Source organism: Mangrovibacillus sp. Mu-81 (assembly GCF_036867415.1).
Classification (GTDB): domain Bacteria; phylum Bacillota; class Bacilli; order Bacillales; family Bacillaceae_B; genus Rossellomorea.
The window spans coordinates 115,344-173,014 of the sequence record NZ_JBAJHU010000003.1; the positions used below are offsets into that span (position 1 = coordinate 115,344).

A 57,671-nucleotide genomic window follows, 5' to 3' on the forward strand; every position below is an offset into this window, starting at 1 on the left:
GAGGGGCTCATTCAGACCTGAATTTCTCAATCGAGTAGATGACATCATCCTCTTCAAGCCTCTCAGTATCGAAAATGTTAAAGGAATCATCGAGAAGCTTCTTATAGAATTACAGTCACGTGTAGAGGAGCAGCAAATAATCATTTCCATGACTGAGAAAGCCAAAGAATTCATTGCAGAAGCCGCTTACGACCCTGTTTACGGAGCACGTCCATTAAAGAGATACCTGCAGAAGGAAGTTGAAACGAAACTCGCAAGGGAATTGATTGCAGGGAATATAGGGTCAAATAAAGAAGTGCTGATTGATGCAGGAAATGAAGGGCTGAATCTAACGGTTAATTAGTAACATAGATCTCAAGTGAATCAACAGGTATATAGAAGGAAAAAGCAGCCTGTGACAGGCTGCTTTTTAATGATTTTCAACTGGATCGTTTGGAATGATCAATGTAATTACAAATAGCAAAATCGTTATACCGATTGATAAAATCAATCCTGTTTCAAAATGATACGTTAATCCATTCATTGAACTTACAACGTAAGTTAACATTTGAGTCAAAAGAAATGCCCAGAAAAATGTCCAGAAAAATCTCACGCCTGTCACCTCATTCCTCTATTTTCATCCATATGTAGATGGTTTCCACCATTTTCAATCTTTCTTATCATACCACACCTGAGATAAATAATAAATGACGAATATGTGAAAATGAAACCCTTATCATCCGCTCTGTCTCAGCGTATGACTTGTTCACATTTTTTATCATGAATGGGCAAATCTCCTTTCAAAAATAGTTGCTGTACATAAACTATATTGACTCACTATGTAAAAGGAGAATTTCAATGAATCAGCGATTGTTTCAATTAGACCGGGAGTGGTGCATGATTCATTATCCTGAAAGACCAAATGGATTTGCTGTAATGATTCTTGGCGACCATCATCATTATGTAGATGAAAGAACGAGCTTTTGGGACCAGCATGAAGCCAGGAAGAAATGGATCAAAGATCTTACGGGCAAAGGGTATATTGTTTACTATAGCAATCTGTATGGAGCGAATTGGGGTAGCGAACAGGCAGTGGCGTTAGCTTGCAGACTCTATCAATATGTGAAACGGACAGAAATCATCAACAGCAAGATCCATATCTTGACGGAAGGGATGGGGGCACTCATATTTAAGGAACTCTACCCTAAGATGGAAAACGACATAAGAGGAGTGGTAATGCTCACGCCGTGTCTCTCACTTAGCGAACTGATCCGCCAGGAAAAAGAACAAAAGTTTTTCTATAAAAAACTGGTAAGGGAATTAGACCAGTCCCGGGGTGTGAAGGAAGAGGACTATGAACATGTTTTCCAGCGCGCAGGGAAAGATCATGATGTGTTTAAGGACATCCCTATTCCACTGTATATCGCTCAATCCTATAACGTTAATCGTTATAAAAATCAATTCCCTCTCATAAAAGATATATATAAACATCGTTTGGAGAAAGGCTTTTCAACCGACCTCTTTTACGTGCTTCCTGAAAAAAGGTATACACTTGGGTTGAAATTTGCTTCGTACTTTTCCTTACACGAGAAAGAACTATAGCTGTGATTAGGAGTGAGTGATGTGAATCATGCAATTGTGCTGGCAGCCCAGCAATATTTGGGATTTGAACTATGCAGGGCGCTGCTTGAAAGAGGTTGGACAGTGACAGCTGTTGATGATGATGGGGAAATGAAGGATAAATGGATGGAAATAGGGAGAAACTCGAACATTCAATACGTTCCTGTGCATGAATGGAATAAGGAACTGCCGGTTGAATGCAGACTGTTTCTCCCTTATTATGACAATTTCAATATGAACAAGCCCGTATGTTTCTCCGCAATTGAACAGTGTCTGGATCAGGAGGGTGAATTTCCGGAGATTGTTCAGATTTACTCTAACAATACAGTGAGAAATCAAATCATTTCTGCCGGTGAATCTGAAGCGGCTACGTTTTATCTCCCTACACTATATGGGGCTCATCAGCCTGATCATTTCTTATTCTCGCAGCTGCTGCAAGGAAAAAAAGAAGAAGAACTACAATATTCAGACGATCCTAGTGGTGCCATCTATGTAAAAGATGCTGCGAATTGCATTATTAAGCATTCAGGGAACGGAGGAACCTATTCCTTGAAATCCTTATCCCAGAACAGCTGGAGGGAAGCACTTTCCTATATAACGGAAAGATCAATCGCTTCCGCCAAACAAAAAAGAACTCCTGAAGCGGAACGTATCACTGTACATCCTTCAAAATCTCATGAGGCTATATTGAAAGAGCAGAAACATACGATGAGCTTTCTGTGAAAACAAGAATAAGAAAAATTTCTCTTTTATATGATTACGGTTGAAGGTAAAATAGATACATTGGTGTAATTTTCTCTATTGATCCTGCTTTTTATCGACGCTGCATGAGTTTTAAAGGAGTTGCTGCACATGAAAAAGAGACTGAGTTTTCTCATTCTGGCGGTTTTCGCATTTGGATTAAATGGATGTATGAATGATAATACGTCTGATGAATTAGAAAATGTGGGTTTACTTGTTCCTGAAACAGTAAATGATGGTGTATGGGGAACAAAAGGGTACAAAGGTTTATTGAGTATACAGTCAGATCACGATGTAGATGTATTTTATAAAGAGAGCATGATTCATGATACATCAATAGAACAAGCAATTGAAGAGTATAAAAAAGACGGTGTAAACCTGGTTTTTGGTCACGGCAGCGAGTATGCAAATGTATTTAACGAGTTATCAAGTGAATACCCGGATATACATTTTATAAGTTTTAACGGCGATGCTAAAGCAAAGAACACAACAAGCTTGAAGTTTAAAGGGTATGCAATGGGATTTTTCGGAGGCATGACAGCAGCCCATCATACAGAAACCAATAAAGTAGGTGTGATTGCAGCATATGATTGGCAGCCGGAAGTAGATGGATTTGTTGACGGGGCAAAGTACCAGAACAAAGAAGTTGAAGTAGTTGTTGAATATACGAAAGATTGGAATGACAAAGAATTGGCACTGAACAGATTGACATCTTTAGTTGGCAAGGATACGGATATTGTATATCCTGCCGGGGACGGCTATAATGTAGCTGTAATCGAAGAACTCAAAGAGCGCGGTTTGTTTGCGATCGGATATGTTTCCGATCAATCGGATCTAGGTGAATCCACGGTTCTTACCAGTACTGTGCAGCATGCGGATAAACTGTATGGAGTGGTCGCTGATAAATTTGCTGAAGGGAATCTGCCTTCAGGAAATCTTGAATTTGACTTTAAAGACGGAGTCATTTCACTGGGCAAATTCAGTCCGTTAATCTCAGATGATTTCAGGAGTGCTATGAACAAGCATGTTAAAGAGTATATCGATACAGGAAAATTACCAAACGGGAAGGAAGCAAAGTAATGAATCAAGATAAGACGATGGAATTTATGCAGATCGCAATGAAGTACTTACCACAGGCAAAGCAGACGATGGATGAAGCGGGTATCGAACTTTCTCCGGAGATGCTGCAGCCTATTATGACTTTATTCACACAGGTGATGGGGGAAGCTTATGAATTAGGGAAGAGCGACGCCTTACATAACGATTGATACGAATACGATAAAGACTGTTCACTTGAGAACAGTCTTTTTTGTACGATCAGCCAAAAACTCCAGCCATAATAGGAATCCGAATGACTATGCTGAATGAAAAAATCATAAAAACATTGCATAAAAAGGAATCTTTCGATAAAATTAGTACCAAGTCTTAATAATTGATAATAAACTGATATAAGAGTAATAAACGATAAAATATGAAAGCAGGGGATGCCAGTATGAATGCAGGGATAATTGGAATTGGGCGTTACCTTCCTGAGAAAGTATTGACAAATGCAGATTTAGAAAAAATGGTGGATACGTCTGATGAGTGGATCCGTACGAGAACGGGAATTGAACAGAGAAGGGTTGCAGGTGAACACATCAATACGTCGGATATGGCATTTGAAGCGGCGAAAAAAGCAATAGCAGATGCTGATATTACTGCAGAGGACCTCGATTTGATTTTGGTTGCCACCGTAACACCGGATCGTCCATTCCCATCGGTTGCCTGTTTGCTGCAGGACAGACTGGGCGCAAAGAAAGCTGCGGCCATGGACATAAGTGCCGCATGTGCAGGGTTCATGTATGGGATGATTACAGGAAAACAGTTCATCGATAATGGTGTCTACAAGAATATCCTTGTCATCGGTGTGGAGAAACTTTCACGGATTACAGATTGGGATGACCGCAATACAGCTGTATTATTCGGAGACGCTGCAGGAGCAGCCGTGCTCGGTCCTGTGCCTGACGGAAAAGGAATCCTGGCATTTGAACTTGGGGCAGATGGTTCCGGCGCAAAGCACTTGTATCAGGAAGAAAACATTGTGATGAATGGCCGCGAAGTATTTAAGTTTGCCGTGCGTCAAATGGGTGAATCCAGTGTGAATGTTATTGAAAAAGCAGGATTGAAGAAAGAAGATGTTGATTTCTTAATTCCTCACCAAGCCAATATCCGTATCATGGAAGCAGCAAGACAACGTTTGGAGCTGCCAATCGAAAAAATGTCTAAAACCGTAAACAAATACGGCAATACATCTGCTGCCTCGATCCCTGTCTCACTCGTTGAAGACGTAGAAGACGGACGAATCAAAGACAATGATGTAGTGGTAATGGTTGGATTTGGCGGCGGACTGACGTGGGGCGCAATTGTTATGCGCTGGGGTAAATAATTTAAAACTCGAGTTCTTCCATAGATGAATAAAAGGAGATGGATCAAATGAATAACAAACGTGTAGTCATCACAGGGGTAGGAGCTGTAACTCCGTTAGGAAACACCATCGAATCAACCTGGACAAATATACTTGACGGCAAAACAGGAATCGGACCGCTTACAAGGCTGGACGCGGATGAATATCCCGCAAAGGTTGCAGCAGAGTTAAAAGATTTCGATATCGAAGAATATGTAGAGCGCAAAGAAGCCCGGAAGATGGATCGCTTCACCCATTATGCTGTGGCTGCTTCTATGATGGCAGTGAAAGATTCCAAATTAGAAATAACAGAGGAAAATGCACCCCGGGTAGGAGTCTGGATCGGTTCTGGAATCGGTGGGATGGAGACGTTTGAAAACCAGTACGAAACGTTTCAGAAACGAGGATACCGCCGTGTGAGTCCATTCTTTGTACCGATGATCATTCCTGACATGGCTACTGGACAAGTGTCCATTATGCTTGGGGCTAAAGGAGTGAATTCTTGTACGGTGACAGCTTGTGCCACTGGTACGAATTCAATCGGTGACGCTTTCAAAGTCATTCAGCGGGGAGATGCAGATGTCATGATTTCAGGGGGGGCAGAAGCTCCCATTACTAAAATGTCTGTCGCAGGATTCTGTGCAAATACAGCACTTTCAACAAACACAGATCCTGAAAAAGCTTCACGTCCATTCGATGCCAACCGTGACGGCTTCGTAATGGGTGAAGGTGCAGGGGTGGTCGTTCTGGAGGAACTGGAACATGCATTAAGGCGAGGTGCACCAATTTATGCTGAAGTGGTTGGATACGGAAGCACTGGAGATGCCCATCATATCACTGCTCCTGCACCAGCCGGTGAAGGCGGGGCCAGAGCGATGAAAATGGCACTGGAAGATGGAGGGGTACGTCCGGAGGATATGGATTACATCAATGCTCATGGAACCAGTACTCCCTATAATGATAAATTTGAAACAATGGCAGTCAAAGAGGTTTTTGGAGATCATGCCTATAAACTTGCAATGAGTTCAACCAAGTCGATGACCGGCCACCTTTTGGGAGCTGCAGGGGGAGTGGAAGCGATTTTTACAGTTCTAGCGATGCAGGACGGCATTCTTCCGCCGACCATCAATCTTGATACACCAGATCCCGATTGTGACCTGGACTACGTAGCAAACAAAGCAAGAAAACGAGAAGTTAATGTGGCAATGAGTAACTCATTGGGATTCGGCGGCCACAATGCAACACTTGTGTTCAAAAAATATACGAACTAAAGAGATCGTATTTTAGAGGGAGAGCGTACAATGATCAATGATCATTGTACGCTCTTTTGCGTGTGTATGTAGTATCGGAAGTTATTGAACAGGTTTCTCACAATACAGCCAGGCAAGTAGTAAATTCTTTCGCACTGCTCAAATATAGTCCCAACCATCTTTCATTACTAAACCCTCTAATCACTCCATATACATGTAAAAAAGAGAAAGAGGGATGCAGGTGACGATTGCTCCTACCCGTGAATGGCTGACGGAATCGATGGATAATCCTTTAGAAATCCTGAATAAGACAAAACAAGGAAAAAAGGACACTGAATCTTTGTATAGATATTTAATAAAGCATGGTATGTACCGCCCATCACCTGCTGCGAGAATGATATTTCAATCAATGAAAGAAAAAGAGATCTGGGATTTCTTCACAAAGTTGGAAAAGAAATATAGAAATAAGTGGAAAGGACCAAATGTTCCGGTATATCTACTGCCCATCCATGAGAACCGGGGATGGTTCCAATCATCGATGAAAAAATCCGGTGTCTGCTTTAAAGACGAAATTTATTTATTCCTTAAAGATGTGGAAGACAAGAAAGAGTATGAGGCATTATTTGCCCATGAATATCATCATTGTGTGAGAATGGCAAAGTTAAACAAAAAGGATGAAGATTATACACTTTTGGATTCAATCGTCTTTGAGGGATTAGCAGAATATGCGGTCAAGGAGTACTGCGGAGAAAAATATGTGGCTTCCTGGACCACAGCATACGAACGGGAAACAATGTCTCAATACTTCAAGAAATGGATTAAACCGAATTTGAAGATTACAAGAATTAATCCGCTGCATGATCAATTACTGCTTGGACAAAAAAACTTTCCGAAAATGCTTGGGTATGCAGCAGGCTATTATTTAGTTGAGCAATTAACAAAAAGTAAAAAAGCACCTACAATCGGCCTTATCGGAAAACCATCCACCTATTTCCTGCCTGATGGAAACAGTACCGGGGATAAAAAGCAGAACTAATCAATACATCCAAATTCGTCATATCTCCGGTCCTTCTTCATAAACTATAGTATAAATGGACAAGCAAAAAGAGGGTAGAGGCGGAAGGCATGGTGTTACGTATGTTCGCATTATTTGTTGGTTTTGGACTGGCTGTGTCCGGAGGAATCAGTCTGATCATTTACTTGAACCTACTCACAACAGGGATGACCATTATTGAATACCTGCAATTTATCAGTACACGTGTGGAATGTTATCTATTCCTTGTAGGCATCCTCATCATCACCTTAACAATCTATTTTCCTCGCAGAAAAAATAATGACTATCTATAAAAGGTACGGATTCAGGAATATTTTTACTCTTATCTGCCTATACTGATTGACAAATAAGATTGTAGCAAAGCGAGGGGTCAATCATGTTATATCTTCATGATGTATGGGTCAATTGGTTCGAAGGAGAAGAAAATGGATATAATGTCTGTCATTTTCACGAATGGAGAAAAGAAGATGTCATTGAGTTATTAGATCAAGTTCCTTTAATGAGAGTAGACAACGCCATATTTCATTACATCGAGAATGATTTATCAGAATTACCTCAACAACTTCTGAATGATGTTTATCAAAAAGCTTACTTGCGAAAGAATCACGAACGAATCCAGCTTGACTATTGTTTTATTGTCACAGATGGGACAGGCATATTGGCTGTAGATACGATAGGATATACCGTACCAATCCGGAAAAGCAGGCTAATCCCAAGACAGGAACAGCTCGTTTATGAAATGGTGGAAGGACATGAAGCGGTACAGTATAGTTTGGTCCAAGATCCCAAACCGGAAAATGCTTATCATATACTATCCCCAAGCCCCCATATGATGAACGGTTTGACCAGGAAGGAAAGACAGTTAAAACAGCTGTTGTTTATGGCACTTGATCAACTTCATGGTTCCAGGAACACGGCAGAAATCAGATACTGGTACACAGAGTGGGCACCCGAACAGTACAGAGTCATTCAGGATATGGATTTTGAAGATGTCTGGAACATGCTCTATGAAGAAACAAAGTATGGATGGTCAAATAAACATCTCACACTTTGTGAAAACCTGATTAAAGGTCAGCCTTTCTTTGAAAAGCTGTGGGAAGTGGAAAACCGCCCGAAAGTGAATTGACAAATGAACGATGAGCCAAAAGTGGCTCATCGTTCATTGTAATAAAAAATCCTGGACTCTGCTGAGTCCAGGATTTTTCATTATTTTCTTTTTCTCTCTTTACGTCCCAAACCCATTGCTTTTTCCATTTTCTTTAGCATTTTGTCCGCTGCACGATTCGCTTTTTCAGCACCGCGGTCGAGGATATCCTCTAATTCATCTGAGTCAATCAATTCATTATATCGATCCTGTATGGGTTTAATGGCATTTACGACCACTTGGGCCAAGTCCCCTTTGAAGTCCCCATAGCCTTTCCCTTCATATCTTTGTTCAAGTTCTTCTACTGAAGAACCCTCCAGGATTGAATATATGGATAACAGGTTGGAAACGCCGGGCTTGTTTTCTTTATCGTACTTTACCAGTCCGTCAGAATCCGTCACCGCACTTTTGATTTTCTTTTCTATTTGTTTAGGATCATCCAATAATGTGATGAATGCTTTCTGATTTGCGTCGGATTTACTCATTTTCTTTAAGGGGTCCTGCAGTGACATGACGCGTGCACCGACTTTAGGGATTCTCACTTCCGGAACAGTAAAGATATCGTTGTATTTATTGTTGAAACGCTCAGCAAGGTTCCTTGTCAACTCGAGATGTTGTTTTTGGTCTTCCCCCACAGGCACCAGATCTGTTTTATATAAAAGGATATCCGCAGCCATTAGCGGGGGATAGGTCAACAGCCCTGCAGATACTGCTTCTTTTCCGTGGGATTTATCCTTGAACTGTGTCATTCTTTCGAGTTCACCTATATATGTAACACATTGCAGGATCCATCCTGCCTGTGCGTGAGCTGGCACCTCCGATTGAATGAACAGAGTGGATTTCTCCGGATCGATTCCGCAGGCGATATAAAGGGCTGCTAAGCTCTTTATGTTTTTGCGGAGTTCCGTTTTATCCTGCTGTACCGTTATCGCATGCTGATCTACGACGCAGAAATAACAGTTATATTCATTTTGCAGCTCTGTAAACTGCTTCATTGCCCCGATGTAATTTCCGAGAGTAATTGTCCCGCTTGGCTGAATTCCGCTAAAAATAGTCTTCATTGTTTATCCTCCTGTAAATACACAAAATAAAAACCCACTCATCCTTATAATATAGGGACGAATGGGATAAGTTCCGCGGTGCCACCCTAAGTACTCAATAAAAAGTGAGTCAGCTTAGTCCACACACTCGGTATGGAACCTCTGTAACGTGAGGTGAATACGTTATCCGCTACTGTATTCTTCACAAATAAGGCTCGGAAGTCCATTCCCTAAATGGTGATTGCTTGTTCACACCAGCCACAAGCTCTCTTTGAATCATTCCACATAGCTACTACTCTTCGTCAGCACCAAGGTATATTGGTAACTTTATTATATTGAATTAGCAGTGCTAATTCAAGTATAGATGATATAGGACAGGACCAGTGAAATGATGAGCATGGAACTTCCAATAATAAGAAGGGTACTGGTAATTTTAAATGATCGGATCACTGTGAATTCCTCGTGAGCATCCTTCGTTTCATCAATATCATCAAATTGTGAGAGGTATTTCCCTTGTACAGTGCTTCTGCGAAATCTCTTCAATGAATAGACGATTCCGTTAAAGAACCCCTTTTGAAAAATATATAAGAAAGCACCAAGTACTAAATAGATCATTCCTGCGATAAATAGACTGTTGAGAAGGGAAATAATGAGCGGATTACCCTGAACGAGCGAATAAACCAGGGAAACGATAATAATGGCGACCGCAATCAAATAAATAGAAAGTGAACGTTTCATAATACTCCTTTATCCATTTTACAGGCTTGTTGAAATGAGGCTGGTGAAAATAGTATGTCCATTATAAAACCAAACAACAAGTGTCATTTAAGCCTTTTAATAAGAAGTATACAGGAACAGGCCTATACATTTCAATTGCATTTAATATATATACATCACCTTGAGTGCTGTTCAATCCAAGAAGACAATCTTCCTTGATTTGTGTACAACATTGGGGATAGTAGAATTCTTCACCTGCATATATAACTGTAATATTTGTTGCCGAGTAAATAAAGAAACATCATAATTTATAAATATAATAGTAGAAACTCTCAATCTATTTATGATTAAGATGCAAATATTAACTCAGGAAATAAAAGAAAGCGTTTCATTGTAACAATTGTAATAGGACGAACACCCTAAAAAACTGGTGATAAACCTTATTATATCAATGTTTTAGCACCTATTTACCTAGTAATCTGATAATTTTGCAAAAAAACTGTTAAATTAATATTGCAAAAATTTCTCTATCATGTATAATAAGTAACAAATCTTCTGAAAATTAGAAGATAAATAAATATGAGATTTACGAGGAGGTCAATTTCAAGATGAAGAAAAAGTTTTCATTCTTGCTGGTTCTTCTTCTGGCTCTAAGTACTTTCCTGGCTGCCTGTGGCGGCAATGAAGGTGCGGAAGGCGGAGAATCAGGCGACAACGGCGGAGATTCTGCTGAGAAAAAAGAACAGGTACTTAACCTGCTAGAGAGTGCTGAAATCCCATCAATGGACTCTACACTGGCTACTGACTCTGTTTCATTCAACGTAATGAACAACGTATTCGAAGGTCTTTACCGTTTAGGTGAGAACGACGAAGCGAAGCCTGGTATGGCTGAAAGCATGGAGAAAAGTGAAGACGGTTTAACTTACACGTTCAAACTTCGCGATGCGAAATGGTCAAACGGAGATCCTGTTACTGCTGCCGACTTCGTATACGCTTGGCAAAAAGCTTTAAACCCTGACACTGGTGCAGAGTATGCGTACATCATGTACGATATCAAAAACGCTGCAAAAGTTAACGGTGGCGAACTACCGGTAGAAGAACTTGGTGTTAAAGCGGTTGATGAAAAAACGTTAGAAGTACAGCTTGAAGGTCCAGTACCTTACTTCGAAGCATTACTTTCATTCGCAACGTTCTATCCTCAAAACCAAAAATTCGTAGAAGCTCAAGGAGATCAATATGGTCTTGAAGCGGATACAGCAATCTATAACGGTCCATTCACACTTTCTGAGTGGAAGCATGAACAAAGCTTCAAATTATCCAAGAACGATAACTACTGGGATAAAGAAACTGTAGAATTAAAAGAAATTAACTTCAACATCGTTAAGGATACTGCAACTGCGGTTAACCTTTACGAAACTGAAAAAGCGGACGTAACTGGCCTTTCAGCTGAATTCGTTGATAAGTACAAAGATGATCCGAACTTCAAAACACGCGCGGATACAGCTGTTTACTTCCTTCGTCTGAATCAGAAGAACGAAGTGATGGCTAATGTTAATGCCCGTAAAGCAATTGATTCTGCTTATGACAAGCAAGGTATGGTTGACGTTCTTATGAACAACGGTTCCATCCCTGCTTACTATCTAGTACCAAAAGATTTCGTTTCTGGTCCAGACGGTGCTGAGTACCGTGAAACTGTAGGTGATTTCGGCGGTTATGATCCAGAAAAAGCCAAAGAATACTGGGCTAAAGCTAAAGAAGAGTTAGGTAAAGATACTTTTGAACTTGAACTATTAAACTATGACTCTGAAAGCTCTAAAAAAGTCGGAGAATTCATTAAAGAACAATTGGAAACGAACCTTGAAGGTTTAACTGTTTCAATCAAAGCACAGCCGTTCAAGCAAAAGCTTGACCTTGAATCTAAAGGTCAATATGACTTCTCATTTGCTGGATGGGGTCCTGACTATCCAGATCCGATGACATTTATTGACATGTTCGTTACGGATGGAGCGCATAACCAAATGGCTTACTCTAATCCAGAGTATGACAAGTTAGTTGAGCAAGCTAAGGGTGAATTGGCTAGCGATCCAGAAGCTCGCTGGCAAGCAATGATCGACGCAGAGAAGATTCTTTTCGAAGATCAAGCAATCAGCCCAATGTACCAAAATGGTACTTCTTATCTAGAGCGTCCATATGTTAAAGGAATCCTTCGCCATTCATTTGGTGCAGATAATTCTTACAAGTGGGCTTCAGTTGAGTAATTGACAGCTCAATGACAAACCATAGAGGGAGAGTGTATGCATGTGCATACGCTCTCCTTTTCCACTGATTGTCGAAAAAAATCTAAAGATTAAAAATAGATTGAAAATTTGTCGAATAACTATATAATGTATTATGTAATGAAAAAATAGACAAAAAAGGGGGGCTAAAGAATGGTCAGATATACAATTCAACGACTCGTTTATATGATCATCACTTTGCTTATCATTGCTACCGCTACTTTCTTTCTGATGAAGCTCCTGCCTGGATCTCCACTAACAAATCAAGAAAGGCTGTCTCCGGAACAACAACAAATCATTTTGGATAAATACGGTCTGAATGACCCGCTGCCCGTACAGTATGTAAAATACATGACTGGGCTGGCACAAGGTGATTTAGGTTTATCATTCCAATACGATAACCGCCCGGTTACACAGATTATTGGAGACCGTATTGGACCTTCCGCACTTCTAGGATTCCAAGCTATGGTATTAGGCGCCATTTTAGGTATTTTAGTAGGGATCATTGCAGCCATCAAACATAACACATGGCTTGACTATGGTTCTACCATTCTCGCAGTACTGGGGATTTCCATACCGTCATTCGTATTTGCAGCGCTGCTGCAATATTACGTAGGGGTGAAACTTGAGTGGCTCCCTGTTGCACTGTGGGGAGAATACAAACATACCATCCTGCCTACATTGGCTCTGACGGTCGGTGTTGTGGCAACGATTGCACGTTTCATGCGTACCGAGATGCTCGAGATTTTAAATTCTGATTATATTTTACTGGCAAAGGCAAAAGGGATTTCTAAAGTCGGGACAGTGGTAAAGCATGCTGTGCGTAATGCCATGATCCCAATTGTAACGATTTTAGGACCAATGACTGTGGCAGTAATGACTGGATCACTCGTAGTTGAACGTATTTTTGCTGTTCCAGGTCTGGGTGAACAGTTTGTACTTTCAATTAATACGAACGACTACACCGTCATAATGGGTATCACATTATTCTTTAGTGTATTATTCATTGCGGTAATATTCCTGGTTGATATCCTGTATGGAATCATTGACCCACGTATTCGTTTGGCTGGAGGGAAGAAATAATGGAAACTAACAAAAGTAAAATAGATCAGCTCAGTCCAGATCTCTTCCAGCAAAGAAAAGCAGGAGAAGATGAAGCTGAAAAAATCGAAAGACCAAGCCTGAACTTCTGGCAGGATGCCTGGATAAGGCTGCGTAAGAGTAAGGGTGCTATTGTAGGAATCATCATCACTGCGATTATTATGTTCTTTGCCATTTTTGGACCGAGCATGAATGATCATAAATTCAGTGATCAAAATATACGCCATGCAAAGCTGCCTCCTAAAATTGAAGCGCTTTCAGGTATAAGCTGGCTTCCGTTTGACGGAAAAGATGCAGATGGATTCGATGTCTATGAATCCAGACAAGTCGAAGTAAACTACTGGTTCGGTACTGATGACCTTGGACGGGACCTGTGGACAAGAACGTGGAGCGGAACGAGAATTTCCCTTTACATCGGTATTTTAGCAGCAATCATCGATTTCATCATCGGTATCTCTTACGGTGGGATTTCTGCGTATTATGGCGGTAGAGTCGATGATGTCATGCAGCGTATCATTGAAATTCTTGTGGGTATTCCAAACTTGATCGTCGTCATACTCTTCATCCTGATCTTTGAGCCGGGGATATTCTCGATCACGATGGCGATGGTCATAACCGGATGGACCGGGATGGCCAGGATTGTCCGCGGACAGGTGCTGCAATTGAAGAATCAGGAATTCGTCCTTGCTTCACGTACGTTAGGGGCGAGCAGCAATCGATTAATCTTTAAACATTTATTGCCTAATGTTATGGGGCCTGTTATCATCACAACGATGTTTACAGTTCCTGCAGCGATTTATACTGAAGCATTCTTAAGCTTTATCGGATTAGGTATCGCACCGCCAAGAGCTTCTCTGGGGTCTCTAGTAAACGATGGATATAGATCAATTCAGTCATTTCCATACATGATGTTTGTTCCATCGGTTGTTATCTCATTGATTATCTTAAGTTTTAACCTGATGGCTGACGGACTTCGCGATGCGTTGGATCCGAAAATGCGTAAGTAATGGAAGGGAGATAAAATAAAATGTCAAAAAGAATATTAGAAGTGAACAATTTACATGTCTCCTTCAATACGCATGGGGGAGAAGTCAAAGCTGTACGCGGTGTGGATTTCCATTTGGATAAAGGAGAAACTCTGGCTATCGTAGGAGAATCCGGTTCCGGGAAATCTGTTACTACAAAAGCTTTGATGAGACTCATTCCGAATCCTCCCGGCTTCATTAAAGGCGGAGAAATACATTTCGAAGGCAAAGACCTTGCAAAACTGCCTGAAAAGCAGATGGAAAAAATTCGCGGAAAAGATATTTCGATGATCTTCCAGGATCCGATGACATCACTGAATCCGACAATGACAATCGGGAAACAAATCATGGAACCGCTTGTCAAACACCAGAACATGAATAAGAACGATGCACGAAAACGAGCTATCGAACTGTTGAAACTAGTTGGACTTCCTAGTCCTGAAACACGCTTTAAACAGTATCCCCACCAATTCTCTGGTGGTCAGCGCCAGCGTGTCGTCATTGCGATCGCTTTAGCGTGCAATCCGAAAATTCTGATTGCGGATGAGCCGACAACAGCACTTGACGTAACAATTCAAGCACAGATTCTTGAATTGATGAAAGATCTGCAAACAAAGATCGAGACATCAATCATTTTCATCACCCATGACCTTGGGGTTGTTGCAAATGTGGCTGATCGTGTAGCGGTTATGTATGGCGGCCAGATCGTGGAGTCAGGGACTGTGGATGAAATATTTTATGACCCGCGCCACCCGTATACCTGGGGACTCATCGGTTCGATGCCTACCACGGATACAGAAGGTGAAGCAGAGCTGGTGGCCATTCCGGGCACGCCTCCTGACTTGTTGAATCCTCCTAAGGGAGATGCATTCGCTCTTAGAAGTGAGTACGCAATGAAGATCGATTTCGAACAAGAACCGCCTTACTATAAAGTTTCTGATACACATTTTGTGAAATCATGGTTAATGCATCCAAGTGCTCCTCAGGTTGAGCCGCCTGAAGCAGTTAAAGTAAGACATAGAAAAATGCCGTCTAACTACGCTGAGCCGGTTTTAGTTGAGGGGGTACGTGCATAATGGCTGAGAAATTATTGGAAATTAAGAATCTGAAACAATATTTTAACCCAGGAAAGCCGAATATGGTCAAAGCGGTTGATGATATCTCGTTTGATATTTACAAAGGCGAAACACTTGGACTGGTAGGAGAGTCGGGTTGTGGTAAATCCACTACAGGAAGGACCATCATTCGCCTTTATGACGCAACGGACGGTCAGGTATTATTTAACGGCGATGATGTACATGGTAAGAAAAGCCGTTCTCAATTGAAGAAATTCAATCGTAAGATGCAGATGATCTTCCAGGATCCATATGCATCCTTGAATCCGCGCATGAAGGTTGCAGACATCATTGCGGAAGGGATCGATATTCACGGTCTGGCTTCTTCTAAAGAAGAACGCATTAGGAAGGTTCATGAACTACTTGAAACAGTAGGCTTGAATAAAGAGCATGCCGGTCGTTACCCGCATGAATTCTCTGGTGGTCAAAGGCAGCGTATCGGTATTGCCCGGGCACTGGCCGTCGATCCTGACTTCATCATTGCCGATGAACCGATTTCGGCGCTTGACGTGTCGATACAGGCACAGGTGGTAAACTTGATGCAGGAGCTTCAAAAAGAAAAAGGACTGACATACCTATTCATTGCTCACGATCTTTCGATGGTTAAATACATCAGTGACCGAATCGGAGTCATGTATTTCGGTAAGTTAGTGGAACTTGCTCCTAGTGATGCATTGTATAAGAACCCTCTTCACCCTTATACACAGTCATTACTGTCTGCTATCCCGCTTCCAGACCCTGAGTATGAGCGCACACGCAGAAGAAAAGAATACGACCCTGCCGTTCACAATTATACGGAAGAAGATCAATTGGAAATGCGTGAAGTCGCACCTGGTCACTTTGTATACTGTTCCGAGAAAGAATTTACTCAATATCAAGCTCAATATAAAGGATAACAGTTGAGAAAGCTCCCTTGTTTGAGGGAGCTTTTTATATTGCTGTGCACGACACACTAATACCCATGGATAACTGGATAAAACATCTTCTTTTTTTATCTGCTGTTCATATCTTAGTAATAGGTCAGTTCATCGCATTTGATTTTTTTATATCTGAGGAAAGATTTTTATTCACTCGCAAATTTCGATCATTTAGGTGTATATTCCCTTTTCTTTGAAGTTATTTCCTTGTTAAAATAGTACCAGTGTTACATTTTTTAGTAGATTTTGATTTTATTAGAGGAGAGGTTTATGTTGAAATGGAGTAAGATTGCGACTTCCTTATGTGCAGCGGCTATGTGTACAGTACCACTTCAAACAGTCAGTGCCGAATCTGGAGAGAACGCAGCAAAGAAAAATCATGAAACGAGAGTCATTTCATTGAGCAAAAAAGAAATACCATCATCAGCGCCGCGTTTTGTATACGACTCGGGTTATACATTTGACTATCCCGATGCCGTCAGAGGTATTTATGTTACGGGACATTCAGCAGGCGGTGACCGCTTCAATAAATTGACACAACTAGTTGATGCAACTGATTTGAATGCAATGGTAATTGATATAAAAGATGACCATGGTTATGTTACATATGAACCCGAAGCGTCATCTCCATATGCAGAAGTTGGCCAGCCATATATTAAAGATCCCAAAGGAATGCTTGAGACAATGGAAGAAAAACAAATTTACCCGATTGCACGGATCGTTGTGTTCAAAGACACGATTCTAGCAAATAAAAAGCCGGAGCTTTCCTATAAAGATGGGGGAACCGTGTGGAAGAACGGCCGTGGTGAATCCTTTGTGAATCCATTCCTTAAAGAAGTATGGGATTATAATGTGGGTATTGCAATAGAAGCAGCCAAGATGGGTTTCCAGGAGATTCAATTCGATTATGTACGTTTCCCGGAAGGATTTGAAAAACGGGATAAAGAGCTTGAATATAGTACTGGTGACTATACAGATGAGGAAAAAAATAATGTTCAGAAACGTGTTCAGGCCGTGACGGATTTTGTTGATTATGCTCATGCAAAGCTGGAGCCGTATGGAGTTAAAGTATCCGTCGATATTTTCGGTTATACAGCGACACTTCCTGAGGCCCCTGGAATAGGTCAGAACTTCTCAAAGATCTCTGAGAATGTCGATGTCATTTCCTCTATGATCTATCCAAGTCATTGGACACCTTATTTTGGGATTGCCAAGCCGGATCTCAAGCCTTATGAATTGGTTTCAGAGTATACAAAGTTAGAAAACAAAAAATTGTCAGAGCTTAAAAACCCGCCGATATCAAGACCGTGGCTTCAAGATTTCACAGCTTCCTGGTTAGGAAGCGGAAATTACAAAGTGTATGGCAAAGCAGAAATAGAAGCTCAAATCAAAGCCCTAAACGATCATGGAGTCAAAGAGTTCCTATTATGGGATGCAGGAAACTCCTATACAGAAGGTGTTGATTATACACCATGATAGAAAGAGACTGGGACAAAAGTGTTTTAGTCTGAATAAAACCCGAATTAATTTGAATTATAAGTTCAAATTTTTATTAGCTTTGTTCAAATGTCCATTTAGTATATAGCTTGTTCGAGCGGTTGATTGGAGTGCAAGACGAAGACACCTGCGGGAAAAGTAGCTCATGTGAGACCTGTCCAGCTCCGGCGGCTAGAGGCTCGAGGTCATAAGTCAATCAAGCCAAAAAGACAAAAAGCGCCTTTCCGGCTTGCTCGTCTTATGCTTGTCGCCTCTGAGCAAGCCGCCTCCGCTTTTCTAATTGTCCAGCTCCGGGGCTTAGAGGCACATGACATAAGTCGACTCGTCCAAGAAGGCAAAGAACGCCTTCGTGGCCGATTCGCCTTGTGCCACACGCCTCTGAGCGAAGCCCCTCCGCTTTTCTTACCCGCAGGAGCCAATGCGACGAGGAGGCTCACGGGCTACCCGCGGAAAGCGAAGTCTTGTACGGAAATCATTAGCGGTAATCAAGGTCAACACTGATAATGTTCGCCTTTAGGCAGTTTTTTGTTTTGTCCCAGACTCTTTTGTACCTGCCTTTCTTCTATTTAATATCTTGGTCCAACCTGCATGATTATCATTTGACAATTCTCATGGTATTGTTATGATTAAATTGGTAACATTAACCGCTTCCACTTACCCCCCTGTACAGGAGTCATCTTCCTGTAGAACCGTATTTAAATTAATTCCACTGAACAGACTAACAACTATCATAAACCAATCAATTATGAGAAAAATAGTTTTAACCCGTTAGTCAACATCAAAATTCACTTAAAGGAGTAGATCCATGCACTGGTATGAAAAACTCAATCAATATTTCCCTGTAGAGGAAATGAAATCGAAAGAACATCTTGAGACACTGCTAAAAGAACGAAGCGATATTTATCATAAAGATGAAGGAAAGTACCATGTATTGATGTATGTAGAGCTCGAAGACTTTATATTCATTGACTATCTGTTTGTATCCAGAGATGCACGGGGCCAGGGACTTGGCCATAAACTTCTGGATAAGCTCAAGAAAAAGGAAAAACCCATTATACTGGAAGTGGAACCTGTCAACTATGAAGACACTGACACAGAGAAGCGTTTGAAGTTTTACAAGCGAGAGGGATTTGAGCATGCGGCCAGCATCGGTTATGCCAGACGCTCATTGGCCACCAATGAGGTCAACGAGATGGAAATCTTGTACTGGGCACCGAATGATGAGTGTGAAGACCTGGTCTTTGAATCCATGAAGAAAACGTATGAAATGATTCATACTTATAAGGACAAGGAGTTTTACGGCGCCTCCTATCAGCCTGTAGAAGAAGTCCTGAAAAAGGATGAAAAACGAATAGAAGACGTACTAAGGGATGTATAGAATATAAACCGGAAAACCTTATTGTGATTCGCAATAAGGTTTTCTAAATGAAAAAATTTAATTGTTAATAAAATGTTTAGGCATTAAGTAAAGCGGGTAATAAAGGAAGTATACAGAGATAATATAGCTTGTGTAAAACATATGTGTAAGAAATTTGACAAATTCATTAAAGGTATGTTCAACCTCTCGCAATTCATGTATAATACATAATAGAGATTTCTTATTTAAACTTATTTTAAATAACGCACTATGTTTAAATATAAATACTCTATATCATATTCAATACTATAAAATCTTTAAGGGAGTGTGAATGACGTGGTTACATTATTCACTTCACCTAGTTGTACATCTTGTCGCAAGGCAAAAGCTTGGTTAGAAGAGCATGAGATTCCATATACAGAGCGTAATGTTTTCTCTGAACCTTTAAGCATTGATGAAATTAAAGAAATCCTTCGCATGACAGAAGACGGAACGGATGAAATCATTTCTACTCGATCCAAGACTTTTCAAAAACTTAACGTGGATTTAGAAACATTACCGCTTCAAGAATTGTTTGAGCTTATCCAAAAAAATCCTGGATTACTTAGACGTCCGATCATCCTGGATGAAAAACGTTTGCAGGTTGGATACAATGAAGATGAAATCAGACGATTCCTTCCAAGGAAGGTTCGTACATTCCAGCTTCTGGAAGCTCAAAGAATGGTTAATTAACACTGAATCATTCTCTTTCTCTGCATTTTATGACAATGCCGGGAATATACAATTTAAAGGGGCTGACCCTTAAAGGACGTTTCGTTTCCTTACGGGTTGGTCTCTTTATTTTTTATTCTAATATCTGTGACACTAATGAACTAATCATAAGTACTATCACTTGAATTTTCTGCAGATGTTAGCTAAAATGTCAAGAACACATCATATAGACCATTTTGCTTAAGTGAAAAATGGGTGTTATTTTTATTCCATTTTAAGCACTTATAACATAAAATAGAAGTACAAGGTACAAACTAACTTGAAATGTATCTTCTGTCTTCACCAACAAGTCTGACACACCTGTTCAGACATTCGGGCTTACGCAGCTCAGAGGGTGTAGTCCCTTCACTAACTTTAAGCAAGAAGGGAGAGGTGTCAAATGGAAATCGAACGTATTAATGAAAATACAGTGAAATTCTATATTTCATATGGGGATATAGAGGACCGTGGCTTTGATCGCGAGGAAATCTGGTATAATCGTGAAAGAAGTGAGGAACTCTTCTGGGAAATGATGGATGAAGTTCATCAGGAAGAGGATTTCGGTATCGAGGGTCCGCTGTGGATACAAGTTCAGGCACTTGACAAAGGACTTGAAGTACTAGTCACAAGAGCGCAGGTTTCAAAGGATGGTCAGCGATTTGAATTACCTATTCCTGAAGATAAGTTAAAAGAGCTGCCTGTAGATGAACGTATCGAAGAACTGCTAGATCAACATTTTCAAATCAAACAGGATCAGGATGATGATACTGAAGTAGCATTGGATTTCACCTTGAAGTTCAACGACTTTGAAGATGCCATTTCTTTATCACAGCGTCTAAAGGATATGCCGATCGACCATCTGACAACAAAGTTACTTGCATTTGAAAATAAATATTTTCTTTACATTAAGTTTTCAGAGGAGCACTTCTCAGAAGAAGAGATTGACAATATGTTAAGCATCCTGCTTGAATATGCAGATGAGTCAAGAATGACAGTTCATCGCCTTGAAGAGTATGGGAGCATCGTAGTCGATCAGAACGTGTTTGAAACACTAAGTGCATACTTTTCATAAGTTCGAATACCGGTTTCATCCTGAAATCGGTATTTTTTTATTATTCCTCAACGTTCCAGGTCAATGATATATTTGATATTAAAAGGGCTGGATGACCACTGTTTATTATAGATATCAAATATTGTTGAAATACAGGGACGTACTTCATGATAATAATGGAGAAGCTGAATGTACAACTTAAGTTCATGGGATGGTGTATCGGATGAAGAATACGGTCAAGGTTCTTTTATTTATAGCAGTGATCGCAGTCAGTTATTTTTACTTTTTAGATCAATATTTAGACGGTATGTTAAAATACGTTAGTTTGGTATTTACGTTTTCAGTCGTCATCATAGGTTTTTTAATATTTATTGAAAACCGACATCCAACTCAGACTCTTACTTGGCTGGTTGTCCTCGGTGCCTTCCCGTTCCTTGGATTTATCTTTTACTTGCTCTTCGGCAGAAACTATCGAAAAGAAAAAATGTATAAGAAAAAATACATCCTGGATAAGGAAACGTATAATAAATTCGAGCCTGGACCCAAAGATATGAATCCCGAGATGTTTGGGTTATATCAGGAAAAGCATGTTCAGCTGGCTCAAAGAATCGGAAACAGTGCCATCTCCTTTTCCAGTGAAACGAAAGTATTGACTAATGGGGAGGAGACATTCGGTGAAATACTCCACTGGCTGAAAACAGCGAAACACCATATTCATATGGAATATTATATAGTGCGTCATGATGATATCGGTAAACAAATAAAAGACATCTTGATCGAACGTGCAAATGATGGGGTGAAAGTCCGTTTTCTGTATGATGCCGTCGGTGCATGGCAGTTATCAACTGAATATATCAATGGTTTAAAAAGAGCGGGTATTGAAGTTATGCCGTTCGGACCTGTGAAAATTCCTTTTCTCAATAATAAATTCAATTTCCGTAATCACAGGAAGATCATTGTAATCGACGGAAACATCGGCTTTGTCGGGGGATTGAATATCGGGGATGAATATTTGGGGAAAAACCCATCCTTCGGATTTTGGAGGGATACCCATTTATTTGTCAAAGGAGAAGCGGTGAGAACGCTTCAGCTTATATTTCTACAGGATTGGTATTATATGACCAATGATGATTTCCTCACACCAGGCTATTTAAGTCCAGATCCCGTAAGTGAAATCAATGATGGCGGGGTTCAAATGATTGCAGGCGGACCTGACAATGAACTCAGTGTACTGAAAAACATCTTCTTCTCGATGATTACGTCCGCCCAGGAAAGTGTCTGGGTGGCATCCCCTTACTTTATTCCGGATGAAGATATTTTCTCGGCACTGAAGATTGCGGCTTTAAGCGGAATTGATGTGAGGCTGCTTGTACCGCATAAGCCGGATAAGCGGATCGTATTTCATGCTTCACGTTCTTATTTTCCTGAACTATTGGAAGCGGGGGTAAGGATCTATGAATATCAAAAAGGCTTTATGCATAGTAAGATTGTCATCGTCGATAATGATTTGGCTTCTATAGGAACTTCAAATATGGATATGAGAAGTTTTCATCTGAATTTTGAAGTGAACGCTTTTCTGTATAAAACAAGCAGTACACAATCGCTTGTAGAAGAGTATTTGAATGATTTAGAGCATTCGGTAGAGCTTTCACATGGAGAATTCCAAAAGAGACACATGGGTTACCGTATCCTGGAATCCACCTCTCGATTAATGTCACCATTGTTATAACCTCAATTGAACGAAAAGGAGGATGGGACAAAAGTGTTTTAGCCTAAGTAAAACCCGAACTGATTTGAATTTCAGGATTCAAGTTAGTTCAGGTTTTTTTATTTGTTTTATTCAACAGTTTATTAGTTTTTAGCTTGTTCCAGCGGTTGATTGGAGTGCAAGACGAAGACTCCTTCGGGAAAAGTAGCTTTATTAGAAAAGCGGAAGGGCTTTGCTCAGAGGCTTATGACATGTGCCTCTAAGCCCTGCAGCTAGACAAGTGAGACCCCGCAGCTTGTGCGAGGAGGCTCACGGGCTACCCGCGGAAAGCGAGGTCTTGCACGGAAATCATTAGCGGTACTTAGAATCAACACTGATAATGTTCGTATTTTGGCAGTTGTTTATTTGTTTTGTCTCAGCTTTTTTTGCAGGATTTTACAATTTTTTGTCGAATATAGAATACAGGAGGTGTTCCATGTTAAAAGCTATAATCGGTCATCAGCTTATTACGACTGTTCAATACACAAAGGAAGAGTTACTGAAACTCAGGAAAAGCTCACCGCAATTTCTCTGTCCCCATTGCTCAGCACCGTTGATTCTTCGAATCGGCAATATCAAAATCCCTCATTTCGCACACAGTGCAAAGAAATCATGTCCATATCAATCAAGGAAAGAAACTCCTGTGCATATTTGGAGCAAAGCCTTGCTGTATAAGAGGCTATCGCAGCTATATGAAGGGGTGGAGCTGGAATATTATCTGAAAGATCTCAGGCAGATTCCTGATCTGTTCCTCAACGTGAAGGGTGAAAGCATTGCTATTGAGATACAATGTTCCACTATCCCTTTATCAGAAGTGAAATATCGAACAGAAGGGTACATAAAAGAGAAGATCCATCCTTTATGGATCTTAACCCAGCCAGTAGCGGACAGCATCCCTCTTAAATTAACAACGTTCCAGCAAGCATTCATCCGTTTTTCACCTGACCTCAACTATTTTCTTCTTCACTTTGAACCTGCAAAGAAATCTTTTACGATTTTCCCGAATCTTACACCTGTCACCACTCATCTATTTCTGCACTCCAAGAGGATAGTCGTTCCTCTTAATGATTTTACTTTGCCAATATCGATTGCCCCGCCGGGAACCGGTGATTCTACCCTGATAACAGACTGGATGAAACATCGTCAAAAATGGATTCAGAACAAGATACATTACAGCTCGCTGCGAAATGACAGGTTCCTTAAGGATGTATATGAAGAGGGTGATACGTTTGTTTATCTACCGTTGTTTGTTGGATTGCCTGTCCTCCCGCATACGGTTTTATATAAAAGTCATCCGGTAGAGTGGCAGTATTATCTTTGGAAAGACGTAATGAAGAAAAAACAGTACTTTACAAAAGAGATGCTCGGTAAAGCCATAGCGAGACGTGTCGCCAGGGGACAAATCGAAATGAGGAATTTACCGCTTTCAGATGGGGGGAGAGGCATACAAATGGTAATGAATGACTACCTGACAAAGCTTGAAGAACTAGAAATGGTGAGAAAGGGGGAGGGAAAGGCTTTTGCGCTATCAATTGGATGGAAGTGCCCTCATAATTTTACTGAATTCCAGCAGCATGAACGTGATTTTTTTTCTAACTGGAAGCATATATTAAAAAAGCACTAAGAAAGCTTGTTTTCTTGCAGGAATATTCAGGATAAGAGAGAATGTTACTATAAGGAACAGTCTGTATATTCAGAATGGAGGATATTTATGTCAAAAGACACAGTTACGAAAAGCCTGCCAGCCAGAAATGAAGTGGAAGAAGGCTTAACATGGAGATTGGAAGATATTTTTGAAAGTGATGAAGCATGGGAAAACGAATATAGTGAGATAAAAAAGTTAACAGATAAAGCGGAAGAATTTAAAGGGTCTCTAAGTCAAAGTTCCGGGCAATTATATAAAGCTCTCAGTTTTCAAGATGAAATAATGGAAAGAATGGGGAAGGTTTATACATATTCACATATGCGTTATGACCAGGATACGACGAATTCCCATTACCAGGGTCTCGATGACCGTGCTAAAAGTTTATATACTGTACTGGGAAGTAAATTTGCTTATCTTGTCCCTGAAATCCTATCCATCGAAGAAGGTAGACTTCAAGAATTCCTTGAAGAGAAAGAAGAGCTTAAAAAGTATAAACATGCTTTGGAAGAAATCAATCTGCAGCGTCCTCATGTCTTATCTGCAGAGGAAGAGTCTCTTCTTGCGCAGGCTTCTGAAGTATTCAGCGCAGCGGGCAATACATTCGGAATGTTGAATAACGCTGATCTTGAGTTCCCGTCTATCAAGGATGAAAATGGAGAAGAAGTGGATATTACACATGGACGCTTCATACGCTTCCTTGAGAGCAGTGACAGGCAGGTCCGGGAAGAGGCATTTAAAAAAGTATATGAAACGTATGGAAAGTTTGAAAATACATTCGCATCAACCCTTAGCGGTACGGTGAAGAAAGATAATTTCATGGCAAATGTTCGTAACTATGATTCAGCACGTCACGCTGCTCTATCGAATAATAACATCCCTGAGCAGGTTTATGACAACCTTGTGGAAACGGTGAATAAGAATCTTCATTTGCTGCAGCGCTATATCAAGCTTCGAAAGAAAGTACTCGGCTTGGATGAAGTCCATATGTATGATTTATATACCCCTCTTGTGAAAGAAGTAAAGATGGAAATCGGCTATGAAGAAGCGAAAGATATGATTCTTAAAGGATTGAAACCTTTAGGCGAAGATTACGCAAAAGCTCTCCAGGAGGGGTTTGATAACCGCTGGGTAGATGTAGTGGAGAATAAAGGGAAAAGAAGCGGAGCTTACTCCTCGGGCGCATATGGAACGAATCCATATATCCTCATGAACTGGCAGGACAATGTGAACAACTTATTTACACTTGCCCATGAATTTGGTCACAGCGTGCATAGTTATTATACAAGATCCGCGCAGCCATATACGTACGGCCATTATTCAATATTTGTAGCAGAAGTTGCTTCTACTTGCAATGAGGCATTGTTAAATGACTATTTATTGAATACGATCGACGATGAAAAGAAACGCCTGTATTTATTAAATCATTATTTGGAAGGCTTCAGAGGCACGGTATTCAGACAAACGATGTTTGCGGAATTCGAACATCTGATTCATAAGAAGGCTCAAGAAGGAGAAGCATTGACTTCTGACTTTCTGACTAATGAGTATTATGAACTCAATAAGAAATACTTTGGTGATGATATATCCATTGATAAGGAAATTGGACTGGAATGGGCCCGTATTCCTCATTTCTATTACAATTATTATGTTTATCAATATGCAACGGGCTTTTCTGCAGCAACTGCATTAAGCAAGCAAATCCTTGAAGAGGGTGAACCGGCTGTAGAACGCTATATCGACTTCCTAAAAGCCGGGAGCTCAGATTATCCAATCGAAGTCCTGAAGAAAGCCGGAGTCGACATGACCACTTCTACACCAGTAGAAGAAGCATGCAAAGTCTTCGAAGAAAAGCTCAACGAAATGGAAGAATTATTGGAGAAGCTTCAATAATAAAAATGTGATAAAAGGGAGGAGCTATTAAAAGCTCCTCCCAAACTTTATGGCTTGAATCCTTTAAACCGCTTTCTATTGGTGAATGAATAGATGAAGATCAATAACGAAAGAAATAAGATCGGGGACGTTATAAGGAGTGGAATTAAATTCATCAGCCCAAGAATATTGATAAGAAAACTGATGATGATTAATAAAACCAGACTTAAGAATTTTACGTTAACCCTCATAAAGGATCCCTCCGCACACGCTTTTGTACAATATATGACAAGCAGAAGACGTTCATACATGGATTTTGACAATATTGTGAAATACCATACAAACAACTTGCCAATACAAGTTTATACATGTTATATTATCAGTGTGAAGTTGATCACAAGCAAACATATACCCCTTTGTTTGACCGTGAAAAATTTCTCCCATCCCCTTTGTTCGTATTGAAAAACCGATGTTGGAAACAACATCGGCTTTTCTTGTTTATAGGGATATTTAATTATTTCACTATAGCTAATCAGCAATATATCTCCAAAATGTTCCGTACTTTGCAGGTATTTTCCTGACTTTCTGCTGCAGGGTCCATTTCTTCATTTGCTTTTCTACCTCTTCAATGGATAATTCATACACCACAGCTATTTCTTTAGAGGCTACTAAGCGATAGTGTCTCATGAATTCATCAAGTGAAGGCAATCGTTTTTTCTCAGGCTTTATTGTGAGCATTTCTTCCATGATGTGAACATAGACCTCATAGGAATACAATCCGGTTACCTTCAAGCCTTCATCTTCAATATTCTCATTAAAAAAGACCAGGGTGGGAATTTCATCGACTTCCATTTCAGTCGTGATTTTTATGTCACATTGAAACGCCTTGGAAGCTGAGTAGGAGTGAATATCATTCGTAAACTCATTAAGATCCAGTCTCGCTTCTTTTGCACATTCCATCAGGACGTCAAAACTTGATATATCTTGTTTTTGAAGAAATAACCGCTCTTGTAAAAAGCGTAAAAACCGGATACCCGCGTGCTTTCCTTGAAGCTCCGCTGCTTTAATCGCAAAAGAGGCTATATAAGGAGAATCGATCGGATTCTCTATCCACAAGCTTCCATCACAGGACATTCCCGAACGGCTCGCTGTTTTCTCCCATTGCTGAGCCAGATCTTCCTGTTTTCGTTTTGTCGATATACTTAGTGAAGTAAGCTGGCCGCTTAATATATATCGGATCCGGAAATATTGACCGTACTCCAGCCTTAGTTTCTTTAATATAGGTTCCAGTGCCCAGCATTCCGGACATAGAGGGTCTACAAACATATATATTTCCAACGGTTTCTTTTCGGCTCCACAACTGTACAGCGGGCTCGTATTATTTAAACTAGTCAATGTCGGTTCTCTCCGGTGTATCTGTATTTACCATATGATGAGCGGTTAAGACAAGTCTTCGAAAAAAGTCTTCCCTAACTCCGGCATCAAGTTCAACTTCATCCATAGCTTCTTGCATACAGCTCAGCCATGCCTTCGCTCTCTCTTCCGTGATCGGGAAGGGAAGATGCCTGGCACGGAGCATCGGGTGTCCGTGTTCTTCGCTATATAGAGGCGGCCCGCCTAAATATTGGGTCAGGAATTGTTTTTGTTTCCGAGCCGTCTCAGTTAAATCTTGCGGAAAAATAGGTGCTAAATCAGTGTGTTTAGACACTCTATTATAAAACGCATCAACGAGCATGGAGAGTTTCTTTTCGCCGATTAAGTTATAAGGCATTTTCGGTTTCTCGACCATAAGAAGGACTCCTTTTTACTTAGAATGTAAGTTTATTCTAGCAAGCATTTATTTATATCTCAAACAAATAGCCTTGCATCAGCCTGATCCTTAAAGTTAGTGTTGCCAGATCGATTATGGATATCCTTTAAATTAAGGTGAGATGAACTCAACAGAAGCATTGCATGAAAAAAGCTGTACGTATGATGTACAGCTTTTTTCAGCTTATTGAGCTTGTTAAGCAAAAAATGTATTCGTTACTTTTTTTACATAGGCAGTAGTTTCTTTAAATGGAGGGATGCCATTGTACTTATCTACATTTCCCGGTCCCGCATTGTATGCAGCAAGAGCAAGGTCAATATCACCATTATATTTATCAAGCATTTGTTTTAAATATTTTGAACCGGCAAAGACATTCTCTTCGGGATCGAAGATATTGGAAACGCCTAGTCCCCTTGCCGTGGCAGGCATTAGCTGCATCAACCCTGAAGCCCCGGCAGGACTGACTGCTTGAGGGTTGAAACCTGACTCATGATGGATTACAGCCTGTATCAGCTTTTTCGGAAGTTGATACATGTCAGCAGCACTGGAGATAATATCGTCTAATGACTTAGGTGTTTGAATATTCATTTTACTGCTCATGGACAGTGACCTGGGAGGTTGTGCAACCATATAAGCAGACTGAGTATCGAGCATGCTTTTTACCGCGCCAAGTGTGTTGGTGCCGGTTGAAAGGCTTCCAGCATTTTGTAAGGCCTGAGTGAACATTTGTTGGAATAATTCATTGCTGGCAGCTGAAGCATTTAAAGAGGAAACCGAACCCAGCTTATTGATTGCCTGCAATTCCATCATCGTTTTTAATTGTTGAACATTCATTCTAACCGGCTCCTGTCTATATTGATGGTGCTTTTATTCTATATATCGGTATAGACTCAGTAGTTTTTTACACTTGATTTCTAACTTTTTCCCGATAGAAACGCATAATTTTGTTTTCCGTCTCTCTTTGAGGTATACCGAGTTCGTTTAACAAATCCAAGAAGTTCTTTTTCCCAAGTTTGTAATCCTGCACTTCATATTCGAGTTCATAATCGACTTTATTGAAATAAGAACTCTTATCCAATACCAGCAACCCGTCGTTAAACCCTATTTCAGCCCTATTTGTTATCAATGAACCAAAATGCCGGAGGGAAGGGATTGATAGCCCGAGTTTTAGAAGCATATCTTTTACTTCTCCGTCAGGAAAAACGTTTTGTTCCAATAGATCAATGGTTTCCTGTGCAGAAAGGGACTGGTGTGTTTCCAGCAGGCCTTCTTCGAGTGGAGTCTTCAGCGTCAGCGTGAATGTGTTTTCTTTATTGCGGATCCTTAAGGCTGACTTCATGTTTCGCAGTTGGAAGTCCCTGGTGTCTAAATAATGATTTTCCTGGTGTATGAATTCTGATTCTTCTATCTTAAAGTGCTTGATTAAATTCATGAATTCGTTTTTTAATAAAAGATTCTTAAATTCTATTTCAATTTCCTGTGCCAAAGAAAAGCATCCTTTCATTGCTTAATACTAATATTATCTCTTTAATGGAAATGAACTTCAATGTTTAGATGTAAATGACTTCTTATGATAAAATAATACTGATTGTTTTAAGGGAGGATGAAAATAGCCATGAGAAAAATCATTCAATTTAAAGAAGCAAAATTTGAAAACGGTATATTACACTTACATACTGAACAAACAGGAACAATAACAGGAATAAAGCCTGCTTGTCAGATTATAGCAGATTCAGATCGTTTTGCATTCGTTTATCTTGCAGAGAATGAGGATGAATATGTATATCTGTATTTAGAAGAGGGAATCTGGGGAGAGTTAAAGAAAGCCATGGAGGAAAATGCTCCTGTTTTCGTAAACAGCCCTGATGGTTCATTGGAATTGGATCAATTTCAAGAAGAATTGAGATATCTTGTCAGTAACATTGAGGGAAATGGTAATTACGGTGAGGAAATGGTTAAGAAGGTTGAAGCAGCTTTTATTGATTGAATCCCTTATGATGCTTAACAACTAACCAGCTTATTATAATAACCCGGAAGAAAGAAACAGTTCGATGTTTCAAACGAGGTGAGGGGAATGAATCACTGGGAACAATTTCTTGCTCCCTATAGGCAAGCCGTAGATGAACTTAAAGTGAAATTGAAAGGTATGCGCGGTGAATATGAATTTCAACAAACGCATTCTCCGATTGAATTTGTAACAGGAAGGGTAAAGCCGATTGCGAGTATACTTGACAAGGCGAATCAAAAGGGGATTGCCCTTTCTGATATCGAGACTGAAATGCAGGATATTGCGGGTCTCAGAATGATGTGTCAATTCGTGGAAGATATTCATGCCGTTGTCAGGCATCTCCGTTCAAGAAGGGATTTCACCGTAATTGAAGAAAGAGACTATGTGACCAACAAAAAGCCAAGCGGCTACAGATCTTATCATGTAGTTGTTGATTATCCAGTCCAGACGATCCAGGGTGAGAAAAATATTTTAGTTGAAATCCAAATCCGCACACTGTCGATGAATTTTTGGGCGACAATTGAGCACTCTTTGAATTATAAGTACAGCGGTCAATTTCCGGAAAGAATTCAGATGAGACTGCAGCGTGCAGCAGAGGCTGCCTTTCGTCTCGATGAAGAAATGAGTCTGATTCGTGAAGAGATCCAGGAAGCACAGGCAATTTTCACAAATAAAATGGAGAAAGATAAGAGGGGCAGCGGGACGACTGATAAAAGAATTCACAAACAGTGAGGAAAAGGGGGCGAAACGAATGAAGTTTGCAATCACGTCAAAAGGAGATTCCAAGTCCAATACGCTCATGCACAAAATGAGAACCTATTTACAGGATTTCAACTTGACATATGATGAAGATCAGCCTGACATCGTCATATCGGTAGGGGGGGATGGGACACTTCTCTATGCTTTTCACCGGTATCGTTCCAGACTGGATAAGACTGCCTTCGTGGGAGTACATACTGGTCATCTGGGCTTTTATGCAGACTGGGTCCCTGAAGAAATCGAAAAGCTTGTCATTGCAATTGCAAAAACTCCTTATCAAGTTATCGAATATCCATTATTGGAAACGATCATCCGTTATCGGCATGGGGGTAAGGAAACACGTTATTTAGCTCTGAATGAGTCTACAGTGAAGAGTGTTGAAGGAACTCTCGTCATGGATGTGGAAATCAGGGGACAGCACTTCGAACGTTTCAGGGGTGATGGATTGTGCCTTTCAACACCTTCAGGAAGCACTGCATACAATAAGGCGCTTGGAGGGGCTATCATACATCCATCTTTGCCTGCTATCCAATTTGCAGAAATGGCATCCATCAACAACCGGGTTTTCCGTACAATCGGATCACCGCTTATTTTACCAGCACACCATACGTGTATGTTAAAGCCGGTTAATGGCGATGATTTCCTGATTACAATCGACCACCTCTCACTTCTGCATAAGGATGTGAAATCCATCCAGTATCGTGTTGCAGATGAGAAAATCCGTTTTGCCCGCTTCCGGCCGTTTCCTTTCTGGAAGAGAGTTCATGACTCTTTTGTGGCAGATGAATAGAGCCTACTCCATCCAGTGGACGATTCCGTCAAAATATGAAGGAAAGCTTCTGAGAGAGTTCCTTATTGATCATAAGATTTCTAAAAGGACGCTGACTACAGTCAAATTCGATGGCGGAAAGATTTGTGTCAATGAAACAGAAGTAAATGTTCGTCACTCCTTGAAAAAAGGCGACATCGTACACTTGATTTTCCCTCCAGAAACGGGAAGTGATAAATTAATTCCTGAAGATCTGCCTTTGGAAATTATTTATGAAGACCGTGATGTCCTGGTAGTAGAAAAGCCTCCGGGTTTGTATACAATCCCGTCACGGGAGAACCGGAATGGCAGTCTGGCAAATGGGATTGCCGGTTACTATAAAAGATGCGGCCTGCAATCTGCAGTCCATATCGTAACCAGGCTCGATCGGGATACGTCGGGACTTGTACTGATAGCAAAGCACCGGCATGTACACCATTTGTTCAGCCTTCAACAACTGGAACGAGAAGTTTCAAGGACATATGAAGCTTTGGCGGAAGGGGTGATGAACAGTACACGGGGTATGATTGAAAAGCCTATCGGGCGAAAGGACACAAGCATTATTGAGAGAGAAATCCGTCAAGACGGACAATATGCCAGCACCGCTTACCAGGTATTGTGCCAATTCGCTCAAGCAGTTCATCTCTCCCTTCATCCAGAAACGGGAAGGACCCACCAAATTAGGGTACATATGTCTTCGATCGGACATCCTTTAATTGGTGATGACTTGTACGGAGGTCATATCGGTTTAATAAAGCGGCAGGCTCTTCATTGCAAATCCTTATCTTTTTTTCATCCCATGAAAAAGGAGAGGATGGAATTTGAAAGCCCTTTAGCCAGTGATATGAAAGATGTTATGAAATATTTAATACAGAACGAAAGAGATTCCTCGTGCTGAATTTACCAGTACGAAGAATCTCTTTTTTGAATCGTTTTTTACAGTGGAAATGACCGGAATTTTTCCTCTGTGAATGTCAACCTTGAAGGTACGCTTATTAATTCGATTTCAGGGTAACGTAAAGCGGTCAACTTCCCGCCGAAAACAGCACCCGTGTCAATATTCACTGTTTTGTTGATCATTCTCGGTTCGATAACGGGAGTATGCCCGTAAATAATCCAGGGATTTCCATTGTATTCCCCAGCCCAATCTTTTCTGACAGGTGTACCGTCTTCATTCAATTCGCCTGTAATATCCCCATAAAGCACAAATGTTTTTACACGCTTATTGTTCTTTCCAATAAATTCTTCTTTGATTCCTGCATGAGCAATGATCAATCGCTCCTTATCGAGGACATGATAAAGTGGAGAATTCTCATATAAATCGATAAATAAGTTCCTATACACTTTTTTTTCTTTCTCTGTTAATACACTTAACTCCGCCGCAGTGGTTTCCAGTCCATGAAGGAGCTTCACATTGTTCCCTAAGAAATAACGATAGAGTTTGTTACAATGATTTCCAGGTGTATAGTAAGCCTCTTTTTCTTTATGAAGGGATGCGACAACGGATATTGTCTTTAAAGAGTGAGGTCCACGGTCGGTCAAATCCCCTACAAATCCAAGCCTTCTTCCTTCAGGATGTCTGGGAATGCCTGATTTCCAATCATAGCCGAGTTTAATGGTGAGATTTCTGAATTCATCAAAACACCCGTGAATATCGCCGATTATATCAATTTTCAATTTGCACCCTCATTTCATTTTTGGAGAACTTTTTTCTTTTCATTTCAGTGTTTTTGTGACATATTAATGTTTCAGTGTTTCGATATTGAAGTTTGTTTATTCAACATTCTAATAAAAAAATTGATAAAAGCAAAATAGAAAAATGCGCTCTAGTAAACGGGCGACATTTCCGAATAGATTTGCTAGTATTATTACGACTATATACGATGAATGAAGGAGGGGTGGGTTAATGAACGAACCGATCAATGAACAAATGAATGAAAAAGACAAGCTGGAAAAAGAAATGTATGATGAAGAGCTTCTCGTTAGAGCCCTTCTGCAGGAAGATTTAGACCTTTTCCGGTCGGAGTTCATTCAATTACACTCCTATGATCAGGCTAAATTCTTTTCTAAAGTAGAGGATGATCTGAGAATTCGTCTTTATCATTATCTTTCTCCGGAAGAGATGGCTGAACTATTTGAAAGTCTTGATATAGATGAAGAGGATTATCAGGAGATACTGGCAGAAATGAATCCTTCGTATGCAGCAGAAATGCTGTCGAATATGTATGCAGATGATGCGGTGGATGTGCTGAATGAACTTGATAAAGAGCAAGTGGTCAGCTACCTGACCATCATGGATGATGAATCTGCTAAAGAAATCAAAGAGCTCCTTCATTATGAGGAATATACTGCAGGAAGTATCATGACAACAGAATTTGTCGCTATCTCACAGAATCAGACGGTCCGTTCTGCCATGTACATTCTGAAGAATGAAGCTCCAAATGCGGAAACGATTTATTACATTTATGTCGTAGATGATGATAAGAAACTTGCTGGAGTCGTCTCGCTTAGAGATCTGATCATCAGCCATGATGATGTCATGATATCAGAGATCATGAGTGAAAGAGTCATGTCTGTCGGGGTGAGCGAGGATCAGGAGACGGTAGCAAGACAAATGAAGGATTATGATTTCCTTGCCTTGCCTGTTGTTGATTTCCAGCATCATCTGCTTGGGATCATAACGGTTGATGACATTATGGATGTAATGGAAGAAGAAGCTTCGGATGACTACTCCAAGCTCGCAGGTATTTCTGACTTGGACTCCATTGACAGAACTCCCTTCAATGCAGCTAAAAAGCGCCTTCCTTGGCTGATAGCATTATTATTTCTAGGAATGATCACTGCGAATCTTATCGGGCGGTTTGAAGCAACCCTTGATAAATTAGCCATTCTGGCTGTCTTTATCCCTTTGATTGCCGGGATGGCCGGAAATACCGGCACTCAGGCTCTTGCCGTTGCTGTCCGGGGGATTGCCACTGGAGATTTGGAGAAGGAAAATAAACTTGCCCTCGTCATCCGTGAAGCTGGGACAGGGCTGATCACCGGCACGACATGTGGAATTGTTGTGAGCATGATTGTATATGTATGGAAAGGGACGTTTTTTCTAGGAATGTTGGTCGGGGTATCCGTCATGGTTTCATTATTTGTCGCTACACTTGCAGGTATACTGGTCCCCCTGCTCATGCATAAATTGAAGGTCGACCCTGCAGTAGCATCGGGACCTTTTATCACCACTATCAATGATATTATCAGCACATTGATCTATTTGGGGTTAGCTACATTATTTATGAATTATCTTATATAGAAAGAAAAGGGGGAAAGCATTATGGAACAGCACGCCTCGGTAACATCGTTGGTCATCGTCATCATTGTCGCTTTTTTGACTCCTATTTTGCTGCACCGGTTTAAATTGAATTTCATTCCTGTGGTGATTGCTGAAATCATTATGGGATTAGTTATTGGGAAGAGCGGATTCGACCTTGTCCAGCAGGATATGTGGCTTGAAACACTATCTACATTCGGTTTCATCTTTTTAATGTTCTTAAGTGGAGTGGAAATTGACTTCAAAGCTTTTTCCACCGGTAAGAATAAGAAAAAGGTGTTACTTCCGAATGGAAAAGAAGAACCAAATCGCCTTAAGGTGGCTACAATCATATTTATCGGTATCTTTCTGGTATCTCTTGGTCTGTCTTATTTATTCGTTCTTTTCGGATTGATTGAAAATGCATTCCTGATGACGCTGATCATTTCAACAATTTCACTGGGAGTCGTTGTTCCGACTCTTAAAGAAGCGCAGATAACTAAAACGGCAATCGGGCAGATTATCTTATTGATTGCCGTAATAGCTGATTTGGCTACCATGATCCTTCTGGCTGTATTTGTTTCTTTATACGGTGAAGGCCATGGAAGCATGTGGCTCCTTCTTGTTCTGTTCGGAGTCGGCGTTCTGCTATATATATTAGGGAAGCGAATGAAGAACAACAATTTCATCAAAAGCTTGTCTACAGGGACTGTGCAAATTGGAACACGGGCCGTTTTCACATTGATCATTCTCCTGGTTGCAGTCTCAGAAACAGTCGGTGCAGAAAATATACTTGGGGCATTTTTAGCAGGTGTATTGGTATCTCTGCTCGCACCTAACCAGGAAATGGTTCAGAAACTCGATTCCTTTGGTTATGGATTCCTGATACCGATATTCTTTGTAATGGTTGGGGTCGAACTTGATCTTCAATCCATGTTGAGTGATAAAAAAATGCTGTTACTGATTCCATTATTGTTGTTGGCCTTCTTGATTTCCAAGCTGCTGCCGGTATATCTGTTAAAAAGATGGTATGATACGAAGACTACGCTCGCCTCTGCATTTTTGCTGACGTCTACCTTATCACTCGTAATCGCGGCTGCAAAGATCGCTGAAAGAATAGAAATCATAACCCAGGAAATGAGCGGCACTTTGATCCTGGTGGCAGTAATTGCCTGCATAATCACACCGATCTTCTTTAAGAAGCTGTTTCCCAAGGAAAGTGCCGCTGAAAAGAAATTAAAGGTCGTGTTCCTGGGAGCGAATCAGATGACCCTGCCTGCATCCAGGGAATTGCAATCTTCACTTTATGACCCCATCCTTTATCATACGATTCAGGATAAATCTGATAAGAATATTGCTGATTCGTTATTCAACATAAATGAAATTGAGAATTACGAGCTTGATACGTTGGAGGCGCTTGATGTTTTCGAGGCAGATATTATCGTGATCTCCACTGGTGACGAAGAGGCAAACGCCACTCTTTCCGTTGCAGCGAAAGAGAGAGGCATTGAACGTGTGATTGTCAGAGTGGAAAGCCCTGACCTGCATGAAACATTAAGAGAGCAAGAAATTGAAGTCTATTCTGTATTTCTCTCTACAAAAGCATTGCTGAGAGCGATGATTGAATCACCGTCAGTAATGAATATCCTCACAAACCAGGAAATGTCACTGTACGAAATTAAAATGCTGAACAGCCAGTTCGAAGGCATGACGCTGAGAAAATTCCCGTTTACAGGGGACGTCATTTTTGTCCGTATATTCAGAGGAAAAGACTCGATCGTTCCCCATGGTGATACAGAGCTTCATATGAATGACAGGCTGATTGTAACGGGTTCAAAGGAATATGTGGATGAATTAAAACGCGAACTCGAATTCTGCGAATACTGTTAATAAATGAAACTCCCCGGCGGCCGGGGAGTTTTTCTTTAGACTCTATTATAAAGGAGCTTCACTTGTTGAAACTTAATTAGTAATATAAGCTGAAGAATAAGGAGTGGTAGAAAATGTGGGAAACAAAAGTAGAGGAAATAAGAGAAAAGCTAAAGAAAACCCTGGAAGGGGTACCTTATGAGAAATTGAATGAGAAGCTTTCGAAGGATGAATGGAGCATTGCCCAAATCGTTCTGCACCTTGCAGGGGCAGAGACACGTTTTATGAAACTTGCGCTAGGTGCTGCACAAGGACAGACGGATCATAAAGGGGAAGCGGTCGATTTAAGTGTCTTTGAGGATAAAAACAAGAAGCTTAAAGCACCTATTGACCCGCCGGAAGATCCTCAAACATTTGGGGAGTTAGTGAATGCCCTGGATGCTTCAAGAAGTTTGACGGAGGAATTTATCGGAAAATATTCTGAAGCGGTGTTGGCTCAAAAATCGATGAATCACCATCGATTCGGCATTATGCCTGTCTGGCAGGTTCTGGAGCTCCTTGGCAGACATGAACAGCGACATATCCAACAAATCGAAGAGACTAAAAAAAATATCTCATAGAATTGCACCTTTTCTTTTTTTGATGATTGCTGTAGAATTAGTATCAGGTACTAATAACTTGTAACAATAGGAGGATAACAATGACTCTTTCATTAGCAGGCAAAACATTTGTAGTCATGGGTGTTGCCAATAAAAGAAGTATCGCATGGGGGATTGCACGTTCTCTTCATCAATCAGGTGCGCGCTTAATCTTTACATACGCCGGAGAACGTTTTGAAAAAGGTGTCAGTGATCTTGCAAATACTTTAGAAGGCGGCGAGGACTCTCTCGTACTTCCATGTGATGTAACGAGTGACGAAGACATCGAAAAATGCTTTGCCGCGATTAAAGAAGAAGTGGGAGTAATCCATGGACTTGCCCACTGTATCGCTTTCGCAAATAAAGAAGAACTTGCCGGAGATTATATGAACACGACCAGAGATGGTTTCCTTCTTGCACATAATATCAGTTCTTATTCTTTAACGGCTGTAGCGAAAGTCGCAAAAGATTTAATGACCGAGGGTGGAAGCATCGTATCCATGACCTACTTAGGCGGGGAAAGAGTGATGCAGAACTATAACGTCATGGGTGTCGCAAAGGCATCGCTTGAAGCTAGTGTAAAATACCTTGCAAGTGATCTCGGCAAGCACGGAATTCGTGTGAATGCCATTTCTGCAGGTCCAATCCGTACACTATCCGCAAAAGGGGTCGGCGACTTCAACTCGATTCTAAAAGAAATCGAAGAACGTGCTCCGCTGCGCCGCAACACAACGCAAGAAGAGGTTGGAGACACCGCTGTATTCTTATTCAGCGACCTCTCAAGAGGAATCACAGGTGAAAACCTCCACGTTGACTCAGGATACCATATTCTTGGTTAATCACTGCTATTCAGATGAAATCCCGCTGACCAAACACAGTCAGCGGGATTTTTGAATACTCAACATATATGGTGTCTCAAAAAATCTTCTTCATCTAAAAAACGAAACTGACATGCACTTATTGCATACATATAAAAGTGGAGATGAATTGGAGGTGTGCACCATGAAAAAAGAAAAAGCAATAAGCAAGGAACCACTGTTATATATTCAGCAGCCTAAGCTTCAAGAAGTAAAAGGGAATATGCAAGTGACCTACCGTTCAACAAAGCCAAAAGAGAAAAAAGAAAATATCCCGAACCAATCAGTTGAACTTGATTCAGAAAAGCAACGTGTTGCTGAAAATAGGAATGAAAAAACATATGGGAAAGAATCAATTGAGGATATACAGCCACAAACAAAGACTGAAACAGAGGAGCCAAGGTCAGCAGCATACTCCTTCAGAAGACTGAAACCTTTCAAAGAACTGAACCTGGAAGAAAAACTGGATTATATATCTGACAGTATCAACGGCAAAGCACCGTTTCCATGTGAGTTCTGCACAGATACTTTCTCATATAAAGGTGTGCTTTCCTTAAAAAATGTTCATGTAATAAAAGTTAAAACGTTTCAGGGAGAAGAAGTGACGATTGCAAAAGAATCTTTGAAGTCCATCAAGATGATAGGCTTACACTAAAAGAAGCCAGGCGGGGATTCCCGGCTGGCTTCTTTCACCTTTAAACTTTGCTGTTTCCAAGCTGATTAATCTTCACACAAGTCAACAAATACATCTTTGATACATTGAATCGCACAGAAGCAATCTAGATCGACAGTGATACAGTCGCCTGTCAATTCCCACTCGCTCATCATGCCTTCTGCTTCATCGAAATCGTCGTGTCTGCCGTCGTGTCTGCCGTCACGTCGACCGTCGCCTTTGCCGTCGCCTCTGCCGTCGCCTCTGCCATCGCTTCTGCCATCGCCTCTGCCGTCGCTGTGACCCCCATGGTGCTCAGGCTTCAATACTTGCAAAGTAGCACAGCAGTTATCGAATATTTCTTTAACCCGGAAAAATGGGGATTTCCAAGGTTTGCCTTTGATGTGTGCTTTGAATGTGTCACCATTCTTCAAATAAAGCTTGAAGATACGGGTGTTTACACGATGAGCAGGGCTAACCATCGTTCCCAGTGGCTCAAGGAAACAATCATTACGGCATTCGTTGCAATCGTCACCAGCGTCTTGAATATCCTTAATAGCGCGAACTGCTTGACATACACAGCCGAGATCTTTTTTATCAAAATCTCTATCTCTTCCGCAACCCATATAAAGTTCCTCCTTAAAATGAATTTCATTTACATTACTAACATATTGTAGGATAGGCAATTAGGTAACGGACATCTGCCCTCTTTTAAAAATTTGGGCTTGTATAATTTACATTGGGAGAAAGGGGGATCTCAGATGGAAATTACAATGGTACAGCTCATAGCTCTTGGGTTTGCTATATTCCGTATGACACATCTGATGGTATTTGATAAAATCACAGAATTTATGAGAGCGCCTTTTTTTGATGAGTTAAAGGAGGAGGAAAATGGTGTAGAAGAAATATATCTCATTCCAAAAACAGGCGGGGTGAAAGGTTTTTTAGGGCAATTATTATCTTGTTATTGGTGTACTGGAATATGGGTGAGTATGTTTTTATACGGAGGTTACTTATGGCTTCCTCTCATTTTCGGCCCGTTCATTACTTTACTTGCTGTTGCAGGTGTAGCTGCAATAATAGAAGCTGCTGTCCAGTATTGGAATAGAGATGCCGGTTAGGTAATTAGTGGAAACAAGCACGCTTCCTTTAACATATAATGAATCAACTTCATGCTAAAGGAGGAATACATTTGAGAAGAACCTCTGTAAATAACGTGATTAAATCAACAACTGCTACTACTAATAAGAAGAAAAAAGGAGGATGCGGCTGCGGCTCGAAAACAAAGAAAAATTAGATTGCTCTTAAAGAGCAGTCTTTTTTTTTTTCATAAAATTAGACTTTAAGAAAAAAATAAGGGGTGAGTATAAAAAAAAATGAGGGATCTTGTATGAAAAATTGTTTATTTGCTGGACTTATCTCCTGCATACTGATTGCCGGCTGCTCTAATAAGGAAGATGGCAAGGATAGCAAAACCGCCCTCCTTAAGACAACTGATCCGGCGCCTGTTGAACTGGTGGATCATCCTGAAACGGATAGTTTCGGCCATGCGATTAAAAAGGAACTGGCCAAGAAGAAAGAGCTTTATGATGTAGCGGTCATTCAGAGTAAAGAAGAAACGCTGGTCGTTTACAAAGTGAAGCACCTGCAGCGATTTAAAATGAAGAAGATCGAAAAGGATATGGAGAAATATCTCGAGGGAAAATATCCAGGTGAAGATTTTATTTTATCAAGTGACTATAAGATTTTTCTGGAAACTGTCCGATTAAAAGAAAAAATTCAGCATAAGTCGATTTCTAAAAAAGAGGCTGAAAAGGAATTCAAGGATATCATCGAACTTCAAAAAGAAAAGACGTAGGAGGAATTAGCAGTGGGAAAAACACCAAAAACCCCCGAACAACAGAAATATGAAAAACTAGAAAAACAATATGAAACAAAAAGACCACTTTTGAAAAATGTGATAAAAGCATTTTTCGTGGGGGGAGCCATTTGTCTTGTTGGGCAGGCTGTAAGTTATTACTATATCTATTTCTTTAATTTCACCGAGCAAACAGCCGGGAACCCCACAGTGGCTACAATGGTCTTTTTTTCCATGCTTCTTACCGGGTTCGGCATATATGATCATCTTGGGCAATTCGGAGGAGCTGGAAGTGCTGTTCCTGTAACGGGCTTTGGTAATGCGGTGATTTCAGCAGCAATCGAACATAAAACAGAAGGTTATGTTTTGGGTGTGGGGGGGAATATCTTTAAACTTGCCGGTTCTGTCATCGTTTTTGGAGTATTTGCTGCTTTTGTGGTTGCTTTAATTAAGACTTTATTAATTCAATGGGGAGTGATTTAATGCTTAAGGGATCAAGATCATGGGTCTTTAAGGCGCAGCCTGCTATTCTCTCCACCGGTGTGGTTGGCGGCCCTTTTGAAAAAAAAGGAAAGTTGGCGTCAGACTTTGACCGATTTTACGACGATTTGTGGATGGGTCAAGACACTTATGAAAAAGCGAACCGAACTCTAATTGAAGATGCGGTGCAAATAGCACTGGAGAAGCAATCCCTTCAAAAGGAGGATGTGCAATTCTTCCTGACCGGTGACCTGATCAATCAAATAACTCCTTCAAGCTTCGCCGCACGGACCTATTCATTTCCATATTTCGGTCTATTCGGTGCATGTTCCACTTCAATGGAAGGATTGGCACTGGCCGCATTTCTGGTGAATTATCAAGGTGCTGAAAAAGTGATGACGGGTGCGTCGAGTCATAATTCAGCTACAGAAAAGCAGTTTCGATATCCGACGGAATACGGCGGCCAAAAGCCTCCAACGGCTCAATGGACGGTAACTGGCGCCGGGTATGCCTTGGTGGGGAATGGTGCCGGCCAGACAACACCTGCACCGAGAGTGACATCCGCAACAATAGGAAAAGTGATTGATCTTGGATTATCAGATCCTTTCAATATGGGCGGCGCGATGGCACCGGCGGCAGCAGATACAATTTCCGCTCACTTTCAAGATTTAGGAAGAGATCCTTCTTACTACGATTTAATTGTAACCGGAGATCTTGCTGCAATTGGAAGGCAGACAGCGATGGAAATACTGAAGGAGAAGGGCTTTACCCTGACCGAACAGCAATATAAGGATTGCGGATTACTCATATATGGAGAGGATCAGCAGGTCCAATCGGGAGCAAGCGGCCCAGGGTGCTCGGCCACCGTTCTATACGGCCACCTGCTTAACGAGATGAAGAAAGGCACTTATAAACGGATATTGGTGGTCGCAACAGGTGCACTGCTCTCGCCTCTTACCTTCCAACAAGGAGAGACGATCCCATGTATTGCCCATGCCGTGTCCATAGAATTTTCGTAATGTAAAGGAGGAATCGTAAAATGATTGCGATGTTTTTTTGGTCATTTGTGATCGGTGGAATCATTTGTGTCATTGGTCAGTTAATGTTTGATGTAGCGAAATTGACACCCGCACACACATTAAGTCTGATGGTGGTTGCTGGCGCCATACTTTCAGGATTTGGATTATATGAACCGCTTATCGATTTTGCAGGGGCTGGTGCGACGATCCCGATCACCAGCTTTGGCAATGCCCTTGTTAACGGTGCGATGCAGGAATCACAGGAACACGGGCTGGTGGGAGTGTTAACAGGGATGTTCGAGGTAACAAGTTCCGGTATATCTGCTGCAATCGTGTTTGGCTTCATAGGTGCGCTCCTTTTTAATCCAAAGGGGTAATGGGAGGAAATAGAAATGCCTGAATACTTGCAAGTAGCAGTAAGAAGCTCGTTTATTCTTCTTTCTTTGTTTATCATTACAAAATTACTCGGCAAAAAACAATTGTCAAAATTATCGTTTTTTGAGTATATTACAGGCATAACAGTAGGCAGCATAGCCGGCACACTCTCAATGGATCTCGATGTACCGCTGGGTGAAGGACTTATGAGCATTTTACTGTGGTTCTTATTTCCACTGCTATTCTCTATCTTGTCTTTGAAAAGCAGCAAATTCAGAAGATTTGCCGAAGGCACACCATCCATTTTTATCAAAGATGGACAAATCGATGAAAGAGCCTTGCGGAAAGAAAAGTATTCGGTTGATGAGCTGCTTGAGCAACTTCGGAAAAAAGATGTATTCCGGGCAGCGGATGTAGAATTTGCCACGTTAGATACAAACGGGGATCTGAGCGTAATGCTGAAGAAAAATAAACAACCCCTTCTAAAAGAGGATATGTCATTCGACCTTCAGGCATCAACTCCCCCTCAAGCAGTGATTTCCGATGGGAAAATTGATGAAGAGGCATTGAATGAAATCGGATTTCCAAAGCCATGGCTTATTAAAGAACTATCAAAGAGGCAGTTAAGTGTCGATGCAATATTTTTGGCACAGGCAGACAGTGAAGGGAATCTTACCTTCGATCTTTATAATTGGACAAAGCCACAATAAAATAAAAAAAAGCCCATACGGATCAACTCTCACTTACATATGTTATAAATGACTAAAGGTAAAGTGAGGTGATGCTAAATGCCTTACGGATATGGTGGATATGGTTATGGCGGCTGCGGATATGGCGGCGGAGGTTATGGATCTACATTTGTGTTAATCGTCGTCTTATTCATCTTGTTGATAATTGTTGGTGCCAGCTTCTGCTAATCGGGAGCAAAAATGAGACGGAATCCTCGACTAGAGAGATTCTGTCTTTTTTTACATGAATAATCACGCTCTCCGCTTTTTTACATATGATGCTTATAGTTAAAAAGGAGGCGTGTTACTCATGAACAACAACTTTTTCAAAAATCTCGAGCAAAAGACAGGCGTCAACATGAACGAAGTGTTAGAGCTTGCCAACTCATTGCAAAATGCAAATTTCAAAGATGAAGCAACTGTGAGAAGTGTCATTAAACGGGTATCTAAAATTGCAAAGAAACCTGTCAATCAAGAAATGGAAGATAAAATAGTCCAATCAATTGTGAACGATGGGAAACAATTGGATTTCGGTACCATTTCAAATATGCTGAATAAAGGAAAAAAATAATTTTTTTCGAAGAGAATGGACATAAAAGCACGGAATTCTTCGTACTTTATGTTAATTCTCTTTTTATTTTCCGTAGTAATGATCATTAATTTGTTTTTTCCAGATTCCCGCTTTTGCAATCAAATCATTAGCGGTGTTTGGTGTTCTATTTTTTTCATGAAGTTTCAATCATACATATATCAGGGTAAAAAGCCAATACAAGGAGGTTATATGAATGGGTTATATCGCACCAATACCACACCATCAATATAAACAATATCAAGAAAGAGATATGAAAATAGAAAAACATCCGTATCGATTTTTCCCCGTACAACCCGTTACAGCTTTGAAAAATAAATCAAAACAGACCGATCACGAAGAAATACATGCCCACCCGGAAATAAAGCGCGGCAAGAATGCTCCGACTTACCACATAAAAAAATCCCAAAAACCAATCATCACCACCGAATTATTAGCACAAGTAACAGGGAAAGGGGCCAACTTTAACGAATATGTATAAAGAAAAGCGGAAGGGCTTTGGTCAGAGGCGGGTGGCATAAGGCGAACCGGGCATGAAGGCGTTCTTTGCCTTCTTGATCGGTTTGGCTTATGTCATGTGCCTCTAAGCCCTGGAGCTGGACAATAGAAAAGCGGAGGCGGCTCGTTCAGAGGCGACAAGCATAAGACAGGGCAGCCACAAAGGCGCACTTTGCCTTTTTGGCTGGCATGACTTATGTCTCGAGCCTCTAGCCGCCGGAGCTGGACAATAGAAAAGCGGAGGCGGCTCATTCAGAGGCGACAAGCGTAAGACAGGACAGCCACAAAGGCGCACTTTGCCTTTTTGGCTGACATGGCTTATGTCTCGAGCCTCTAGCCGCCGGAGCTGGACAAATAGAAAAGCGGAAGGGCTTTGTTCAGGCCAGAAAAGCATAAGAATACATTCCGTTAGTACCAAGGGGGTGAAAAATTGAAGCTTCAACAATTTACGGATCACTGTTATGCCTTCACCGGTGCGGTGAATATCGGCTATTGTCAGAAAGACGGCAGAGGACTCCTCATAGATGCCGGTCTTGATGACTCTGCCATAAAAAAAGTCTTAAAACAATTAAAGCAACTGGATCTGCCGTTGGATTACTGTTTGATTACCCATGCTCATGCAGATCATTTCGGTGGCGCATCCTATTTAAAGAAAAGCTTGAACATTCCTGTGTATGCACCTCTCCTTGAAGCTGCAATCATAGAAAATCCGATCTTGGAACCGATTTATCTTTTCGGCGGTGCTTACCCGATTGAAGAATTAAGGAACAAGTTCCTTGAGGGTCCACCTGTCAGTGTGGATTACGTGATAGTGCCGGGGGAGAATGTCATCGGCCCTTTCACTGTGGAAGTCATAGATTTACCAGGGCATTCATACTCACAGGCAGGAGTCCTGGTCGAAGAAATTTTATATGCAGCAGATAGTTATTTTGGACATGAAGCGCTGAACAAGCATGTTATTCCTTTTATCGTTGATGCAGACAACACACTTGAATCATTGGAAAGACTCCTTCACATACGTTGTAAAGGAGCGATACCCGGCCATGGGCCATATTCTGAACATTTTCATGAAATCGTCATGGAAAATATAAACGTCCACGAAGATAAACTCAAAGCTCTTTACCAGCTGATTGAGAGTAAGCGGGAGGGTGAAACGGTAGAAAATCTTACAAAAGAATTTCTTACCTTGCATAACATCCATGTAAAAAACATGGGACAATGGCTTTTGTTCCGCACTACTGTAACAGCTTATATTGCCAGTCTCATACGTCAGGGAAGGGTACGCTTCCTGTTGGCAGACAATGAACCGAAAGTGGTGGCGGAACACTAATACCCTTGAACCAGTAAACTTTCACCTTCTTTCCATTCGGCATACAAGACTTCCTTTGCTGATTGGAAACCGTGATTGTTGATTTCCCTTAGCAGCCAATCTTCTTGCAGTTGAACGAGACTCAGATTATCATAAATTACCTCCCCGTCCAGAATCAATGACAACGGAAGACTGGCGAGTTTTGACCCTAGATTAAGGTCTGCCCGCTGAACATTAGCATACATCGGTTTTTTCAGGACGCTCAGTGTCCCATTCGATTCCAACAGGGCGTACTCGCATTCACGAACTGAAAAGATGTCTTTCGCCCTGAGTAAGTGCTGAAGCTGGTTTAAATCGAGATGATTCTTCTTTAATTGTTTAAAGTCTATTTTTCCTTTATTTATAACAATTGCAGGCGTCCCTTCCAATATATGGCGAAAGCGTCTGTTTTTTTGTGTGAAAAATTCAGTGGTGAATATTAAGGAACCCCAGATAAAGATAGCGGCCAGGATTGGCCACACGCTTAATTCCTTATCATAAAGGGAATTTCCAACCAACTCTCCTAAGATTAAAGCAGATATGAAATCGAATGCGGAGATTTGTGTTATTTGTGTTTTTCCTAATATTTTCGTCAAAATTAAAAGGGCAAAATAGCCAACGATTAGTTCCACGGCTATTGACATAAGCTCCATAGGAATCCCCCTCCCCAAATATTTCATCATTATCGTCCAGTTGGGTTGTGTTTATACTTCAGGGAACGCCTATTTTTATTCCTTGGCAAAATAAAAAGATCAAACTGCCGCAAAATAGCGGAGTTTGACCTTTTTATTGCTTGAATATGGTTTAAGACATTGTTTTGATCATGGTCTTATGGGGGATCCCGGCATCCATGAATTCCTCTGAAACAATCTGATAACCTAATCCTTCATAAAAAGGGATGGCATAGGTTTGTGCATGTAACTTAAGTTTCGGAATGTTTTTTTCAGCAGCGTATTGTTCAATGGCCTGCATGATTTCCCTGCCGGCACCTTTCCCGCGGACAGTCTTTAGGACACAGATTCTTTCCACTTTTCCAATACCATCCAGTATACGGAATCTGCCGGCACCTGCTGGAAAATCACCATCGTAAAGAAGAAAGTGGGTGGATTTATTTTCGAATTCATCAATTTCTTCTTCCATCGGCACGTTCTGTTCTTTTACAAAAACAGTTTTCCTCACTTGAAAAACGTCTTCCAGCTGTGTTTCTGATTTAGCGATTTCAACTCTCAATGCTATTATTCCTTTCCGAGACGGATTGTTTCATAAACGGTCCAGGAACCATTTTCTAATTGATACAATACATGGAAACGGTCTACTGTTTCTTCATGATCGACACCGAGCATGCGAAGAGAACCATAAATATCCGAATGTTCATCATTCGAAAGCTTTTGTGCAATTGTGATGTGCGGTACAAATGCGAATTCGGGTTCATCGTTCAAGAAATCCCTTTTGTGCATATCGTTATGAAGGCCTTCTAATTCAGGTGTAGATTCAACTTTGAAATAAATAACATTATTTACAGGCTGAAACGAGCTAACTTTGTAGACCTTTAAATTAAACGGATCATAGTTCTTTGCGATGTTTCTCAGTTTATCCGCGATACCTTTGATTTGATCGTTATCGGCAGAAAACACATTTTTGAGTGTTAAATGCGGCGGGATCAAGGCGTAATGAGGATCGTAACGTTTACGATAAGAGTTTGCCATATCTTGAAGCTTTTTTGATGGAAAAATGACGATGCCAAAATTCATTTTCTTCAATCCTCCTCTGAATACTATCTCTTGAAAACCTTTTAATATAGTATAGCAAATTTTTCAAAAATTTAATATAGGGCGAACGGAAGGGAAGTTCGCCCAAAATCAATTGTTAAAGTAGAGAATTAACGAAACATCATGGATAATGCACGTTTTAAATCGGGCTGCCAGTATTTCCATGTGTGACCGCCGTCGAATTCTTCGTAGAAAGCAGTGTATTTCTTTTCAATGAATAACTCATGAAGTTCCCGGTTTGGTGTTAAAAAGTCTTTCACCTCTCCATTTGTTGTCTTCACTTCCGTTTCATCTTTGCCGATTACATGGTAGATCTGAAGCAAGTGAGGGTGTGGGAAGTCTTCAACTTCATCGAGCACTTTATCATTTACAAGTGGAGATTGCAGTATTACTTTGCCAAATGTGTTGGGATATTTCAAAGCAGTCATGAGTGAAACGGTAGCACCTAATGAATCTCCAATGAGAGCCCTGCCCATCCCCATGTGGTAGGTAGGAAAGTGTTCATCCAAATAGGGGACTAGTTCATGAGCAAGGAAACGGATATATGCATCGTTTTCTTCCCCGTAAGGATGATATTTTCTTCTCCGGTCTTCTACACTTTTATAGGGAACACCAACGATGATCATGTTTTCTATTTCTTTATTGCCGAGTAATTCATCAGCTAAGCGGGGTATTCTTCCAAGTTGAAAATAGTCTTTTCCATCTTGGGCAATCAATAATGAATATTTATATAGGGGGGAAAAAGTGGCCGGCAGATAGACCAGCATTTTCAACTCTTCATTTAATTCTTTACTATAGAGGTTTAATTCGGTTACCTTGCCTCTATTAACATTCATGTAAAACCCTCCTGATTCTTTCGATAACGTTTACAAAAACGATTGTATCATAATCTCCCTGTTAAATCCTTTAAGCAGATCAGGATGAGAATATTCGAAAAAATGTTATAATTCAAGTTACAGGTTCAGTAAGAAAGGAGCTCAAACCATGCATAAACCGATACATTCAAAGGAAGTCACTAAAGCCGCCATCAATAAACTTCATGAGAGAGGTGTCACGATAGAAGATATTGCGGACATTGTATATGAAATGCAGTTTCCTTATCATAAGGAGTTAAAGTTGGCCGACTGTATTGAAAGTGTTAAAAAGGTTTTATTAAAAAGAGAAATACAGCATGCCATTTTAGTTGGGGTGGAGCTGGATCAGATGGCTGAAAAGAAAATGCTTTCCGAACCCCTGCAATCGATCGTTGAAACCGATGAAGGTCTTTTTGGGGTGGATGAAACCATCGCCCTCGGTGCAGCATTGGGATATGGCTCTATAGCTGTTACAACTTTCGGTCACCTGGATAAGAACAAAATCGGGATCATTCATGATCTTGATACGAAAAAAGGAAAAGGAATCCACACTTTCCTGGATGACATCGTTGCAAGTATCGCTGCTAACGCATCTTCAAGGATCGCCCACAGCCTCAGGGATGAAGAAGAAAATATCACAACGGAAGATAAGAAGCAAGTTGAAGATGAAGAATTAATAGGTTAAATCTGATATATAACAGGTCGGCTGAAGGAGCGTTTTTGTTTCTTCAGTCTTTTTTATGTGGACATTTATCTTTGTGGAGTGAAACGGCATGTCCTGTTTGAAAGCGGTTTATACATTTTGCATGCATCTGTCAAATTTGCTGTATGATGAAAATACTTGGTAAACATGAAGTTGCGGGAGGGGATAATATGACAAAAAAGTTTTTTTATGAAAAAGTTTATAAGTTTATGTATCCTGTTTGACAAGAATGTTACAGGATATGATACAATTGATTACGGGAAAGTAGAAAATTTAATAGGGGGATTAGACTATGAAAAAACGCAGTTTATTCTTAAGCACTGCCCTTCTTCTCATTTTATCTGCCGTATTGGCAGCATGTGGAGGCGGAGCAGGCGGTGGTAGTTCTGATGGAGATGAGAAAGTTGACTTCATCGGAATTGCTACAGGCGGAACGGGTGGTACATATTACCCGCTTGGTGGTACCTTTGCCAAGATCATTGAAGATGAAACCGGTATCAAAGCATCAGCTTCAACATCAGGAGCGTCAGCTGAGAACATGGCTTCAATCAAAGATGGAAAAACTGAAATTGCATTCACACAAACGGATATTGCAGCATACGCTTCTGAAGGAACTCAAATGTTTTCTGATAATAAAGTTGAAAATGCACGCGGTATAGCCACGTTATACCCAGAAACAATTCAAATTGTGACAACGAAGGATTCCGGTATCAAATCAGTTGAAGATTTGAAAGGGAAAGTTGTTTCAGTAGGTGAAGCCGGGTCAGGAACTTTGCTTAACGCTGAACAGATCCTTGAAATCCATGGTTTAAAAGTGGAAGATCTTGAAGCGCGCAACTTATCTTTCGATGATTCAACAACAGGAATACAGGACGGAACCATTGATGCTGCATTCATCACGTCTGGTACTCCAACCGGTGCCGTTGAAGGACTGGCAGCAACAGAGGATATCACAATCGTACCAGTAGAACAGGCGAAAGCTGAAGAACTGATTGAAAAGTATCCTTACTATGCAGCGGACGAAATCCCTGCAGGTACTTACAGTAAAGTTGAGCAGGCAATCCCGACTGTTGCAGTCCGAGCTATGTTAGTTACAAATGCCGACATTTCAGAAGATGTCATCTATGATGTAACAAAAGCAATCTTTGAAAATACAGATCAGATTACTCACGCCAAAGGTGAACTTATCAAAGCTGAAAATGGCTTAAAAGGTATGGGAATCGAAATGCATCCAGGTGCAAAGAAATACTTTGATGAAAAAGGTATTTCAGCAGAATAATAAATCACCTGTGAATGTACAAAGGATAGGCCGCTTATCACGGTCTATTCTTTTGTTTTGAAGAAATAGAAACGGTGGAGTTCTTTATGAAAGTGAAATACGTAATCGGGGTCACTCTCTTTTTTCTTATATTATTCGTCTTTCTTCCTTTGCAGACTGTCCTTGTGATGGAACCAAGAAATGGTGAAGGAAATCCCGCATATTTCTCGATCAGTAAAAATAAAACCTTCTCAATCCGCTATACACATTCAATACACCTTTCAGAGGTAGAGGAGATTTACCGCCAAACATCTTCAGATGACATTCAGCAGACCAGCCTCTTATATGAAGATACAGCAATTGGGATGCCATCAAATGCAGTAGGCGAAGAAATATTCGAAAGGACAGAGGACGGAAGATATCTTATTTCGAATATGGATAAGAAATTCCCTTATATCGATATTCGACTTGGACAAGTGGTTGCCAATCACCGGCTTGTCTATGACAATAAAGTGTATCCCCTGAAAAATTATTTCAAAGAGGGCTCTGTCGTAAGAGTCCAATATAAAAAGGTATCATTATTCAACAAATGGAAAGGAGTGATTGTTGTTGGAAAAGGATAAAAAGTTCGAATCACTTACTGCAGAACAACAACAAGAATTATTAGAAAAATACGACCCTGAATCTTCAACGAGAAAATTGGAACATGGCATGTTTAAATGGATCATTTTCTTTGGTTTATTGGCATTCTCATTATTTCAATTAACTGCATCCATTTTTCAATTCATCCCAAGGCAATTATTGTTATCCATACACTTAGGGTTCGCGTTATCACTTGTCTTTCTTCTTTTCCCTGCGAGGAAAAAAAATCTTAAAAAGAATAAACTCGCTTGGTATGATATCGTTTTAGCAGCAATCTCTGTGGGGATCGGCGCTTACTGGCCGATCATGCAGGACGATATCGTAAGCCGGGTTGGCATAATGACGAGCCTCGACTTTTACGTCGGGCTTGCTGCAATCTTTTTGGTGCTTGAAGCAACAAGGCGAGCGGTCGGTATGCCGATCACGATCATTTCTTCTGCTTTCCTTCTGTATATGTATTATGGAAGACAAATGCCGGGATTCCTTGCACATAGGGGGTATGATTGGGACGATATTGTCAAAACGATGTTCTTTACGTCGGAAGGGATTCTTGGTACCCCTCTTTATGTATCGGCAACATTTATCTTCTTATTCCTGTTATTCGGAGCATTTCTCGTGAAAACTGGAGTAGGTCAATATTTTAACGATCTTGCTGTTTCCATTGCAGGTAAGCGTACCGGTGGACCGGCAAAGGTTGCCATATTCTCGAGTGCCCTCCAGGGAACCATCAGCGGTAGTTCGGTTGCAAACGTGGTAACTTCCGGTTCCTTTACAATTCCGATGATGAAAAAACTCGGATACAAGAAGGAGTTTGCCGGGGGAGTAGAAGCTGCCGCATCGACCGGCGGGCAGTTAATGCCGCCGATCATGGGGGCAGCTGCATTCCTGATGGTCGAGTTCATCGGCGGGATCTCTTATTGGGATATCGCGAAAGCGGCAGCCATTCCTGCCGTACTGTACTTCACAGGTATTTGGATCATGACTCACTTTGAAGCAAAGCGTTTAGGATTACGCGGACTTGAAGATGAAGAAATGCCCAACCGGAAAGAAGTACTGAAAAAGATTTATCTGCTTCTTCCGATTTTGACAGTCATCATTCTTCTTGTTAGCGGGATGAGTGTTATGAGAGCGGCACTTTGGTCAATCGTTGCGACCATCGCAATCAGTGCGATCCGCAAAGATACCAGGATCGGGTTCAAAGATGCAGTTGATGCTTTGGTTGATGGTGCAAGAACTGCACTTTCAGTGGCAGTTGCAACCGCAGCAGCAGGCATTATTGTAGGTGTGGTGACCAAGACGGGATTAGGATTAACATTAGCAAACGGACTCGTTGACCTGGCAGCTGATTTAACTAATTCTGCTCAAGGTAAACTTCTTCTCACGTTATTCTTTACCATGATTGCATCGATCGTGCTCGGAATGGGATCACCTACTACAGCGAATTATGTCATAACATCAACAATCGCTGCTCCGGCAATCATTTTATTAGGGGCACCTGAGCTGTCAGCTCATTTATTTGTTTTCTATTTTGGTATCATTGCCGATATCACACCACCAGTTGCACTGGCGGCATTTGCTGCAGCGGGGGTATCAGGAGGAGAACCGATAAGGACCGGAGTCAATTCAGCAAAATTGGCAATCGCAGCCTTTATCATACCGTATATGTTCGTGCTTTCACCTGAATTGCTTATGATCGATACGACCATACCAAGATTATTATGGGTAATTTTCACAGCGATAACGGGTATGATTGCCATCGGTGCGGGGATGATCGGTTATTGGTACCGCAGATTATATGTGATTGAACGATTCCTCCTGGTGGCAGCGGGTCTGATGCTGATTTATCCAGAAGGAATGACCGATACAATCGGTCTAATTTCATTCGGAATATTATTGGCAATCCAATTCTTCGTCAAAAGAGAGGATAAACGGCCAAAACAAGCAACAGCTTAATCATGAAAGAGGGTGGACTTCAATGTTCGCCTTCTTTTTTTAGCTGTTTTCGTAAAGTCTTTCTATTATTTAGTAATGGATATGCAGCTAAAATATGTTCTAATCGAAAAGTTCTGAATTGCTGTCTTAGGAAACAATAAGCGATAATGCTGTCAAAATTCACTTTCTTGACAGTGATCTTCCTTTTTGAGAGCTGATTATGATGGGGCATGTATATGATTTCAATCGGAGACTGTTCTATTAACGAACGAGTCAAGAGTTTGCTCATCCTTATCATCCTTTCTCGAAGTATTATCATTATATTCGAACGTTTGTTCTTGTATACAGATATACAAAAAATGATTGACATTTCCGTCATCCAAGCTATAATAAAATATGTAGTTCTAATAAGATCTGTTAGCTCAGCTGGGAGAGCATCACCTTGACAGGGTGGGGGTCGGGGGTTCAAGTCCCTCACAGGTCATTAAGAAAAAAGCGCAGAACCATGTTCGTACCGAAACCTATCGATGGGCTCTGCATCTGGATAAATATGAAAAGCCGCGAAACCAATGTACATTGGGTCGCGGCTTTTTTCGTGAGATTTATGTAAATGGCTATAAATAGGGGGAAAGATATCTGCTTACACACAAATGAAAAACTGCAGACGGCCGTCTGCAGTTTTATCATTCATCCGAAGTTAATTCTTCTTCAAAGAAAAATGTTCCGGGATGTTCTTTGACGATATATGAGTAGCGTTTCATGTTTTTAACGTACTGGGATTTTAAGATGGTTACCGTTTCGCCGGTTTCTTTTATCGTGACAGCAGATCCATTACTAAACAAGCTTTTGGTGGATTTCATATTACACTTCCTTTCAACTGCTTTTATTATACCACATAAAATTCATTCATAAGAAAATAGGGTGAATTCAAATTGAATGATTGTAAGTCGTCTGACTTTATAAAGCATGGTTTTGTTGACTTGATTATTTCAGAAAATCCTGTTATTCTATAGAAGAATTATTTTTGTCCGGTATACGAGGGAAGAACAAGATTTGGTTTTCACCTGATATCGCAAGAATAGTAATACATTGTGTGGTAAGCACACACTAGGAGGCATTTTTCATGGAAAATGGTAAAGTAAAATGGTTTAACGCAGAAAAAGGTTTTGGATTCATCGAAGTAGAAGGTGGAGACGATGTATTCGTACATTTCTCAGCGATCCAAGGTGAAGGTTTCAAATCACTTGACGAAGGTCAAGAAGTTTCTTTCGACATCGAACAAGGTGCTCGTGGACCACAAGCAGCTAACGTTGTTAAGAAATAATTGATACCAAACTTCCAAAACAGGCTCATCATTTTGATGAGTCTGTTTTTTTATGAGATAAATAAACAGAATTTTCCTAAAATTATTTCTTTTTATTTGTTACAAAGATAAAATGAAGGTATACCCATTAATGGAGGCTAGGATAATGAGAATAAACGATTGCGTGGCGATTGTAACAGGAGGTTCCTCGGGATTAGGTGAAGCCACTGTCAGGAGCCTGGTAGGTAAAGGGGCAAAGGCATTTATATTAGATATCGACGAAGAGAAGGGAAGAAGGCTGGAAAGTGAATTAGGAGGCAGTGTAGGATTTCACTATACCGATGTGACAAGTGAAAAAGATGTGGAAGCGGCGATGATGAACGCCATTGATTCTTTTGGATGTATCAATACGGTAGTCAACTGTGCCGGGATTGCTCCCCCTTCAAAGGTGTCCGGCAGGAAAGGTGTTCACTCTCTTGATCTATTCTCAAAAGTGATTGAAATCAATTTAATCGGTACATTTAATATCATCCGTTTAGCGGCACAAAACATGCAGGGTAATGAAAAAAATGAATGTGGTGAGAGAGGTCTTATTATAAATACTGCCTCCGTAGCTGCATTCGACGGGCAAATCGGGCAGGCAGCATATAGCGCTTCTAAAGCAGGAGTGGCAGGAATGACACTTCCGATTGCAAGGGAACTTGCACGAGATGGAATTCGGGTGATGACGATTGCCCCCGGATTATTTCAGACCCCTATGTTTGACTCGCTTCCTGAAGAGGCAAGAACTTCTCTTGGGGAAAACGTTCCATTTCCGAAAAGACTCGGCTATCCTTCAGAATTTGCACAGCTTGTAGATGCCATTATAGAAAATCCAATGTTGAATGGGGAGACAATCAGATTGGATGGAGCCATACGCATGCAGCCCAAATAAGTGAATTATCCCAAAAATGAATGGACCGTCATTCATTTTTGGATCAATTGCACAAGAAAGGAGAGAAACGTGTGTATCATCCATATTTAAAAGAAGAACATAACATGTTTCGAAGCTCACTGCGTAAGTTTTTGCAGAAGGAAGCATATCCACATTATGAACAGTGGGAAAGAGACAGGCTTGTACCGAGGTCGTTTTGGGAGAAGATGGGCATGCAGGGGTTTCTTTGTCCGGATGTTGATGAACAATACGGGGGCAGCGGTGCGGATTGGGGATTCTCTGTCATCATAAACGAAGAATTGGAACGTGTCGGTTCAGGGTTAATCGGTGTTGGGCTCCATAATGATATCGTCGTCCCTTATATTACGGAATACGGCACAGATGAACAGAAGAAGCGATGGCTTCCTTCCTGTACAAAAGGGAATATGATATCGGCGATTGCAATGACGGAGCCGGGAACGGGATCGGACTTGGCCGGGATTAAAACGACCGCCAAATTGAATGGTGATCATTATATTGTGAACGGACAAAAGACTTTTATCACCAACGGGATACATTGTGACCTGGTTATTGTTGCATGCAAAACTGATACCGGTGCAGTTCCTGCTCATAAAGGAATCAGCCTTATAGCAATTGAAAGAGGTACAGAGGGGTTCTCCAGGGGCAGGAAGCTTGAGAAGGTCGGACTGCACTGCCAGGACACTGCAGAATTAATTTTCGAAGATTGTAAAGTTCCAGTACAGAACCTTATAGGTGAAGAAGGTAAGGGATTTCAGTATCTCATGAAGAAGCTTCAGCAGGAACGGCTGGTTGTGGCCATTGCGGCGCAGGTGTCCTCTGAGCATATGTTTTCTCTGGCAATGGATTATATAAAAAAACGGGAAGCATTCGGGAAATCCATCAGTCAATTCCAGCATATTCAATTTAAGATGGCCGAAATGGCAACTGATATCGAAATGGGCAGAGCATTTCTTGATGGGTTGATTTCAGAGCACATACACGGAAAAGAAGTAGTGGTTAAAGTATCGATGGCAAAATTCAAACTTACTGAAATGTCCAGAAAAATTGCTGCAGAATGCATGCAGCTTCATGGAGGCTATGGATACATGGAAGAGTATGAGATTGCCAGGAGATACCGGGATGTCCCCGTGGCCAGTATTTATGCAGGGACGAATGAAATCATGAAAGTAATCATTGCAAAGAATTTGGGACTATAAAGGAGGATCTTATGAGGGAAGCAGTTATAGTAGAAGGGATAAGGTCTGCAATTGGAAGAAGAAACGGGGCTTTGAAAAATATACGTCCGGATGATATGGCGGGTGAAATCCTTAAAGGCTTAATAAAAAAATCAGGGGTGAATCCCGGATATGTAGATGATGTCATTCTCGGATGTGTGACGCAATCAGGAGAACAGGCTGGTGATATTGCCAGGTTATCAGCATTGATTGCGGGATTTCCCGTTGAAGTGCCGGGAACAACCATTGATCGTCAGTGCGGATCTAGCCAGCAGGCAGTTCATTTTGCTGCACAAGCAATCCTCTCCGGGGATATGGACATCGTCATTGCAGGCGGAGTGGAGAATATGTCAAGAGTTCCGATCGGTTCCAATTATGGGGGGGCCGGTTTCAGTGAAATTCTCAAAGGACAGCATGAAATCATTCACCAGGGGTTGTCAGCAGAACGGATTGCGATAAAATTCGGAATCAGCAGGGAAGAAATGGATCAGTTTGCATATGAAAGTCATCAAAAGGCATTTAATGCACAGAAAGATGGCCGGTTTCAAGAAGAAATTCTTCCACTCCAAGTACCGGGAAACGAGGGTGGGACTATTCTATTTAACAAAGATGAGGGACCAAGACCAGAAACGACTGTGGATATCCTTTCCAACCTGAAACCTGCATTCAGGGAAGATGGGATGATTCACGCTGGAAATTCCAGTCAAATCAGTGACGGCGCAGCAGCACTGCTCCTCATGAGCCGTGAAAAAGCAGAGGAATTTGGATTGAAAGCAAGATTTAAAGTCCATACCAGAGTGGTCACGGGTTCTGATCCGACGTTAATGTTGACAGGACCAATTCCTGCTACTAGAAAGGTGCTGGACAAATCAGGATTATCAATAAACGATATTGATGTATTCGAAGTAAATGAAGCATTTGCTCCAGTAGCGATTGCATGGTTAAAAGAACTGAAAGCAGATCCTGCCAGGTTAAATCCGAATGGAGGGGCTATTGCGCTGGGGCATCCCCTGGGGGCAAGCGGAGCTCGCATCATGGTGACGATGATGAATGAGCTTGAAAGGACAGGTGGCCGTTTCGGACTTCAGACAATGTGCGAAGGCCAC

The 57,671-nt window shown here is 41.0% G+C and carries 64 protein-coding genes, 1 tRNA gene and 1 other annotated feature (2 of these 66 cut by a window edge); of the genes, 50 read left to right on the forward strand and 15 right to left on the reverse strand.

The features are described from left to right. On the forward strand, positions 1-343 hold the final stretch of the coding sequence (gene clpB / locus V6B33_RS07705; RefSeq protein ID WP_334217174.1) for an ATP-dependent chaperone ClpB. Its footprint begins 2,255 nt before the window's first position; only the last 343 of its 2,598 coding nucleotides appear in the window; the start codon falls outside the window, past its left edge; its stop codon occupies positions 341-343. A gap of 66 nt (positions 344-409) precedes the next feature. On the opposite strand, the gene V6B33_RS07710 is transcribed toward clpB, so the two are convergent. Continuing rightward, entirely contained in the window at positions 410-592 is a 183-nt protein-coding gene (locus tag V6B33_RS07710) for a YjzD family protein (RefSeq protein ID WP_334217175.1), read from the reverse strand. 245 nt (positions 593-837) lie between these two features. Here V6B33_RS07710 and V6B33_RS07715 point away from each other — a divergent pair, with 245 nt between their 5' ends. The 9 genes from V6B33_RS07715 to V6B33_RS07755 all read left to right on the forward strand — a co-directional run bounded on the left by V6B33_RS07715 (position 838) and on the right by V6B33_RS07755 (position 8,213). Next, the gene (locus V6B33_RS07715; RefSeq protein ID WP_334217176.1) at positions 838-1,581 is read left to right on the forward strand and encodes a hydrolase; all 744 of its coding nucleotides are present in this window, start codon (positions 838-840) and stop codon (positions 1,579-1,581) included. 21 nt (positions 1,582-1,602) lie between these two features. After that, entirely contained in the window at positions 1,603-2,322 is a 720-nt protein-coding gene (locus V6B33_RS07720) for a hypothetical protein (RefSeq protein WP_334217177.1), read from the forward strand. Between the two features lie 129 nt (positions 2,323-2,451). Further along, positions 2,452-3,420, forward strand: a complete 969-nt coding sequence (locus V6B33_RS07725; protein ID WP_334217178.1) for a BMP family ABC transporter substrate-binding protein — start codon at positions 2,452-2,454, stop codon at positions 3,418-3,420. Continuing rightward, positions 3,420-3,608 (forward strand): ComZ family protein, encoded by a 189-nt coding sequence (locus V6B33_RS07730; RefSeq protein WP_334217179.1) that lies wholly within the window; start codon positions 3,420-3,422, stop codon positions 3,606-3,608. Before V6B33_RS07725 ends, V6B33_RS07730 begins: the two co-directional genes overlap by 1 nt. 224 nt (positions 3,609-3,832) lie before the next feature. Continuing rightward, a complete protein-coding gene (locus V6B33_RS07735) occupies positions 3,833-4,765 on the forward strand; it encodes a beta-ketoacyl-ACP synthase III (RefSeq protein WP_334217180.1) in 933 nt (310 codons plus the stop codon). A gap of 47 nt (positions 4,766-4,812) precedes the next feature. Then, positions 4,813-6,054, forward strand: coding sequence for a beta-ketoacyl-ACP synthase II (fabF, locus tag V6B33_RS07740; RefSeq protein ID WP_334217181.1), 1,242 nt, complete (start codon positions 4,813-4,815; stop codon positions 6,052-6,054). Positions 6,055-6,268: 214 nt separating this feature from the next. Continuing rightward, positions 6,269-7,069 carry a DUF2268 domain-containing protein gene (locus V6B33_RS07745; RefSeq protein WP_334217182.1) on the forward strand — a complete coding sequence of 267 codons (801 nt, stop codon included), beginning with the start codon at positions 6,269-6,271 and terminating at the stop codon, positions 7,067-7,069. A gap of 89 nt (positions 7,070-7,158) precedes the next feature. Then, on the forward strand, positions 7,159-7,380 hold the full coding sequence (locus V6B33_RS07750) for a hypothetical protein (protein ID WP_334217183.1): 222 nt from the start codon (positions 7,159-7,161) through the stop codon (positions 7,378-7,380). Between the two features lie 83 nt (positions 7,381-7,463). Then, the gene (locus V6B33_RS07755) at positions 7,464-8,213 is read left to right on the forward strand and encodes a YjbA family protein (RefSeq protein WP_334217184.1); all 750 of its coding nucleotides are present in this window, start codon (positions 7,464-7,466) and stop codon (positions 8,211-8,213) included. Positions 8,214-8,293: 80 nt separating this feature from the next. Here V6B33_RS07755 and trpS read toward each other — a convergent pair whose 3' ends face one another. Then, positions 8,294-9,292, reverse strand: coding sequence for a tryptophan--tRNA ligase (gene trpS / locus V6B33_RS07760; RefSeq protein ID WP_334217185.1), 999 nt, complete (start codon positions 9,290-9,292; stop codon positions 8,294-8,296). 50 nt (positions 9,293-9,342) lie between these two features. Beyond that, positions 9,343-9,586, reverse strand: a binding site (T-box leader). 39 nt (positions 9,587-9,625) lie between these two features. Beyond that, positions 9,626-10,009, reverse strand: a complete 384-nt coding sequence (locus V6B33_RS07765; protein WP_334217186.1) for a DUF3899 domain-containing protein — start codon at positions 10,007-10,009, stop codon at positions 9,626-9,628. A 587-nt stretch (positions 10,010-10,596) separates the two neighbouring features. On the opposite strand from V6B33_RS07765, the gene V6B33_RS07770 reads away from it, so the two are divergent. The 12 genes from V6B33_RS07770 (at position 10,597) to pepF (ending at position 26,359) form a co-directional block, all read left to right on the forward strand. Then, a complete protein-coding gene (locus tag V6B33_RS07770) occupies positions 10,597-12,246 on the forward strand; it encodes a peptide ABC transporter substrate-binding protein (protein ID WP_334217187.1) in 1,650 nt (549 codons plus the stop codon). A 171-nt stretch (positions 12,247-12,417) separates the two neighbouring features. Further along, complete coding sequence (opp3b, locus tag V6B33_RS07775) at positions 12,418-13,347, forward strand: oligopeptide ABC transporter permease (RefSeq protein WP_334217188.1); 930 nt, start codon at positions 12,418-12,420, stop codon at positions 13,345-13,347. Then, positions 13,347-14,372, forward strand: coding sequence for an oligopeptide ABC transporter permease (gene opp3C / locus V6B33_RS07780; protein WP_334217189.1), 1,026 nt, complete (start codon positions 13,347-13,349; stop codon positions 14,370-14,372). The genes opp3b and opp3C overlap by 1 nt, the downstream gene beginning before the upstream one ends. 20 nt (positions 14,373-14,392) lie before the next feature. Further along, positions 14,393-15,466, forward strand: a complete 1,074-nt coding sequence (locus V6B33_RS07785; protein ID WP_334217190.1) for an ABC transporter ATP-binding protein — start codon at positions 14,393-14,395, stop codon at positions 15,464-15,466. Beyond that, positions 15,466-16,401 (forward strand): ABC transporter ATP-binding protein, encoded by a 936-nt coding sequence (locus tag V6B33_RS07790; protein ID WP_334217191.1) that lies wholly within the window; start codon positions 15,466-15,468, stop codon positions 16,399-16,401. The genes V6B33_RS07785 and V6B33_RS07790 overlap by 1 nt, the downstream gene beginning before the upstream one ends. Before the next feature lie 291 nt (positions 16,402-16,692). Continuing rightward, entirely contained in the window at positions 16,693-17,898 is a 1,206-nt protein-coding gene (locus tag V6B33_RS07795; RefSeq protein WP_334217192.1) for a putative glycoside hydrolase, read from the forward strand. A gap of 826 nt (positions 17,899-18,724) precedes the next feature. Then, positions 18,725-19,297, forward strand: coding sequence for a GNAT family N-acetyltransferase (locus tag V6B33_RS07800; protein ID WP_334217193.1), 573 nt, complete (start codon positions 18,725-18,727; stop codon positions 19,295-19,297). A 315-nt stretch (positions 19,298-19,612) separates the two neighbouring features. Continuing rightward, entirely contained in the window at positions 19,613-20,008 is a 396-nt protein-coding gene (gene spxA / locus V6B33_RS07805; RefSeq protein WP_032089161.1) for a transcriptional regulator SpxA, read from the forward strand. A gap of 418 nt (positions 20,009-20,426) precedes the next feature. Further along, positions 20,427-21,098, forward strand: coding sequence for an adaptor protein MecA (gene mecA, locus V6B33_RS07810; RefSeq protein ID WP_334217194.1), 672 nt, complete (start codon positions 20,427-20,429; stop codon positions 21,096-21,098). Between the two features lie 202 nt (positions 21,099-21,300). Beyond that, positions 21,301-22,806: a cardiolipin synthase gene (gene cls, locus V6B33_RS07815; RefSeq protein WP_334217195.1), complete on the forward strand. Its 1,506-nt coding sequence runs from the start codon at positions 21,301-21,303 to the stop codon at positions 22,804-22,806. A 454-nt stretch (positions 22,807-23,260) separates the two neighbouring features. Further along, positions 23,261-24,448, forward strand: a complete 1,188-nt coding sequence (locus V6B33_RS07820; RefSeq protein ID WP_334217196.1) for a competence protein CoiA — start codon at positions 23,261-23,263, stop codon at positions 24,446-24,448. 87 nt (positions 24,449-24,535) lie between these two features. Next, entirely contained in the window at positions 24,536-26,359 is a 1,824-nt protein-coding gene (gene pepF, locus V6B33_RS07825; RefSeq protein ID WP_334217197.1) for an oligoendopeptidase F, read from the forward strand. A gap of 47 nt (positions 26,360-26,406) precedes the next feature. Here pepF and V6B33_RS07830 read toward each other — a convergent pair whose 3' ends face one another. The 5 genes from V6B33_RS07830 to V6B33_RS07850 all read right to left on the reverse strand — a co-directional run bounded on the left by V6B33_RS07830 (position 26,407) and on the right by V6B33_RS07850 (position 29,634). Further along, a complete protein-coding gene (locus tag V6B33_RS07830) occupies positions 26,407-26,589 on the reverse strand; it encodes a hypothetical protein (RefSeq protein ID WP_334217198.1) in 183 nt (60 codons plus the stop codon). Between the two features lie 277 nt (positions 26,590-26,866). After that, positions 26,867-27,733 (reverse strand): ClpXP adapter SpxH family protein, encoded by an 867-nt coding sequence (locus tag V6B33_RS07835; RefSeq protein ID WP_334217199.1) that lies wholly within the window; start codon positions 27,731-27,733, stop codon positions 26,867-26,869. After that, the gene (locus V6B33_RS07840) at positions 27,726-28,127 is read right to left on the reverse strand and encodes a globin domain-containing protein (protein WP_334217200.1); all 402 of its coding nucleotides are present in this window, start codon (positions 28,125-28,127) and stop codon (positions 27,726-27,728) included. The genes V6B33_RS07835 and V6B33_RS07840 overlap by 8 nt, the downstream gene beginning before the upstream one ends. Before the next feature lie 216 nt (positions 28,128-28,343). After that, the gene (locus V6B33_RS07845) at positions 28,344-28,982 is read right to left on the reverse strand and encodes a lytic transglycosylase domain-containing protein (protein WP_334217201.1); all 639 of its coding nucleotides are present in this window, start codon (positions 28,980-28,982) and stop codon (positions 28,344-28,346) included. 67 nt (positions 28,983-29,049) lie between these two features. Next, complete coding sequence (locus V6B33_RS07850) at positions 29,050-29,634, reverse strand: CYTH domain-containing protein (RefSeq protein ID WP_334217202.1); 585 nt, start codon at positions 29,632-29,634, stop codon at positions 29,050-29,052. A gap of 129 nt (positions 29,635-29,763) precedes the next feature. Here V6B33_RS07850 and V6B33_RS07855 point away from each other — a divergent pair, with 129 nt between their 5' ends. From V6B33_RS07855 to V6B33_RS07870, 4 genes are all read left to right on the forward strand, one after another. Further along, positions 29,764-30,135, forward strand: a complete 372-nt coding sequence (locus V6B33_RS07855) for a hypothetical protein (RefSeq protein WP_334217203.1) — start codon at positions 29,764-29,766, stop codon at positions 30,133-30,135. A gap of 87 nt (positions 30,136-30,222) precedes the next feature. Next, a complete protein-coding gene (locus tag V6B33_RS07860) occupies positions 30,223-30,888 on the forward strand; it encodes a GTP pyrophosphokinase (protein WP_334217204.1) in 666 nt (221 codons plus the stop codon). A 19-nt stretch (positions 30,889-30,907) separates the two neighbouring features. After that, positions 30,908-31,705, forward strand: coding sequence for an NAD kinase (locus V6B33_RS07865; protein WP_334217205.1), 798 nt, complete (start codon positions 30,908-30,910; stop codon positions 31,703-31,705). Beyond that, positions 31,680-32,621: an RluA family pseudouridine synthase gene (locus tag V6B33_RS07870; RefSeq protein ID WP_334217206.1), complete on the forward strand. Its 942-nt coding sequence runs from the start codon at positions 31,680-31,682 to the stop codon at positions 32,619-32,621. Before V6B33_RS07865 ends, V6B33_RS07870 begins: the two co-directional genes overlap by 26 nt. A gap of 38 nt (positions 32,622-32,659) precedes the next feature. Here V6B33_RS07870 and prpE read toward each other — a convergent pair whose 3' ends face one another. Next, the gene (prpE, locus tag V6B33_RS07875) at positions 32,660-33,400 is read right to left on the reverse strand and encodes a bis(5'-nucleosyl)-tetraphosphatase PrpE (protein WP_334217207.1); all 741 of its coding nucleotides are present in this window, start codon (positions 33,398-33,400) and stop codon (positions 32,660-32,662) included. A 229-nt stretch (positions 33,401-33,629) separates the two neighbouring features. Here prpE and mgtE point away from each other — a divergent pair, with 229 nt between their 5' ends. The 5 genes from mgtE (at position 33,630) to V6B33_RS07900 (ending at position 39,043) form a co-directional block, all read left to right on the forward strand. Beyond that, positions 33,630-35,027, forward strand: coding sequence for a magnesium transporter (gene mgtE / locus V6B33_RS07880; RefSeq protein WP_442915489.1), 1,398 nt, complete (start codon positions 33,630-33,632; stop codon positions 35,025-35,027). A gap of 21 nt (positions 35,028-35,048) precedes the next feature. After that, entirely contained in the window at positions 35,049-36,914 is a 1,866-nt protein-coding gene (locus tag V6B33_RS07885; protein WP_334217208.1) for a monovalent cation:proton antiporter family protein, read from the forward strand. Positions 36,915-37,027: 113 nt separating this feature from the next. After that, complete coding sequence (locus V6B33_RS07890; RefSeq protein ID WP_334217209.1) at positions 37,028-37,513, forward strand: DinB family protein; 486 nt, start codon at positions 37,028-37,030, stop codon at positions 37,511-37,513. 80 nt (positions 37,514-37,593) lie between these two features. Then, the gene (fabI, locus tag V6B33_RS07895) at positions 37,594-38,370 is read left to right on the forward strand and encodes an enoyl-ACP reductase FabI (protein ID WP_334217210.1); all 777 of its coding nucleotides are present in this window, start codon (positions 37,594-37,596) and stop codon (positions 38,368-38,370) included. Positions 38,371-38,533: 163 nt separating this feature from the next. After that, the gene (locus V6B33_RS07900) at positions 38,534-39,043 is read left to right on the forward strand and encodes a CotO family spore coat protein (RefSeq protein ID WP_334217211.1); all 510 of its coding nucleotides are present in this window, start codon (positions 38,534-38,536) and stop codon (positions 39,041-39,043) included. Between the two features lie 65 nt (positions 39,044-39,108). Here V6B33_RS07900 and V6B33_RS07905 read toward each other — a convergent pair whose 3' ends face one another. Next, complete coding sequence (locus V6B33_RS07905; RefSeq protein WP_334217212.1) at positions 39,109-39,666, reverse strand: CotY/CotZ family spore coat protein; 558 nt, start codon at positions 39,664-39,666, stop codon at positions 39,109-39,111. 135 nt (positions 39,667-39,801) lie between these two features. On the opposite strand from V6B33_RS07905, the gene V6B33_RS07910 reads away from it, so the two are divergent. The 10 genes from V6B33_RS07910 (at position 39,802) to V6B33_RS07955 (ending at position 45,917) form a co-directional block, all read left to right on the forward strand. Beyond that, a complete protein-coding gene (locus tag V6B33_RS07910; RefSeq protein ID WP_334217213.1) occupies positions 39,802-40,161 on the forward strand; it encodes a DUF1360 domain-containing protein in 360 nt (119 codons plus the stop codon). A 269-nt stretch (positions 40,162-40,430) separates the two neighbouring features. Next, positions 40,431-40,898 carry a sporulation protein gene (locus V6B33_RS07915; protein ID WP_334217214.1) on the forward strand — a complete coding sequence of 156 codons (468 nt, stop codon included), beginning with the start codon at positions 40,431-40,433 and terminating at the stop codon, positions 40,896-40,898. 12 nt (positions 40,899-40,910) lie between these two features. Continuing rightward, positions 40,911-41,381: a stage V sporulation protein AC gene (spoVAC, locus tag V6B33_RS07920; protein WP_334217215.1), complete on the forward strand. Its 471-nt coding sequence runs from the start codon at positions 40,911-40,913 to the stop codon at positions 41,379-41,381. After that, positions 41,381-42,397, forward strand: coding sequence for a stage V sporulation protein AD (spoVAD, locus tag V6B33_RS07925; RefSeq protein WP_334217216.1), 1,017 nt, complete (start codon positions 41,381-41,383; stop codon positions 42,395-42,397). Before spoVAC ends, spoVAD begins: the two co-directional genes overlap by 1 nt. Positions 42,398-42,417: 20 nt before the next feature. Continuing rightward, positions 42,418-42,774: a stage V sporulation protein AE gene (gene spoVAE / locus V6B33_RS07930; RefSeq protein ID WP_334217217.1), complete on the forward strand. Its 357-nt coding sequence runs from the start codon at positions 42,418-42,420 to the stop codon at positions 42,772-42,774. Positions 42,775-42,789: 15 nt separating this feature from the next. Further along, positions 42,790-43,482 (forward strand): DUF421 domain-containing protein, encoded by a 693-nt coding sequence (locus tag V6B33_RS07935; RefSeq protein WP_334217218.1) that lies wholly within the window; start codon positions 42,790-42,792, stop codon positions 43,480-43,482. Between the two features lie 78 nt (positions 43,483-43,560). Continuing rightward, positions 43,561-43,689, forward strand: coding sequence for a YjcZ family sporulation protein (locus V6B33_RS07940; RefSeq protein WP_334217219.1), 129 nt, complete (start codon positions 43,561-43,563; stop codon positions 43,687-43,689). 121 nt (positions 43,690-43,810) lie between these two features. Continuing rightward, complete coding sequence (locus V6B33_RS07945) at positions 43,811-44,071, forward strand: stage VI sporulation protein F (RefSeq protein WP_334217220.1); 261 nt, start codon at positions 43,811-43,813, stop codon at positions 44,069-44,071. A 214-nt stretch (positions 44,072-44,285) separates the two neighbouring features. After that, complete coding sequence (locus V6B33_RS07950) at positions 44,286-44,570, forward strand: hypothetical protein (RefSeq protein WP_334217221.1); 285 nt, start codon at positions 44,286-44,288, stop codon at positions 44,568-44,570. A gap of 447 nt (positions 44,571-45,017) precedes the next feature. Then, positions 45,018-45,917, forward strand: coding sequence for an MBL fold metallo-hydrolase (locus V6B33_RS07955; RefSeq protein ID WP_334217222.1), 900 nt, complete (start codon positions 45,018-45,020; stop codon positions 45,915-45,917). On the opposite strand, the gene V6B33_RS07960 is transcribed toward V6B33_RS07955, so the two are convergent. The 4 genes from V6B33_RS07960 to V6B33_RS07975 all read right to left on the reverse strand — a co-directional run bounded on the left by V6B33_RS07960 (position 45,914) and on the right by V6B33_RS07975 (position 48,540). Next, positions 45,914-46,588 carry a DUF421 domain-containing protein gene (locus V6B33_RS07960; RefSeq protein ID WP_334217223.1) on the reverse strand — a complete coding sequence of 225 codons (675 nt, stop codon included), beginning with the start codon at positions 46,586-46,588 and terminating at the stop codon, positions 45,914-45,916. The two genes, V6B33_RS07955 and V6B33_RS07960, sit on opposite strands and share 4 nt — an antisense overlap. Before the next feature lie 151 nt (positions 46,589-46,739). Further along, complete coding sequence (locus V6B33_RS07965) at positions 46,740-47,165, reverse strand: GNAT family N-acetyltransferase (protein ID WP_334217224.1); 426 nt, start codon at positions 47,163-47,165, stop codon at positions 46,740-46,742. A 5-nt stretch (positions 47,166-47,170) separates the two neighbouring features. Continuing rightward, positions 47,171-47,686 carry a YjcG family protein gene (locus V6B33_RS07970; RefSeq protein WP_334217225.1) on the reverse strand — a complete coding sequence of 172 codons (516 nt, stop codon included), beginning with the start codon at positions 47,684-47,686 and terminating at the stop codon, positions 47,171-47,173. 128 nt (positions 47,687-47,814) lie between these two features. Beyond that, positions 47,815-48,540 carry an alpha/beta hydrolase gene (locus V6B33_RS07975; protein ID WP_334217226.1) on the reverse strand — a complete coding sequence of 242 codons (726 nt, stop codon included), beginning with the start codon at positions 48,538-48,540 and terminating at the stop codon, positions 47,815-47,817. Between the two features lie 148 nt (positions 48,541-48,688). On the opposite strand from V6B33_RS07975, the gene V6B33_RS07980 reads away from it, so the two are divergent. From V6B33_RS07980 to V6B33_RS08000, 5 genes are all read left to right on the forward strand, one after another. Next, complete coding sequence (locus V6B33_RS07980) at positions 48,689-49,243, forward strand: phosphatidylglycerophosphatase A family protein (protein WP_334217227.1); 555 nt, start codon at positions 48,689-48,691, stop codon at positions 49,241-49,243. A gap of 310 nt (positions 49,244-49,553) precedes the next feature. Then, positions 49,554-50,540, forward strand: a complete 987-nt coding sequence (locus tag V6B33_RS07985; RefSeq protein WP_334217228.1) for a TAXI family TRAP transporter solute-binding subunit — start codon at positions 49,554-49,556, stop codon at positions 50,538-50,540. Between the two features lie 86 nt (positions 50,541-50,626). Beyond that, positions 50,627-51,142 (forward strand): DUF1850 domain-containing protein, encoded by a 516-nt coding sequence (locus tag V6B33_RS07990; RefSeq protein WP_334217229.1) that lies wholly within the window; start codon positions 50,627-50,629, stop codon positions 51,140-51,142. Next, positions 51,129-53,114 (forward strand): TRAP transporter permease, encoded by a 1,986-nt coding sequence (locus V6B33_RS07995; protein WP_334217230.1) that lies wholly within the window; start codon positions 51,129-51,131, stop codon positions 53,112-53,114. The genes V6B33_RS07990 and V6B33_RS07995 overlap by 14 nt, the downstream gene beginning before the upstream one ends. 390 nt (positions 53,115-53,504) lie before the next feature. Next, positions 53,505-53,577, forward strand: a tRNA-Val gene (locus tag V6B33_RS08000). A 199-nt stretch (positions 53,578-53,776) separates the two neighbouring features. Here V6B33_RS08000 and V6B33_RS08005 read toward each other — a convergent pair. Continuing rightward, complete coding sequence (locus V6B33_RS08005; RefSeq protein ID WP_334217231.1) at positions 53,777-53,953, reverse strand: hypothetical protein; 177 nt, start codon at positions 53,951-53,953, stop codon at positions 53,777-53,779. Between the two features lie 263 nt (positions 53,954-54,216). On the opposite strand from V6B33_RS08005, the gene cspD reads away from it, so the two are divergent. The 4 genes from cspD to V6B33_RS08025 all read left to right on the forward strand — a co-directional run. Then, the gene (cspD, locus tag V6B33_RS08010) at positions 54,217-54,417 is read left to right on the forward strand and encodes a cold-shock protein CspD (protein WP_032089110.1); all 201 of its coding nucleotides are present in this window, start codon (positions 54,217-54,219) and stop codon (positions 54,415-54,417) included. A 145-nt stretch (positions 54,418-54,562) separates the two neighbouring features. Next, complete coding sequence (locus V6B33_RS08015) at positions 54,563-55,330, forward strand: 3-hydroxyacyl-CoA dehydrogenase (RefSeq protein ID WP_334217232.1); 768 nt, start codon at positions 54,563-54,565, stop codon at positions 55,328-55,330. Positions 55,331-55,401: 71 nt separating this feature from the next. Continuing rightward, on the forward strand, positions 55,402-56,547 hold the full coding sequence (locus tag V6B33_RS08020; protein WP_334217233.1) for an acyl-CoA dehydrogenase family protein: 1,146 nt from the start codon (positions 55,402-55,404) through the stop codon (positions 56,545-56,547). A gap of 11 nt (positions 56,548-56,558) precedes the next feature. After that, positions 56,559-57,671, forward strand: the 5' portion of a protein-coding gene (locus V6B33_RS08025; protein WP_334217234.1) for a thiolase family protein. It continues 42 nt past the right edge of the window; the window shows 1,113 of its 1,155 coding nt (coding positions 1-1,113); it begins with the start codon at positions 56,559-56,561; its stop codon lies beyond the right edge, outside the window.

Coding starts and splice junctions, on each gene's coding strand:
- V6B33_RS07945 (WP_334217220.1), top strand. CDS start 43,811: ATGAACAACAACTTTTTCAAAAATCTCGAGCAAAAGACAGGCGTCAAC.
- V6B33_RS07800 (WP_334217193.1), top strand. CDS start 18,725: ATGCACTGGTATGAAAAACTCAATCAATATTTCCCTGTAGAGGAAATG.
- fabF (WP_334217181.1), top strand. CDS start 4,813: ATGAATAACAAACGTGTAGTCATCACAGGGGTAGGAGCTGTAACTCCG.
- V6B33_RS07890 (WP_334217209.1), top strand. CDS start 37,028: ATGTGGGAAACAAAAGTAGAGGAAATAAGAGAAAAGCTAAAGAAAACC.
- V6B33_RS07985 (WP_334217228.1), top strand. CDS start 49,554: ATGAAAAAACGCAGTTTATTCTTAAGCACTGCCCTTCTTCTCATTTTA.
- V6B33_RS07820 (WP_334217196.1), top strand. CDS start 23,261: ATGTTAAAAGCTATAATCGGTCATCAGCTTATTACGACTGTTCAATAC.
- cls (WP_334217195.1), top strand. CDS start 21,301: ATGAAGAATACGGTCAAGGTTCTTTTATTTATAGCAGTGATCGCAGTC.
- mecA (WP_334217194.1), top strand. CDS start 20,427: ATGGAAATCGAACGTATTAATGAAAATACAGTGAAATTCTATATTTCA.
- V6B33_RS07900 (WP_334217211.1), top strand. CDS start 38,534: ATGAAAAAAGAAAAAGCAATAAGCAAGGAACCACTGTTATATATTCAG.
- V6B33_RS07960 (WP_334217223.1), bottom strand. CDS start 46,588: ATGGAGCTTATGTCAATAGCCGTGGAACTAATCGTTGGCTATTTTGCC.
- V6B33_RS07725 (WP_334217178.1), top strand. CDS start 2,452: ATGAAAAAGAGACTGAGTTTTCTCATTCTGGCGGTTTTCGCATTTGGA.
- V6B33_RS07715 (WP_334217176.1), top strand. CDS start 838: ATGAATCAGCGATTGTTTCAATTAGACCGGGAGTGGTGCATGATTCAT.
- cspD (WP_032089110.1), top strand. CDS start 54,217: ATGGAAAATGGTAAAGTAAAATGGTTTAACGCAGAAAAAGGTTTTGGA.
- V6B33_RS07735 (WP_334217180.1), top strand. CDS start 3,833: ATGAATGCAGGGATAATTGGAATTGGGCGTTACCTTCCTGAGAAAGTA.
- V6B33_RS07765 (WP_334217186.1), bottom strand. CDS start 10,009: ATGAAACGTTCACTTTCTATTTATTTGATTGCGGTCGCCATTATTATC.
- spoVAD (WP_334217216.1), top strand. CDS start 41,381: ATGCTTAAGGGATCAAGATCATGGGTCTTTAAGGCGCAGCCTGCTATT.
- opp3b (WP_334217188.1), top strand. CDS start 12,418: ATGGTCAGATATACAATTCAACGACTCGTTTATATGATCATCACTTTG.
- V6B33_RS07790 (WP_334217191.1), top strand. CDS start 15,466: ATGGCTGAGAAATTATTGGAAATTAAGAATCTGAAACAATATTTTAAC.
- V6B33_RS07865 (WP_334217205.1), top strand. CDS start 30,908: ATGAAGTTTGCAATCACGTCAAAAGGAGATTCCAAGTCCAATACGCTC.
- fabI (WP_334217210.1), top strand. CDS start 37,594: ATGACTCTTTCATTAGCAGGCAAAACATTTGTAGTCATGGGTGTTGCC.
- spoVAE (WP_334217217.1), top strand. CDS start 42,418: ATGATTGCGATGTTTTTTTGGTCATTTGTGATCGGTGGAATCATTTGT.
- V6B33_RS07970 (WP_334217225.1), bottom strand. CDS start 47,686: ATGAATTTTGGCATCGTCATTTTTCCATCAAAAAAGCTTCAAGATATG.
- mgtE (WP_442915489.1), top strand. CDS start 33,630: ATGAACGAACCGATCAATGAACAAATGAATGAAAAAGACAAGCTGGAA.
- V6B33_RS07975 (WP_334217226.1), bottom strand. CDS start 48,540: ATGAATGTTAATAGAGGCAAGGTAACCGAATTAAACCTCTATAGTAAA.
- V6B33_RS07750 (WP_334217183.1), top strand. CDS start 7,159: ATGGTGTTACGTATGTTCGCATTATTTGTTGGTTTTGGACTGGCTGTG.
- V6B33_RS07870 (WP_334217206.1), top strand. CDS start 31,680: ATGACTCTTTTGTGGCAGATGAATAGAGCCTACTCCATCCAGTGGACG.
- V6B33_RS07795 (WP_334217192.1), top strand. CDS start 16,693: ATGTTGAAATGGAGTAAGATTGCGACTTCCTTATGTGCAGCGGCTATG.
- V6B33_RS07785 (WP_334217190.1), top strand. CDS start 14,393: ATGTCAAAAAGAATATTAGAAGTGAACAATTTACATGTCTCCTTCAAT.
- trpS (WP_334217185.1), bottom strand. CDS start 9,292: ATGAAGACTATTTTTAGCGGAATTCAGCCAAGCGGGACAATTACTCTC.
- V6B33_RS07845 (WP_334217201.1), bottom strand. CDS start 28,982: ATGAATGTTCAACAATTAAAAACGATGATGGAATTGCAGGCAATCAAT.
- V6B33_RS07915 (WP_334217214.1), top strand. CDS start 40,431: ATGAAAAATTGTTTATTTGCTGGACTTATCTCCTGCATACTGATTGCC.
- V6B33_RS07855 (WP_334217203.1), top strand. CDS start 29,764: ATGAGAAAAATCATTCAATTTAAAGAAGCAAAATTTGAAAACGGTATA.
- opp3C (WP_334217189.1), top strand. CDS start 13,347: ATGGAAACTAACAAAAGTAAAATAGATCAGCTCAGTCCAGATCTCTTC.
- V6B33_RS07745 (WP_334217182.1), top strand. CDS start 6,269: ATGCAGGTGACGATTGCTCCTACCCGTGAATGGCTGACGGAATCGATG.
- V6B33_RS07940 (WP_334217219.1), top strand. CDS start 43,561: ATGCCTTACGGATATGGTGGATATGGTTATGGCGGCTGCGGATATGGC.
- V6B33_RS07990 (WP_334217229.1), top strand. CDS start 50,627: ATGAAAGTGAAATACGTAATCGGGGTCACTCTCTTTTTTCTTATATTA.
- V6B33_RS07950 (WP_334217221.1), top strand. CDS start 44,286: ATGGGTTATATCGCACCAATACCACACCATCAATATAAACAATATCAA.
- V6B33_RS07840 (WP_334217200.1), bottom strand. CDS start 28,127: ATGGTCGAGAAACCGAAAATGCCTTATAACTTAATCGGCGAAAAGAAA.
- V6B33_RS07885 (WP_334217208.1), top strand. CDS start 35,049: ATGGAACAGCACGCCTCGGTAACATCGTTGGTCATCGTCATCATTGTC.
- V6B33_RS07905 (WP_334217212.1), bottom strand. CDS start 39,666: ATGGGTTGCGGAAGAGATAGAGATTTTGATAAAAAAGATCTCGGCTGT.
- V6B33_RS07910 (WP_334217213.1), top strand. CDS start 39,802: ATGGAAATTACAATGGTACAGCTCATAGCTCTTGGGTTTGCTATATTC.
- V6B33_RS07730 (WP_334217179.1), top strand. CDS start 3,420: ATGAATCAAGATAAGACGATGGAATTTATGCAGATCGCAATGAAGTAC.
- V6B33_RS08005 (WP_334217231.1), bottom strand. CDS start 53,953: ATGAAATCCACCAAAAGCTTGTTTAGTAATGGATCTGCTGTCACGATA.
- V6B33_RS07770 (WP_334217187.1), top strand. CDS start 10,597: ATGAAGAAAAAGTTTTCATTCTTGCTGGTTCTTCTTCTGGCTCTAAGT.
- V6B33_RS07755 (WP_334217184.1), top strand. CDS start 7,464: ATGTTATATCTTCATGATGTATGGGTCAATTGGTTCGAAGGAGAAGAA.
- V6B33_RS07935 (WP_334217218.1), top strand. CDS start 42,790: ATGCCTGAATACTTGCAAGTAGCAGTAAGAAGCTCGTTTATTCTTCTT.
- V6B33_RS07830 (WP_334217198.1), bottom strand. CDS start 26,589: ATGAGGGTTAACGTAAAATTCTTAAGTCTGGTTTTATTAATCATCATC.
- V6B33_RS08015 (WP_334217232.1), top strand. CDS start 54,563: ATGAGAATAAACGATTGCGTGGCGATTGTAACAGGAGGTTCCTCGGGA.
- V6B33_RS07980 (WP_334217227.1), top strand. CDS start 48,689: ATGCATAAACCGATACATTCAAAGGAAGTCACTAAAGCCGCCATCAAT.
- V6B33_RS07860 (WP_334217204.1), top strand. CDS start 30,223: ATGAATCACTGGGAACAATTTCTTGCTCCCTATAGGCAAGCCGTAGAT.
- pepF (WP_334217197.1), top strand. CDS start 24,536: ATGTCAAAAGACACAGTTACGAAAAGCCTGCCAGCCAGAAATGAAGTG.